Annotated in this window: 51 protein-coding genes, 1 tRNA gene and 4 pseudogenes (2 of these 56 cut by a window edge); 41 read left to right on the forward strand and 15 right to left on the reverse strand. The window is 72.8% G+C overall.

Annotated features, from left to right (window positions below):
* Nucleotides 1–118, reverse strand: the 5' portion of a protein-coding gene (locus JD77_RS15970; RefSeq protein WP_145775107.1) for a VWA domain-containing protein. The gene continues 1,202 nt to the left of window position 1, outside the view; the window shows 118 of its 1,320 coding nt (coding positions 1–118); the start codon lies at nt 116–118; its stop codon lies beyond the left edge, outside the window.
* 426 nt (nt 119–544) lie between these two features.
* Nucleotides 545–2,245, reverse strand: coding sequence for a dolichyl-phosphate-mannose--protein mannosyltransferase (locus tag JD77_RS15975; RefSeq protein ID WP_145775108.1), 1,701 nt, complete (start codon nt 2,243–2,245; stop codon nt 545–547).
* 230 nt (nt 2,246–2,475) lie between these two features.
* Here JD77_RS15975 and metG point away from each other — a divergent pair, with 230 nt between their 5' ends.
* Nucleotides 2,476–4,278 carry a methionine--tRNA ligase gene (gene metG / locus JD77_RS15980; RefSeq protein WP_145775109.1) on the forward strand — a complete coding sequence of 601 codons (1,803 nt, stop codon included), beginning with the start codon at nt 2,476–2,478 and terminating at the stop codon, nt 4,276–4,278.
* A 75-nt stretch (nt 4,279–4,353) separates the two neighbouring features.
* On the opposite strand, the gene JD77_RS15985 is transcribed toward metG, so the two are convergent.
* A complete protein-coding gene (locus JD77_RS15985) occupies nt 4,354–5,205 on the reverse strand; it encodes an alpha/beta fold hydrolase (protein WP_145775110.1) in 852 nt (283 codons plus the stop codon).
* A 113-nt stretch (nt 5,206–5,318) separates the two neighbouring features.
* Nucleotides 5,319–6,565 (reverse strand): annotated as a pseudogene (locus tag JD77_RS15990) (hypothetical protein).
* A 141-nt stretch (nt 6,566–6,706) separates the two neighbouring features.
* Here JD77_RS15990 and JD77_RS15995 point away from each other — a divergent pair.
* From JD77_RS15995 to JD77_RS16020, 6 genes are all read left to right on the forward strand, one after another.
* Nucleotides 6,707–7,621 carry a TatD family hydrolase gene (locus JD77_RS15995; protein WP_145775111.1) on the forward strand — a complete coding sequence of 305 codons (915 nt, stop codon included), beginning with the start codon at nt 6,707–6,709 and terminating at the stop codon, nt 7,619–7,621.
* A 4-nt stretch (nt 7,622–7,625) separates the two neighbouring features.
* Entirely contained in the window at nt 7,626–8,495 is an 870-nt protein-coding gene (rsmA, locus tag JD77_RS16000) for a 16S rRNA (adenine(1518)-N(6)/adenine(1519)-N(6))-dimethyltransferase RsmA (RefSeq protein WP_145775112.1), read from the forward strand.
* Between the two features lie 133 nt (nt 8,496–8,628).
* A complete protein-coding gene (locus JD77_RS16005; RefSeq protein ID WP_145775113.1) occupies nt 8,629–9,585 on the forward strand; it encodes a 4-(cytidine 5'-diphospho)-2-C-methyl-D-erythritol kinase in 957 nt (318 codons plus the stop codon).
* A gap of 107 nt (nt 9,586–9,692) precedes the next feature.
* Entirely contained in the window at nt 9,693–11,501 is a 1,809-nt protein-coding gene (locus tag JD77_RS16010) for an ABC-F family ATP-binding cassette domain-containing protein (protein WP_145775114.1), read from the forward strand.
* A gap of 92 nt (nt 11,502–11,593) precedes the next feature.
* The gene (locus JD77_RS16015; protein ID WP_145775115.1) at nt 11,594–12,049 is read left to right on the forward strand and encodes a DUF4383 domain-containing protein; all 456 of its coding nucleotides are present in this window, start codon (nt 11,594–11,596) and stop codon (nt 12,047–12,049) included.
* 300 nt (nt 12,050–12,349) lie between these two features.
* On the forward strand, nt 12,350–12,823 hold the full coding sequence (locus JD77_RS16020; protein WP_145775116.1) for a DUF4383 domain-containing protein: 474 nt from the start codon (nt 12,350–12,352) through the stop codon (nt 12,821–12,823).
* A 190-nt stretch (nt 12,824–13,013) separates the two neighbouring features.
* Here JD77_RS16020 and JD77_RS16025 read toward each other — a convergent pair whose 3' ends face one another.
* On the reverse strand, nt 13,014–13,703 hold the full coding sequence (locus JD77_RS16025) for a TetR/AcrR family transcriptional regulator (RefSeq protein ID WP_145775117.1): 690 nt from the start codon (nt 13,701–13,703) through the stop codon (nt 13,014–13,016).
* Nucleotides 13,704–13,933: 230 nt separating this feature from the next.
* Nucleotides 13,934–14,932, reverse strand: a complete 999-nt coding sequence (locus tag JD77_RS16030; RefSeq protein WP_145775118.1) for an acyl-CoA desaturase — start codon at nt 14,930–14,932, stop codon at nt 13,934–13,936.
* A gap of 134 nt (nt 14,933–15,066) precedes the next feature.
* Here JD77_RS16030 and JD77_RS32850 point away from each other — a divergent pair, with 134 nt between their 5' ends.
* The 9 genes from JD77_RS32850 to cysN all read left to right on the forward strand — a co-directional run bounded on the left by JD77_RS32850 (nt 15,067) and on the right by cysN (nt 23,084).
* A complete protein-coding gene (locus tag JD77_RS32850) occupies nt 15,067–15,291 on the forward strand; it encodes a hypothetical protein (RefSeq protein WP_211372581.1) in 225 nt (74 codons plus the stop codon).
* A gap of 83 nt (nt 15,292–15,374) precedes the next feature.
* Nucleotides 15,375–15,445: transfer RNA gene (locus tag JD77_RS16040), tRNA-Gln, on the forward strand.
* A gap of 73 nt (nt 15,446–15,518) precedes the next feature.
* On the forward strand, nt 15,519–16,982 hold the full coding sequence (glmU, locus tag JD77_RS16045; RefSeq protein ID WP_425463571.1) for a bifunctional UDP-N-acetylglucosamine diphosphorylase/glucosamine-1-phosphate N-acetyltransferase GlmU: 1,464 nt from the start codon (nt 15,519–15,521) through the stop codon (nt 16,980–16,982).
* 137 nt (nt 16,983–17,119) lie between these two features.
* The gene (locus tag JD77_RS16050) at nt 17,120–18,100 is read left to right on the forward strand and encodes a ribose-phosphate diphosphokinase (protein ID WP_145775119.1); all 981 of its coding nucleotides are present in this window, start codon (nt 17,120–17,122) and stop codon (nt 18,098–18,100) included.
* Nucleotides 18,101–18,422: 322 nt separating this feature from the next.
* Entirely contained in the window at nt 18,423–19,118 is a 696-nt protein-coding gene (locus JD77_RS16055) for a 50S ribosomal protein L25/general stress protein Ctc (RefSeq protein WP_145775120.1), read from the forward strand.
* A gap of 144 nt (nt 19,119–19,262) precedes the next feature.
* Nucleotides 19,263–19,853: an aminoacyl-tRNA hydrolase gene (pth, locus tag JD77_RS16060; RefSeq protein ID WP_145775121.1), complete on the forward strand. Its 591-nt coding sequence runs from the start codon at nt 19,263–19,265 to the stop codon at nt 19,851–19,853.
* A 121-nt stretch (nt 19,854–19,974) separates the two neighbouring features.
* Nucleotides 19,975–20,793: an inositol monophosphatase family protein gene (locus tag JD77_RS16065; RefSeq protein WP_145777616.1), complete on the forward strand. Its 819-nt coding sequence runs from the start codon at nt 19,975–19,977 to the stop codon at nt 20,791–20,793.
* 78 nt (nt 20,794–20,871) lie between these two features.
* Nucleotides 20,872–21,783, forward strand: a complete 912-nt coding sequence (gene cysD, locus JD77_RS16070) for a sulfate adenylyltransferase subunit CysD (protein WP_145775122.1) — start codon at nt 20,872–20,874, stop codon at nt 21,781–21,783.
* Nucleotides 21,783–23,084 carry a sulfate adenylyltransferase subunit CysN gene (gene cysN / locus JD77_RS16075; RefSeq protein WP_145775123.1) on the forward strand — a complete coding sequence of 434 codons (1,302 nt, stop codon included), beginning with the start codon at nt 21,783–21,785 and terminating at the stop codon, nt 23,082–23,084. The genes cysD and cysN overlap by 1 nt, the downstream gene beginning before the upstream one ends.
* A 118-nt stretch (nt 23,085–23,202) precedes the next feature.
* Here the strand turns inward: cysN and galK are convergent.
* Nucleotides 23,203–24,354, reverse strand: a pseudogene (gene galK, locus JD77_RS16080) (galactokinase); the annotation flags it as partial.
* A gap of 85 nt (nt 24,355–24,439) precedes the next feature.
* Nucleotides 24,440–25,423 (reverse strand): UDP-glucose 4-epimerase GalE, encoded by a 984-nt coding sequence (galE, locus tag JD77_RS16085; protein ID WP_145775124.1) that lies wholly within the window; start codon nt 25,421–25,423, stop codon nt 24,440–24,442.
* Nucleotides 25,424–25,596: 173 nt separating this feature from the next.
* Between galE and JD77_RS16090 the strand changes: the two genes are divergently transcribed.
* The 6 genes from JD77_RS16090 (at nt 25,597) to JD77_RS16115 (ending at nt 30,193) form a co-directional block, all read left to right on the forward strand.
* A complete protein-coding gene (locus JD77_RS16090; RefSeq protein WP_145775125.1) occupies nt 25,597–26,622 on the forward strand; it encodes a hemolysin family protein in 1,026 nt (341 codons plus the stop codon).
* Between the two features lie 33 nt (nt 26,623–26,655).
* Nucleotides 26,656–27,681 (forward strand): tryptophan--tRNA ligase, encoded by a 1,026-nt coding sequence (gene trpS / locus JD77_RS16095; protein WP_145775126.1) that lies wholly within the window; start codon nt 26,656–26,658, stop codon nt 27,679–27,681.
* Between the two features lie 22 nt (nt 27,682–27,703).
* Nucleotides 27,704–28,285, forward strand: a complete 582-nt coding sequence (locus tag JD77_RS16100) for a 2'-5' RNA ligase family protein (protein ID WP_145775127.1) — start codon at nt 27,704–27,706, stop codon at nt 28,283–28,285.
* 129 nt (nt 28,286–28,414) lie between these two features.
* Nucleotides 28,415–29,338: a YihY/virulence factor BrkB family protein gene (locus JD77_RS16105; RefSeq protein ID WP_145775128.1), complete on the forward strand. Its 924-nt coding sequence runs from the start codon at nt 28,415–28,417 to the stop codon at nt 29,336–29,338.
* A 1-nt stretch (nt 29,339) separates the two neighbouring features.
* Complete coding sequence (locus tag JD77_RS16110) at nt 29,340–29,720, forward strand: GntR family transcriptional regulator (protein ID WP_145775129.1); 381 nt, start codon at nt 29,340–29,342, stop codon at nt 29,718–29,720.
* 26 nt (nt 29,721–29,746) lie between these two features.
* Nucleotides 29,747–30,193 carry a hypothetical protein gene (locus tag JD77_RS16115; protein WP_145775130.1) on the forward strand — a complete coding sequence of 149 codons (447 nt, stop codon included), beginning with the start codon at nt 29,747–29,749 and terminating at the stop codon, nt 30,191–30,193.
* A gap of 189 nt (nt 30,194–30,382) precedes the next feature.
* Here the strand turns inward: JD77_RS16115 and JD77_RS16120 are convergent, their stop codons facing one another.
* Nucleotides 30,383–30,703, reverse strand: coding sequence for a DMT family transporter (locus JD77_RS16120; RefSeq protein ID WP_145775131.1), 321 nt, complete (start codon nt 30,701–30,703; stop codon nt 30,383–30,385).
* A gap of 240 nt (nt 30,704–30,943) precedes the next feature.
* Here JD77_RS16120 and JD77_RS16125 point away from each other — a divergent pair, with 240 nt between their 5' ends.
* The 3 genes from JD77_RS16125 to tnpB are packed head-to-tail and all read left to right on the forward strand — an operon-like array spanning nt 30,944 to nt 32,782.
* Entirely contained in the window at nt 30,944–31,270 is a 327-nt protein-coding gene (locus JD77_RS16125; RefSeq protein ID WP_145775132.1) for a recombinase family protein, read from the forward strand.
* Nucleotides 31,260–31,409, forward strand: coding sequence for a hypothetical protein (locus tag JD77_RS32120; protein WP_170286464.1), 150 nt, complete (start codon nt 31,260–31,262; stop codon nt 31,407–31,409). Before JD77_RS16125 ends, JD77_RS32120 begins: the two co-directional genes overlap by 11 nt.
* Complete coding sequence (tnpB, locus tag JD77_RS16130) at nt 31,406–32,782, forward strand: IS607 family element RNA-guided endonuclease TnpB (protein WP_145775133.1); 1,377 nt, start codon at nt 31,406–31,408, stop codon at nt 32,780–32,782. Before JD77_RS32120 ends, tnpB begins: the two co-directional genes overlap by 4 nt.
* A gap of 68 nt (nt 32,783–32,850) precedes the next feature.
* Here tnpB and JD77_RS16135 read toward each other — a convergent pair whose 3' ends face one another.
* Nucleotides 32,851–34,497, reverse strand: coding sequence for a glycoside hydrolase family 13 protein (locus tag JD77_RS16135; RefSeq protein ID WP_145775134.1), 1,647 nt, complete (start codon nt 34,495–34,497; stop codon nt 32,851–32,853).
* Between the two features lie 149 nt (nt 34,498–34,646).
* A complete protein-coding gene (locus tag JD77_RS16140) occupies nt 34,647–35,720 on the reverse strand; it encodes a LacI family DNA-binding transcriptional regulator (RefSeq protein ID WP_145775135.1) in 1,074 nt (357 codons plus the stop codon).
* Nucleotides 35,721–35,920: 200 nt separating this feature from the next.
* Here JD77_RS16140 and JD77_RS16145 point away from each other — a divergent pair, with 200 nt between their 5' ends.
* From JD77_RS16145 to JD77_RS16155, 3 genes are read left to right on the forward strand one after another with little or no spacing between them, the layout of a single operon-like run.
* Entirely contained in the window at nt 35,921–37,171 is a 1,251-nt protein-coding gene (locus tag JD77_RS16145; protein ID WP_145775136.1) for a sugar ABC transporter substrate-binding protein, read from the forward strand.
* Nucleotides 37,171–38,811 (forward strand): ABC transporter permease subunit, encoded by a 1,641-nt coding sequence (locus JD77_RS16150; protein ID WP_145775137.1) that lies wholly within the window; start codon nt 37,171–37,173, stop codon nt 38,809–38,811. The genes JD77_RS16145 and JD77_RS16150 overlap by 1 nt, the downstream gene beginning before the upstream one ends.
* Entirely contained in the window at nt 38,808–39,707 is a 900-nt protein-coding gene (locus JD77_RS16155) for a sugar ABC transporter permease (RefSeq protein WP_145775138.1), read from the forward strand. The genes JD77_RS16150 and JD77_RS16155 overlap by 4 nt, the downstream gene beginning before the upstream one ends.
* A 17-nt stretch (nt 39,708–39,724) precedes the next feature.
* Here the strand turns inward: JD77_RS16155 and JD77_RS16160 are convergent, their stop codons facing one another.
* Nucleotides 39,725–39,943 carry a hypothetical protein gene (locus tag JD77_RS16160; RefSeq protein ID WP_145775139.1) on the reverse strand — a complete coding sequence of 73 codons (219 nt, stop codon included), beginning with the start codon at nt 39,941–39,943 and terminating at the stop codon, nt 39,725–39,727.
* Between the two features lie 25 nt (nt 39,944–39,968).
* On the opposite strand from JD77_RS16160, the gene JD77_RS16165 reads away from it, so the two are divergent.
* A complete protein-coding gene (locus JD77_RS16165; RefSeq protein WP_246140696.1) occupies nt 39,969–40,301 on the forward strand; it encodes a DUF3459 domain-containing protein in 333 nt (110 codons plus the stop codon).
* Between the two features lie 175 nt (nt 40,302–40,476).
* Nucleotides 40,477–40,818 carry a hypothetical protein gene (locus tag JD77_RS16170; protein ID WP_145775140.1) on the forward strand — a complete coding sequence of 114 codons (342 nt, stop codon included), beginning with the start codon at nt 40,477–40,479 and terminating at the stop codon, nt 40,816–40,818.
* A 52-nt stretch (nt 40,819–40,870) separates the two neighbouring features.
* On the opposite strand, the gene JD77_RS16175 is transcribed toward JD77_RS16170, so the two are convergent.
* On the reverse strand, nt 40,871–41,065 hold the full coding sequence (locus JD77_RS16175) for a hypothetical protein (RefSeq protein ID WP_145775141.1): 195 nt from the start codon (nt 41,063–41,065) through the stop codon (nt 40,871–40,873).
* Nucleotides 41,066–41,362: 297 nt separating this feature from the next.
* On the opposite strand from JD77_RS16175, the gene JD77_RS16180 reads away from it, so the two are divergent.
* From JD77_RS16180 to JD77_RS16210, 7 genes are all read left to right on the forward strand, one after another.
* Nucleotides 41,363–42,433 carry a BMP family lipoprotein gene (locus JD77_RS16180; RefSeq protein WP_211372815.1) on the forward strand — a complete coding sequence of 357 codons (1,071 nt, stop codon included), beginning with the start codon at nt 41,363–41,365 and terminating at the stop codon, nt 42,431–42,433.
* 258 nt (nt 42,434–42,691) lie between these two features.
* Nucleotides 42,692–44,218, forward strand: coding sequence for an ABC transporter ATP-binding protein (locus JD77_RS16185; RefSeq protein WP_342799688.1), 1,527 nt, complete (start codon nt 42,692–42,694; stop codon nt 44,216–44,218).
* A 73-nt stretch (nt 44,219–44,291) separates the two neighbouring features.
* Entirely contained in the window at nt 44,292–45,623 is a 1,332-nt protein-coding gene (locus JD77_RS16190; RefSeq protein WP_145775144.1) for an ABC transporter permease, read from the forward strand.
* A 4-nt stretch (nt 45,624–45,627) separates the two neighbouring features.
* Nucleotides 45,628–46,908: an ABC transporter permease gene (locus JD77_RS16195; protein ID WP_145775145.1), complete on the forward strand. Its 1,281-nt coding sequence runs from the start codon at nt 45,628–45,630 to the stop codon at nt 46,906–46,908.
* Nucleotides 46,909–46,923: 15 nt separating this feature from the next.
* Entirely contained in the window at nt 46,924–47,631 is a 708-nt protein-coding gene (locus JD77_RS16200) for a cytidine deaminase (RefSeq protein ID WP_145775146.1), read from the forward strand.
* A gap of 181 nt (nt 47,632–47,812) precedes the next feature.
* Complete coding sequence (locus JD77_RS16205) at nt 47,813–49,093, forward strand: thymidine phosphorylase (protein ID WP_145775147.1); 1,281 nt, start codon at nt 47,813–47,815, stop codon at nt 49,091–49,093.
* A gap of 106 nt (nt 49,094–49,199) precedes the next feature.
* The gene (locus JD77_RS16210) at nt 49,200–49,886 is read left to right on the forward strand and encodes a DUF4272 domain-containing protein (RefSeq protein ID WP_211372582.1); all 687 of its coding nucleotides are present in this window, start codon (nt 49,200–49,202) and stop codon (nt 49,884–49,886) included.
* Nucleotides 49,887–49,905: 19 nt separating this feature from the next.
* Here JD77_RS16210 and JD77_RS16215 read toward each other — a convergent pair.
* Nucleotides 49,906–50,837, reverse strand: a pseudogene (locus tag JD77_RS16215) (putative RNA methyltransferase).
* Between the two features lie 93 nt (nt 50,838–50,930).
* Here JD77_RS16215 and JD77_RS16220 point away from each other — a divergent pair.
* Nucleotides 50,931–52,007 carry an adenosine deaminase gene (locus JD77_RS16220; protein WP_145775149.1) on the forward strand — a complete coding sequence of 359 codons (1,077 nt, stop codon included), beginning with the start codon at nt 50,931–50,933 and terminating at the stop codon, nt 52,005–52,007.
* On the opposite strand, the gene JD77_RS16225 is transcribed toward JD77_RS16220, so the two are convergent.
* Complete coding sequence (locus tag JD77_RS16225; RefSeq protein WP_246140697.1) at nt 52,008–52,463, reverse strand: uridine kinase family protein; 456 nt, start codon at nt 52,461–52,463, stop codon at nt 52,008–52,010.
* A 193-nt stretch (nt 52,464–52,656) separates the two neighbouring features.
* Here JD77_RS16225 and JD77_RS16230 point away from each other — a divergent pair.
* From JD77_RS16230 to JD77_RS16240, 3 genes and pseudogenes are all read left to right on the forward strand, one after another.
* Nucleotides 52,657–56,183: pseudogene (locus JD77_RS16230) on the forward strand (sensor histidine kinase).
* Nucleotides 56,180–56,584: a roadblock/LC7 domain-containing protein gene (locus tag JD77_RS16235; RefSeq protein ID WP_145775150.1), complete on the forward strand. Its 405-nt coding sequence runs from the start codon at nt 56,180–56,182 to the stop codon at nt 56,582–56,584. The pseudogene JD77_RS16230 and the gene JD77_RS16235 overlap by 4 nt, the downstream one beginning before the upstream one ends.
* Nucleotides 56,585–56,684: 100 nt before the next feature.
* Nucleotides 56,685–56,772, forward strand: the 5' portion of a protein-coding gene (locus JD77_RS16240) for a DUF742 domain-containing protein (RefSeq protein ID WP_145775151.1). It continues 290 nt past the right edge of the window; 88 of the gene's 378 nt are visible here — the first part of the coding sequence; its start codon is at nt 56,685–56,687; its stop codon lies beyond the right edge, outside the window.

Raw genomic sequence — 56,772 nt, forward strand, 5'->3', positions numbered from 1 at the left:
TGGGGCTCTCCCCTTCGGCCCGCGCGGGCGCGGGCCCGCCCAGCAGGACCGGGCCGAGCAGGACGGCCGCCGCCAGCAGTCCACGGAGGACGGCTGTCGGTCGTCTCTTGTCGATCATCGGGCGAAGTGTAGTGAGATCCACTTTGGAGGCTCGTCCGGGCCCGGCCGGCAACGTCCTGATGTGACCGCCGGAAATCGTCCGGCGGGGTCGGGGCCGCCGTCCCGCCGGTCCTGGCTGGTGGCGGTCTCGTGAGGGTTTCCGGCGGGTGACTGTCAGTCGGCTTTCGGACGTTCGGTGCTCGGGGAGGCGATTTGGGTCGGAAATCTGACTCGATGCCACCCGTTGTGCCGGTGGTGCAAGCTGGTTAAGCTTTCATTGCGCGCCCCAATCGCCCGCTTCCCCCGTGGCAGGCGATCGGGGCGCGCGTCTATGTGCGCGAGAGTCCCGTCAGGTGGACTCTCCGGTCCACCCGCGAGCGCCCCGCTCCTCCCACACGCCGCGCCCGCCGCCCGACCGCCGCCCGACCGCCGCCCGCTGCCGGGCTCAGATCCAGCGGCCGTCCAGCCACATCCGGGCCGACCAGTCGGCGTACGGCAGCAGTTGGCCGACGAAGATCGGGTAGAAGTACGCGAAGCACACGGCGACCAGCAGCACGTACGCGCCCGCCACGAGGCCGCCGATCAGCCGCCGCTCGGCGGCGTCCTCGTCCGGTTCGGCGGGCCCGGTCCCCCCGCCCCTGGCCGGCGAGGCGATCACGCCGAGCACGTAGACCACCGCGAGGACGAGGAACGGCAGGGCCGGCGCCGCGTAGAAGGAGAACATCGTCCGGCCGTCGAGGGCGAACCAGAACCAGGGCAGCAGGCCGGCGGCCACGGTCAGCAGGATCGCACCGGCCCGCCAGTCCCGCCGGGCCGCGCCGAGCCAGGCCGTCGCGGCCAGCGCCGGCAGGAACGACCACCACAGCAGCGGCGTGCCGAGCAGCAGGATCTCCGAGGCGCAGCTCGGCGCCCCGCAGGCGCCCTCGCCCGACCAGTAGAAGGCCACCGGCCGCCCGAGCAGCAGCCACTGCCACGGCCAGGACTGGTACTTGTGCGGGTCGTCGAGCTGCTTGTGGAAGCCGTACGCCGCCTTGTGGTACTCCCACAGGTTGTTGAGCGCCCCGACGACCGGGGTGTCGCTGAGCGCCGGCGTGTTGGGGTAGTTGGCGGCCAGGCGGTAGTAGCCGTCGTCGCTCAGCAGCCAGCCCGACCAGGTGGCGACGTAGGTGACGACCATCAGCACCCCGGCCAGGGCCAGCCACGGCAGCGCGTGGAGCAGGGCGCCCAGCCACGGCCGGCGCGCCCCGGCGGAACGGCGGACGCCGACCTCCCACAGCAGCACCAGCAGCGCGAAGGCGGGGACGAAGTACAGCGCACTCCACTTCACCGCGCACGCGCAGCCGAGCAGCACCCCGGCGGCCAGCCGCCACCAGGGCCAGTTCCGCCAGCCGCCGGCGGGCCGGCCGGCGCGGCCGGGCCGGGTGGGATCGAGACCCGCCTCCAGCGCCCGGGCCCACCGCCGACGCCGGGCGTCCCGGTCGAGGACCAGGGCGCCGAACGCCGCCAGCACGAACAACAGCAGGAAGATGTCGAGCAGGGCGGTGCGCGAGAGCACCAGGTGGAAGCCGTCCAGGGCGAGCAGCAGGCCGGCGGCGCAGCCGAGCGCGGTGGACCGGAACAACCGGCGGCCCATGCGTACCAGCAGCAGGACCGACAGGACGCCGGCCACGGCGGCCGAGACGCGCCAGCCGAACTCGGGGGCGGTGGTCGTCAGGTGCCCCGGGACGGAGATCTTCGACTCCGCGTCCTGGTAGCCGAAGGCCCACTCGCCGAGCCCGATCAGCCACTTGCCCAGCGGCGGATGCACCACGTACGAGGGGCCGTTGTCCTTGTAGTTCCACTCGACGCCCTTGTCGACCAGCCCCCAGGCGTCCCGGGCGTAGTAGATCTCGTCGAAGATCTTGCCCTTCGGACCGCTCAGGCCCACCAGCCGCAGGATCGCCGCGATGGCCACCACGACGGCGGTGGCCAGCCAGGAGTTGACGTCGAGGCGGGCGTCGACGGTGGCGAACCGCCTCCGTACGACGGCGGGAACGCCGCCGCCGGTCGGGGAGGCCTCGGCCACACCGGCCGCGCCGGCCGGCCCGGCCTGCTCCGACTCCGCGCGGCCGGCGCTGGCGCTCTGCGCTGTCGACGCACTCTTCACCCGCCGATCGTAGGCCGGCGGGTGCGTGGCGCCACCTGTGCTCGCCGATCCGGCCACGGCCGCCGATGAGGAACGGGCCTCCCCGGGCGGTCTGCCCCCAGCCGGCCGGCTGGTGAGCGCGGACGCATTCGGCGCGGAAGGCCCCCTTCCACGCCGTCGTCCCCGGCGCGCGGCGCCCGCCCGCCTGTTGGTTCGCGGGTTGCCGGCCGTGGTCACTAGGCTTGCTGGTCATGAGTCACGTTCTCGCGGCGGTAGCCTGGCCGTACGCCAACGGCCCGCGCCACATCGGTCATGTCTCCGGATTCGGCGTTCCCTCCGACGTCTTCGCCCGGTACATGCGGATGGCCGGCCACGACGTGCTCATGGTCTCCGGCACGGACGAGCACGGCACCCCGATCCAGGTGCAGGCCGACGCCGAGGGGGTCACCCCGCGCGAGCTGGCCGACCGGTACAACCGGGTGATCGCGGAGGACCTGCGGGCGCTGGGGCTGTCGTACGACCTGTTCACCCGCACCACCACCCGCAACCACTACGCGGTCGTGCAGGAGCTGTTCGAGGGCCTGCACCGCAACGGCTACATCGTGCCGAAGATCACCGTCGGCGCGATCTCCCCGTCCACGGGTCGGACCCTGCCCGACCGCTACATCGAGGGCACCTGCCCGATCTGCGGGTACGACAGCGCGCGCGGCGACCAGTGCGACAACTGCGGCAACCAGCTCGACCCGGTCGACCTGGTCAACCCCCGGTCGAAGATCAACGGTGAGACGCCGGAGTTCGTCGAGACCGAGCACTTCTTCCTCGACCTGCCGGCCCTGGCCGACGCGCTGCGGCAGTGGCTGGACACCCGGGAGGGCTGGCGGCCGAACGTCCTGCGGTTCTCGAAGAACCTGCTCGACGACCTCCAGCCCCGGGCCATCACCCGGGACCTGGAGTGGGGCGTGCCGATCCCCCTCGACGGCTGGCGGGACCGGCCGGACAAGCGCATCTACGTCTGGTTCGACGCCGTGATCGGCTACCTGTCGGCGTCCATCGAGTGGGCCCGCCGCTCCGGCGACCCCGACGCCTGGCGAAAGTGGTGGTCCACCGACGCAGAGGGCAAGAACGCCCAGGGCTACTACTTCATGGGCAAGGACAACATCGTCTTCCACTCGGTGATCTGGCCGGCGCTGCTCGACGGGTACTCCGGCGAGGGCGCGCGCGACGGCGAGCCGGGCCGGCTGGGCCGGCTCAACCTGCCCACCGAGGTCGTCTCCAGCGAGTACCTGACGATGGAGGGGCGCAAGTTCTCCTCGTCGCGCAAGGTCGTCATCTACGTCCGGGACTTCCTGGAGCGGTACGACGCCGACGCGCTGCGCTACTTCATCGCCGTCGCCGGCCCGGAGAGCAACGACACGGACTTCACCTGGGCGGAGTTCCTCCGCCGCAACAACGACGAGCTGGTCGCCGGCTGGGGCAACCTGGTCAACCGGTCCATCTCGATGGCGGCGAAGAACTTCGGGGTCGTCCCGCCGGTCGACCCGGCCGGGCTCACCGAGGCCGACGAGGCGCTGCTCGCCACCGCGCGGGCCGGCTTCGCCACGGTCGGCGACCTGATCGCCAGGCACCGGCAGAAGCAGGCGATCGGCGAGGCGATGCGGGTCGTCGCGGAGGCCAACAAGTACCTCTCCGAGCAGGCCCCCTGGAAGCTCAAGGACGAGGCGGACAAGCCCCGGATGGGCACCATCCTGCACGTCGCCCTCCAGGTGGTCAGCGACGCGAACACCCTGCTCACCCCGTTCCTGCCGCACTCCGCGCAGAAGATCCACGAGCTGCTCGGCGGCACCGGCGTGCACGCCCCGATGCCGAGGATCGAGGAGGTCGAGGACCTCGACGGCGGGCCGGCGTACCCGGTGCTGACCGGGGACTACACGGTCGGGGCGCGCTGGGAGTCCGTACCGCTGGAGGTGGGCCGCCCCCTCGCGGCGCCGAAGCCGGTCTTCCGCAAGCTCGACCCGTCGATCGTCGACGAGGAGCTGGCCCGGCTCGCCGGCTGACGGCGCGCGACGCCGGCGCGGCCCCCGTGACGGGAGGCCGCGCCGGCGGGTACGGCGTCGCGGCGACCGGCCGGCTCAGGCGCGGGCCGTCGCCGGCGTGGCGGCGAACTCCAGGATCGCCCGGTTCACGTCGTCGGCGTGGGTCCACGGGATGCCGTGCGGCGCGCCCTGCAGCGTGATCAGCCGGCTGTTCGGCAGCATCGGCTGCAACCGCTGCCCGGTCACCGCGAACGGCAGCACCTTGTCCTGGTCGCCCTGGACGATCAGGGTGGGCACGTCGATCCGGGGCAGGTCGGCCCGGAAGTCGGTCAGCCAGGCGTCCACGCTCTGCAACGTGCCGATGCCCGACGCCCGGGCCCCGATGTTCCAGTGCGCCCGGTACGCCTCCTCGCTAACCATCTTGCCCTTGTTGTCCTGATAATTGAAGAAAGCGTCGCAGAACGTGGTGAGGTACGCGAACCGGTCGGCGATGATCGCCTGCTGGAAGCCGTCGAACAGGCTCCGGTCCACCCCCTCCGGGTTGTCCGAGGTCTTCAACAGGAACGGCTCGAGGGGGCTGAGCAGCACCGCCCGGTTCACCCGGCTCGACCCGTACGTGCTGATGTAGCGGACCACCTCGCCGGTGCCCATCGAGTGGCCCACCAGGACGGCGTCCCGCAGGTCCAGCTCGGTCATCAGGACGTCCAGGTCGGCGGCGAACGTGTCGTAGTCGTACCCGGCCGCCGGCTGGCTGGAGTTGCCGAAGCCCCGCCGATCGTAGGCGATCGTCCGGTAGCCGGCGGCGAGCAGCGCCCCCACCTGCTTCTCCCAGGTCGCCGTGTTGAACGGGAAGCCGTGGATCAGCACCACCGGCTGACCCGCGCCGTGGTCCTCGTAGTACAGGTCGATGGGCGCGGAGTTCTCCGCGCCGACGGTGATGAAGGGCATGGGCGTCTCCTGACATCCGGGCAAGGGTCGTCGGACGGCGCGCGCATTCCCGGCCCATCCGCCGTTATGCGCCGTGCCTCGGCCCGCGCGGCTGTGACCCTCCGCCGGGTGCGTCACAGCGGGTACGGCACGTCCACCATCCGGTCGTCGGTCAGCTCGGACGCCGGGGCCCACGTCTCGTAGACGCCCCGTTCCTGGCACTGCGCCCCGGTCACGGCCACCGCGTCCGGGTCCGGGCGGGTCAGCCGCAGCCGCAGCCAGCCGGCCTCCTCCCGCAGCACCAGGCACGGCACGCCCCGCCAGCCGGCGTGCCGCAGCCGGCGGGCCACCGTGTCGACGCGTACCGGGCGGCCCGGGTCATCGCCAGCACCCGGAACCCGTCGGGCAGGTCCGCCACCGCCTCGTACCCGGCCCCGGCGTATCCGCCGACCAACTGGGTCGAGCGGGCCGCCTCCCCGGTCGGCAGGTACTCCTGGTCCGGCGACAGCCCCGGCACCCCCGTCAGCAGGTGCCGCCACTGCGGGCCGGCCATCCGCAGCCAGCCCCGCTGCTCCGCCTGGTAGCGGTAGAGGACCACCTCCACGCCCGACGCCGGGTAGGCGAGCAGGGTGGCGTTCGCCGGCATCGGCAGGTCGGCGAAGTCCCGGGTGACGAACTCCGGGACCAGCTGCGCCGCGCTCGGCACGAACCCCGTGCCCAGCACCGGCGGGCCGAGCCGGTCCCGCGGCGGCAGCGCGGTCAGGCCCCGGTAGGCCGCGCCCACCGGCTGGGCGTAGTCGGCCGGGTCGGCGGCCCGCCAGCGCAGCGCGTACACCACGTCGAGGTCCGTCCGCCCGTCCGCCGCGTCGCCGCGCAGCACCGCGAGGGCCTCCGGCGTACGCAGGTGGGCCACGTCGTGCTCCCGGTGGCAGAAGCCGTGCGGCAGCCAGCCCCGGGCGTACCCCGCGAGCTGCCGGGCCGAGAGCACCTTGACCATCGGCGTGCCCCGCCGGATCACCGCGGACGCCCGGACCGCCGCCAGCGTCGGGTCGTCCGCCGCCGCGGGCTGCTGGCTGAGCCGGTGCACCTGCGCCCACCCGCGCTCCCGGTGCAGCGGCACCAGCAGCGGCGCCTCGGCCCCGCCGGTCGGCCCGGCCGCCCCGAGCACCGCGCCGACCTCGCTGGCGTGCGCGAACCTCCGCCAGGGCAGCGCCACGCCAGGCCGGGGCGCCCACTCGAAGCCAGCCGCCTCGTCAGCGCTGAACAGCTCGTACGCCGCGCCCCGGGCGATCTCCTCGGCCGGGTAGACGGCGCCGCCGTACGCCACGCGCAGCCCGCCGCGCTCCTCGGCGGCTCCGCTGGCCGGGGGCGCGACGCTCACCCCGGCGACGCTAGGCGCTCCCGGTGCCGGCCGGGTGAACAGGACGTGACGGGCCGGTGAGAACGGCCTGGTCACCGGCCCGGCCGCGCCGCTGGCGGCGGGAACGCCGGGTGGCGGACCGGGCCGTACCGGCGGTGTGTGATGCTGGCGGCGATGACCAAGTCGACTGAGTCCCGCCGGCAGCGGGCCGCCCGGCGGGCCGGCGAGTTCCCGCCCGCCCCCGACCCGCTGCCCCGCGCCGTGCCGGACAGCCACACCCACCTGGACATCACCGTCACCGAGGCCGGCGCGCCCGCCGGCGGGGCCGGCGGAAACGCCAGCGCCGACGACCCGGTGGCGGCGGCGATCGCGGTGGCCGCGCAGGTCGGGGTGGACCGGCTGGTCCAGGTCGGCGTCGACGTCGCCTCGTCCCGATGGAGCGCCGACGCCGCCGACCGGTACCCGGCGGTGCTGGCCACCGCGGCGCTGCACCCCAACGAGGCGCCCCGGCTCGCCGACCTCGACGAGGCGCTGCGCGAGATCGAGGCGCTCGCCGCGCGGGACCGGGTCCGGGGCGTCGGCGAGACCGGAATGGACTTCTTCCGCACCGGCGACGAGGGCCGGGCCGCGCAGGAGAAGAGCTTCCGGGCGCACGTCGCCATCGCCAAGCGGTACGGCAAGGCCCTGGTCATCCACGACCGGGACGCCCACGCCGACGTGCTGCGCGTCCTCGACGACGAGGGGGCGCCGGACACGGTCGTCCTGCACTGCTTCTCCGGCGACGCCGAGTTCGCCGCCGAGTGCGTCCGCCGGGGCTACCTGCTCAGCTTCGCCGGCACGGTCACCTTCGCCAGCGCCGCCGCGCTGCGCGAGGCCGCCGCGCTCACCCCGCTGGACCAACTGCTGGTGGAGACCGACGCGCCGTACCTCACGCCCACCCCGCACCGGGGGCGGCCCAACGCGTCGTACCTGGTGCCGCTCACCGTCCGGGCGCTGGCCGCGACCACCGGCGCGGACCTCGACGAGCTGTGCGCCGCGCTGTCGGCCAACGGCGAGCGCGCCTTCGGCCCGTGGTGACGCCGTGACCGGACTGCTCGGCCCGGCGGAGATCCGGGACCTCGCCGCGCGCCTCGGCGTGAGCCCCACCAAGAAGCTCGGCCAGAACTTCGTGCACGACCCGAACACCGTGCGCCGGATCGTCACCGCCGCCGGGCTGGCCCCCGACGACGTCGCCCTGGAGGTCGGGCCCGGGCTCGGCTCGCTCACCCTGGCGCTGCTGCCGGTCGCCGCGCACGTGCACGCCGTGGAGGTCGACCCGGCGCTGGCCGCCGCGCTGCCGGAGACCGCCGCCCGGTTCGCCGGCCCGGACGCCGGCCGGCTCACCGTGCACCGGGCCGACGCGCTGCGGGTCGCCGCCGCCGAGCTGGCCGACCCGGCGCCGACCGCGCTGGTGGCGAACCTGCCGTACAACGTGGCCGTGCCCGTGGTGCTGCACCTGCTCGCCGAGCTGCCCACCCTGCGGCACGGCCTGGTGATGGTGCAGAAGGAGGTCGCCGACCGGCTGGTCGCCGGCCCCGGCTCCAAGGTGTACGGCATCCCGTCGGTCAAGCTCGCCTGGTACGCCCGCGCCCGCCCCGCCGGCCGCGTGCCGCCGAACGTCTTCTGGCCGGTGCCGAACGTCGACTCCGGACTGGTCGCCTTCACCCGCCGCGAGCCGCCCCGGCCGGACGTACCCCGGGAGCGGGTCTTCGCCGTGGTCGACGCCGCGTTCTCGCAGCGCCGCAAGACGCTGCGCGCCGCGCTGGCCGGCTGGGCCGGCGGGGCGGACCGGGCCGCCGCCGCGCTCACCGCCGCCGGCGTCGACCCCGGCGCCCGGGGCGAGTCGCTGACCGTCGAGCAGTTCGCCGCCGTCGCCGCGTCGGCCCCGACCGGTACGCCCGCCGCGCAGTAGGCTGGCGCCGTGCCCGCACCCCTGTCCGCGTACGACCTGGTCGGCGGCCGGTACGAGCCGACCCCGACCCCGCCGAGGAGCTGATCGTGGAGAAGCCGTTCGACATCCGCCTGCGCCTGCGGGACATCGCCCCGTGACCGAGGCCTGGCGACCGGACGACGAGGACGACCAGCAGCGGCGCGGCGCCAGCGGGCCCGTGCGGGTGCGGGTGCCCGCCAAGGTCAACCTGCACCTCGGCGTGGGCCCGCTGCGCCGGGACGGCTACCACGAGCTGAACACCGTCTATCACGCGATCTCGATCCACGACGAGGTGACCGCCCGCCGGGGCGACACCCTCACCCTGACCATGGAGGGGGAGGGCGCCGGCGAGCTGGCCCTGGACGACAGCAACCTGGTGATCCGGGCCGCCCACGCCCTCGCCGCGTACGCGGGCGTCCCGCCGCACGCCCGGCTGCACCTGCGCAAGCAGATCCCGCTCGCGGGCGGGCTGGCCGGCGGCAGCGCCGACGCGGCCGCGGCCCTGGTCGCCTGCGACGCGCTCTGGGGCACCGGGCTGTCCCGCGACGAGCTGGCCGGGATCGCCGCCGGCCTCGGTTCCGACGTGCCGTTCCTGATCCACGGCGGGACGGCCCTCGGCACCGGTCGGGGTGAGACCGTCAGCCCCGTGCTGGCCCGCCCCACCTCCTGGTACTGGGTGGTCGCGATCGCCGACGGCGGGCTCTCCACTCCGGCCGCGTACCGGGAGCTCGACCGGCTCCGCGACGCGGGCGCCGCCGGGCCGCCGCTGGGCAGCACCGACGCGCTGCTCGCCGCCCTGCGCCAGCGCGACCCCCGGGTGCTCGCCGCCGCCCTCGGCAACGACCTCCAGGACGCCGCGCTGGCCATGCGCCCGTCCCTGGCCGCCACCCTGAAGGCCGGCGACGCCGCCGGGGCGCTCGCCGGCATCGTCTCCGGATCCGGGCCGACGTGCGTCTTCCTCGCCGCCGACGCCGTCGACGCCGAGCGGATCGCCGCCGAACTGGAGGCCGCGGGCGTGTGCCGGGAGGCGCGCACCGCCCACGGCCCGGTGGCCGGGGCCCGGATCGGCTGAGCCGCCCGCCGCCCGGCTCGCGCAGCCGCGTCCGCGTACCCTGGTAGGCCAGGCGTCCCCAGGTGCCCGCCGGCACCGGGACGCCTTGATCATGGAAGGTGGGGGTAGTGGCCAACATCGTCAACCTGGACCGGGTGTCCAAGGGGTACGGCGCCGCCGGGCCGCTGCTCACCGACGTCTCGCTCGGCCTCGACGATGCCGACCGGGTCGGCGTCGTCGGCCTCAACGGCGCCGGCAAGTCCACCCTGCTGCGGCTGCTCACCCGCATCGAGGAGCCGGACGACGGCCGCGTCACCCACCGCCGCGACCTGCGCGTCGCCTGGCTGCCGCAGGCCCTGACGCTCGCCCCCGACGCCACCGTCCGCGACGTCGTGCTCGGCACCGCCTGGCTCGACCAGAGCATGGGCGCCGAGCACGAGTGGGCCGGCCAGGCCGGGGTCCGCGCCATCCTCGACGGCCTCGGCATGCCGTACCTGGGCCTCGACGCGCCCGTCGGCCCGATGTCCGGCGGCGAGCGCCGCCGGGTGGCCCTCGCCGCGCTGCTGGTCCGCGACTCCGACCTGCTCATCCTCGACGAGCCCACCAACCACCTCGACGTCGGCGGCGTCGACTGGCTGGCCCGGCACCTCGTCGGCCGCCGCGGCGCCCTCGTCGTGGTCACCCACGACCGCTGGTTCCTCGACGCCGTCTGCACCGCCACCTGGGAGGTCGCCGACCAGACCGTCCGCGCCTACGAGGGCGGCTTCGCCGCCTGGACCCTCGCGCGCGCCGAGCGGGAGCGGGTCGCCGCGGCCACCGAGGCCCGCCGGCAGAACCTGCTCCGCAAGGAGATCGCCTGGCTGCGCCGCGGCCCGCCCGCCCGGACCTCCAAGCCCCGGTTCCGGATCGAGGCCGCCAACGCGCTCATCGCCGACGTCCCGCCGCCGCGCGACACCATGTCGCTGCAGCGGCTCGCCACCGCCCGGCTCGGCAAGCAGGTGTACGACCTGGAGCACGTCCGGCTGCACGCCGGCCCCAAGGAGATCCTGCACGACGTCACCTGGCAGGTCGGCCCCGGCGACCGGATCGCCGTCCTCGGCCGCAACGGGGCCGGCAAGACCACCCTGCTGCGGATGCTGGCCGGCGTCACCCGCCCCGACGGCGGGCGGTTCGCCACCGGCTCCACCGTGCGGCCGGCGTTCCTCTCCCAGGAGCTGGCCGAGCTGCCCGGGCACCTGCGCGTCCTCGAAGCCGTCGAGGAGGTCGCCCGGCGGGTGCAGCTCGGCGACCGGGAAATCTCCGCCGCCCAGCTCGCCGAGGTCTTCGGCTTCGACGACCGCCGGCTCTGGACGCCGGTCAGCGACCTGTCCGGTGGGGAGCGCCGCCGCCTGCAGATGCTGCGGCTGCTCGCCGGCGAGCCCAACGTGCTCCTGCTGGACGAGCCCACCAACGACCTCGACACCGACACGCTCGCCGCGCTGGAGGACCTGCTCGACTCGTGGCCCGGCACGATCGTCGTGGCCAGCCACGACCGGTACCTCGTCGAGCGGGTCACCGACTCGGTGTACGGGATGTTCGGCGACGGCCGGCTCGTCCACCTGCCCGGTGGCGTCGACGAGTACCTGGCCCGGGCCGCGCAGCGGGAACCGGCCGGCGCGCCCGCGCCCGCAGTCGCCGAGACGCCCGCCGCGGCCTCCGCACCGGCCGGCATGTCCGCCGCCGAGGCCCGCCAGGCGAAGAAGGAGCTGGCCCGCCTGGAACGCCAGGTCGGCAAGCTGGAACAGAAGGAGACGGAGCTCCTCGACCAGCTCGCCGCGCACGCCACCGACTACGCCCGGGTCGCCGAGCTGGACGCCCAGCTCAAGGACGTACGGGCCGAACGGGAACACGCCGAGGAGGCCTGGTTGGCCCTCGCCGACCAGATTCCCGCGAGCTGACCGGCCGCGGTGGGGGGTGTGCGGCGTCACAGCCCGTCGTGCGGGACAATCGCAGGCGACCCCGCACCCGAAACGGTCTTGGAGACTCAGACATGGCCCACACCCCCGTCAACCACCCCGCGCGGCCGATCTACCGGGCGATCGGCGGGCTCGTTGGTCTGTACTTCGTGGTCTTCGGAGTGCTCGGCATCATCGCCAGCGCCGGCAACGACTTCCTCGCCCAGGATGACACCAGGGTGCTCGGCCAGGGGACCAACCTCGGATACTCGCTGCTGAGCGTCGTGCTGGGCCTGCTGATCCTGGCCGGCACCGCAATCGGCCGCAACCTCGACGTCGCGATCAACACGTGGCTGGCGTACGCGCTGATGGTCCTCGGCCTGGCCGAGCTGGCCTTCCTCCAGACCGACGCCAACATCTTCAACTTCACCGTCGCCACCGACGTCGTCGTCCTCACGCTCTCCCTCGTGCTGCTGATGGCCGCCATGTACGGCAAGGTCGGCACCGAGGAGGAGAAGGAGGCCTGGCAGAAGGCCCGGCTCGTGCTCTGACCGCGCTTGCGGTCTGCGCCGGAGGCCGACCCGCTCCGGGCGGTCAGGCTTGCTCCCTCCGCGGGCCGGCCTCCGGCACACACCTCGGTGAATTCGGTGCCGCCGTCACCTGCCAGCCAGGTGGCGGGTTACGAGACGATGCGCCGCCCCGTCGAAGCGCAGGCCGGTGAGCCGGGCGAGGGTGGCCGTCAGACGGTTGCTGGTGGCCCGGCTTCGGCCGGGCCTTCGGCGTTTCCGGGGACGCGCCCGGCCGGCGCGGGTGACAATCGTCGCGATCGGTTGTATCCGGACGGAGGGGTCATGGCGCACTTTCCGGTCAACCACCCGGCGCGTCCGTTCTACCGCGCCCTCTCCGGGCTCATCGGCCTCTACATCCTAATCTTCGGCGTGTACGGAACCGTCGTCACCTGGGGCGGCGGGCTGTTCGGCCGGGGCCACGACTGGGTGCTCGGCCTGCGCACCAACCTGGCGTTCGCACTGGTCTCCGTGGTCTTCGGCGCCGTGCTGCTGATCGGCGCCACCCGGCGCAGCAACCTCGGCCACTACATGAACCTGACCGCCGGCGTCGTCTTCCTGGTCACGGCGATCCTGATGATGGCCGTGCTGCAGACCCCCGCGAACTTCCTCAACTTCTCCATGTCCACGGTCATCGTGTCGATGCTGTTCGGCCTGGTGCTGCTCGCCACCGGCCTGTACGACAAGGTCGGCCCGCCCGACCACGCCCACGCGGAACGCGGTGACCGCCGCGCCCCCGTCTCCCGCACCGGCCGCTGAGCCCGGCCCTCCGCGCCCGCCGCCGCCCCGGGGGCCGCACCCCGGATCCGCTCCGTGTCACCGACAATGGGGCATCCGTGTCACTCGGATACCCCCACGCCGCCGACATCGAGTCGATCAAGATGCGGCGGACGCCCCGGCCGGGTGTGGCCCGGCGGTCGTCAGCGGCCCCGGGTCGCGGGGCGCCTCGTCAGCGGCCCCGGCTCGTCACCAGGGTCGGCTTCGGCTCCAGATGCGACAACCCGTGCCAGGCCAGGTTGACCAGGTGCGCGGCGACCGTCTCCTTGCGCGGCTTGCGCACCTCCAACCACCAGCGCCCCGTCAACGCCACCATGCCCACCAGCGCCTGCGAGTAGAGCTCGGCCAGCTTCGGGTCGTACCCCCGGGTCTTGAACTCGGCACCGAGGATGTGCTCGACCTGGTGCGCCACGTCGTTCATCACACTGCTGAAGTTGCCCGTCGCCGACATCAACGGCGACTCCCGGACCAGCACCCGGAACCCGCTGGTCTCCTCCTCGATGTAGCCGAGCAGGGCCATCGCGGCCTGCTCCAGCAGATCGCGGGGATGCCCGGCGGTCAGCGCCGTGGTGATCCGGTCCAGCAGGGCGCGGACCTCCCGGTCCACCACCACCGCGTAGAGCCCCTCCTTGCCGCCGAAGTGCTCGTAGACCACCGGCTTCGAGACCTTGGCCCGCGCCGCCACCTCCTCGATCGAGGTCGCGTCGAAGCCGCGCTCGGCGAAGAGCAGCCGACCGATCGAGATCAACTGCTCGCGTCGCTGCGCCGCCGACATCCGCACCCGCGAGGTGGGCTTGCCCGCAGACGCCGGCACCGCCCGCGGCCGGCCGCCGCTGCCGTCGCCGACCTGAACATCCGCCATGTGGTCACCTCGCCGGCGCTCGGTGACGCCCTGTCGTGGGATGGAGCCTTCGCTGCTCACGCCGCCGCCCCTCCGGCACGGCGACGCCGACGCGTCCGGCCGTACCCGCTCGGGGGCCGGCCGTCCGCCAGCCGCCGCTCCGCTCGGTCACCCGGCCATCCTGCCAGGCGCCCGCCGATCCCACCGACCGGTTTCCCGTCCCGCGCCGCGCCGGGGGGACCAGGCTTCCGTCAGGCGACCCGGCCCGTCCCGCCTTCCCGCCGCATGGCGTCCGCCGCCCGGGCCGCCTTCGCCAGCTTCGCCGCGAGCCGCTCCGGCTTCGGCCAGCGCACCGCCCAGGCCGCGCCGGTCTTCTCCAGCAGCCAGATCACCCGCGCCGAGATGTCGACCTGGCCGCGCAACACCCCGTGCCGGGCGCTGGTCGGGTCGGCGTGGTGCAGGTTGTGCCAGCTCTCCCCGAAGGACAGGATCGCCAGCGGCCAGAAGTTGGACGCCCGGTCGCCCTGCCGCATCGCGAACGGGCGCTCGCCGTACACGTGACACACCGAGTTGATCGACCAGGTCACGTGGTGCAGCAGCGCGATGCGCACCAGGCCGCCCCAGAACAGGGCGGTCAGCGCCCCCTGCCAGGACCAGGTGAGCAGCCCGCCCATCAGCGCCGGGCCGAGCACCGAGACGACCACCAGCAGGGGGAAGAACCGGTCCACCCGGCGGGTCGCCGGATCGGCGAGCAGGTCCGGGGCGAACCGCTCCCGGTTGGACAGTTCGCGACCGAACAGCCAGCCGACATGCGCGTGGAACAGTCCCTTCGCGAGCCCCGCGACGCTCTCGCCGAACCGCCACGGCGAGTGCGGATCACCTTCGAGGTCGGAGAACGCGTGGTGTCGCCGGTGGTCGGCCACCCACTGGATGATCTCGCCCTGCACGGCGAACGAGCCCGCCACCGCGAGCGCCACCCGCAGCCAGGGGCGGGCCTTGAACGAGCCGTGGGTGAAGTAGCGGTGGTAGCCGATGGTGATGCCGAGCCCGGACAGCACGTACCAGAACGCCGCCACGGCCAGGTCCGTCCAGCTCAACCAGCCGCCCCAGGCGACCGGTACGGCGGCCACCAGCGCCAGGAAGGGGACGACCACGAACGCCCAGAGGGCGAACAGGATGCCGGGCGACTGCCCGCCCTGGGTGAGGGGCTTGGGACCGGAGGGGTGGGGATCGAGCAGGGCGGTCGACATGGCACCTCGCAACGAAACGGCTTGGTCAACGAAGCTACGCCTACGTCACCGTAACTTACGGTCTCGTAGAACGCACGGGACAGTCCCGTGCGTGAATCCCGTTACCGTCGTACGGCCGTCCCAACCTCCTGCTCGTGGACGACTTTCAGGCGGCCGAGGTCCGTCGACTGCGCACGGTCGAGCAGCTCTCCGTCCGCGAGATCCGGGCGCGCACCGGCCTCGGGCGCAACCGGGTGCAGGAGCTGAAGCGGTACCGGGTGGCCACGGGTCGGCTCAACACGGGCGACGGCTATCACGGCTGTCCGACGGTCGAGGTGCCGAGGTCGCGGGGATCTACTGGAAGATCGAAGGGATCATGAGCGGAATGAACGATGGCGCCCGGGGCTCAGGGCGCTATGGTGTAGGGGTCCGGCCAGCCGTTTGGTTTGTCCGTTCTAGACCGTCCCGGGTCGTCTAATGGCAGGACGTCAGGTTTTGGTCCTGATTGTAGGGGTTCGAGTCCTCTCCCGGGAGCTTTCGCTGAACGCCTGACCGCGCGTGGTTAGCATGACCGCGAGACTGTCGCCTTCCCGACGGGAGCCACGTCGTGCCCCAGCCCCACCTCCGTACCGTCGTCGTGCTCGCCGCCGGGGAGGGCAAGCGGATGAAGTCGGCGCTGCCCAAGGTGCTGCATCCGCTGCTCGGCCGGACACTCCTCGGCCACGTGCTCGCCGCCGCCGCGCCGCTCGCCGCCGACCGGACGGTGGTCGTGGTCGGGCACGGCGCCGAGCAGGTCCGGGCGCACCTGGCCGAGATCGCCCCGGCCGCCACCCCGGTGCTCCAGGCCGAGCAGTTGGGCACCGGCCACGCGGTCCGGATCGCGCTGGACGCCGTGCCGGAGGCCGCCGGGACGGTGGTCGTGCTCAACGGCGACGTGCCGCTGCTCCGCGCCGAGACGGTCGCCGCGCTGGTGGCGGCACACGAGGACGCGGGGGCCGCGGCCACCGTGCTGGCCGCCGAGGTGCCCGACCCGACCGGGCTGGGCCGGATCGTCCGGGACGCCGCGGGCCGGCTGGAGCAGATCGTGGAGGAGCGCGACGCCACCCCGGAGCAGCGCGCGCTGCGGGAGATCAACGCGGGGATCTACGCGTTCGACGCGGCGCGGCTGCGGGACGCGCTGGGCAAGCTCTCCACCGACAACGACCAGGGCGAGGAGTACCTGACCGACGTCTTCGGGCTGCTCGGCTCCGCGGGGGAACCGGTGGCGGTGCACGTGGCCGCCGATCACGCCGAGACGCTCGGCTGCAACGACCGGGTGGAGTTGGCGGCGCTGCGCCGGCTGCTGCGCGACCGGGTCAACCAGGCGTGGATGCGCACCGGGGTCAGCATCCTGGACCCGGAGACGACCTGGATCGACGTGACGGTGGCGGTGGACCGGGACGCGGTGATCGACCAGAACACCCAGTTGCGTGGCGGCACGGTGGTCGGGGCGGAGGCGGTCGTCGGCCCGGACGTGACGTTGATCGACACGGTGGTCGGCCCCGGGGCGACCGTGCTGCGCAGCCACGCGGTCGGCGCCGAGGTCGGTCCGGGGGCGAGCGTCGGGCCGTACGCGTACCTGCGGCCGGCGGCGAAGCTGGCCGAGAAGGCCAAGGTGGGCACGTTCGTGGAGGTGAAGAACTCCGAGGTCGGCGTGGGGGCGAAGGTGCCGCACCTGTCGTACGTCGGGGACGCGACGATCGGGGCGAAGGCCAACATCGGCGCGGCGACGATCTTCGTGAACTACGACGGGGTGAACAAACACCGCACGACGGTGGGGGAGGCGGCGTTCGTCGGCTGCGACACGACCCTGATCGCGCCGGTCGAGGTGGGGCCGGGCGCGTACGTCGCGGCGGGCAGCGCGATCACCCAGGACGTGCCGGCGGGGGCGCTCGGGGTGACCCGCGCGCCGCAGCGGAGCATCGACGGCTGGGTGGCTCGGAAGCGGGGTGGCACGGCGTCGGCGGAGGCGGCCGAGCGGGTCCGCCGAGCTGCGGCGGAAGTGGCGGAGGATGCGTCGGCGGACGGGTGAGCCGCAAGGGACAGTGAGCCAATGCACGGGGGTGCCGAGGCGGTGGGACGGTCCTCGGGCAGGGGAGATACTGCAACCGAATAGTCCCGGCCCACACCGCAGCCGGGTATCACCGACCAACGGGAGCAGACGAGCCCATGGGCAGCATCGTCGCCGAAAACCGCAAGAGCCTGATGCTCTTCTCCGGGCGTGGCTTTCCGGAGTTGGCCAGGGAGATCGGTGAGGTGCTCGGCGTCGCGCCGACGCCCACCGACGCGTACGACTTCGCCAACGGCGAGATCTTCGTACGGTACAACGACTCGGTACGCGGCTCGGACGCCTTCGTGGTGCAGTCGGTCACGCACGGGGTCAACACCTGGGTCATGGAGACCCTGATCATGATCGACGCGCTGAAGCGCGGGTCGGCGAAGCGGATCACGGTCGTCCTGCCGTTCTACCCGTACTCCAGGCAGGACAAGAAGCACCGGGGCCGGGAGCCGATCTCGGCACGGCTGGTGGCGGACCTGCTGAAGACGGCGGGCGCGAACCGCATCCTCACGGTGGACCTGCACACCGCGCAGATCCAGGGCTTCTTCGACGGCCCGGTGGACCACCTGTTCGCGATGGACGTGCTGGCCGAGTACGTGCAGCGCCGGTTCGCCGGCCGGCCGATGACGGTGGTGGCGCCGGACTCGGGCCGGGTGCGGGTGGCGGAGCGGTGGACGGACCGGCTGGGCGGCTGTCCGCTGGCGTTCATCCACAAGACCCGGGACCCGCTCAAGCCGAACCAGGTGGTGGCGAACCGGGTGGTCGGCGAGGTCGAGGGCCGGGTGTGCCTGATCGTGGACGACATGATCGACACCGGTGGGACGATCACGAAGGCCGCGGACATCCTCAAGGAGGCCGGGGCGGCGGAGATCGTGGTGGCGGCGACCCACGCGCTGCTGTCGGACCCGGCGACCGAGCGGTTGAAGAACAGCCCGATCAGCGAGGTCGTCGTGACGAACACGCTGCCGCTGCCGCCGGAGAAGCAGCTCGACAAGCTCACGGTGCTGTCGATCGCGCCGCTGCTGGCCCGGGCCATCCGCGAGGTCTTCGACGACGGGTCGGTCACCACCCTCTTCGGCGGCCTGAGCTGACGTCGGCCGGCGCCCGCACCCCCGGCGGTGCGGGCGCTCGTCGGCGGGCCGGCGGCGGGCGTGGTGGACCGGCGGGCGCGCCGGTTTCGGCCCCTGGTGACGGGGAGGCGGGGACTGCCGTCAGGGGCGTTACGCCCTCGGGTAGACTGGTCCGGTTGCCACGGCGAGGGTGCCCTGCGGGCCGCTGAAAAGCGCCGCACGGAGGCGCCGTCATCGACGCGGTGCTCCGGGCAGTCGTTCATGACGCATGAGCCCCCAGCGAGCCCCTCGCCCAGCACCGCCAGTCGACAAGCCGCCGCGCGAAAGCATCAGGAGTTTCCCCGTGTCCGAGGTAAAGATCAGCGCCGAGCCCCGTACCGAGTTCGGCAAGGGTGGTGCCCGTCGTACCCGCCGGGCCGGCAAGGTGCCCGCCGTGCTGTACGGCCACGGCGAGAAGCCCAAGCACATCGCGCTGCCCGCGCGTGAGTTCGCCGCCGCGATCCGTAAGGGTGGGGCCAACCAGCTCTTCGCGATCGAGGTCAGCGACGGCACGCAGGTGCTGGCGCTGCCGAAGGCGATCCAGCGGGACCCGATCAAGGACACCTTCGAGCACATCGACCTGCTGCTCGTCCGCCGTGGCGAGAAGGTCACCGTCGAGGTTCCGGTCGAGCTGACCGGCGAGGCCGCCAAGGACACGCTGATCGTGCACGACCACGCCACGCTGACGGTGACCGCCGAGGCGACGAAGGTGCCGGACCACCTGGAGGCCTCGATCGACGGCGCGGAGGCGGGCGTCCAGGTCACCGCCGCGGACGTCACGCTGCCGGCCGGCGTCGAGCTGGCCGCCGACCCGGAGCTGCCGGTCGCCACGGTGACCGCCGCCCCGACGGCCGAGCAGCTCGAGGCCACCCTCCCCGAGGTCGAGGCGGCGGCCGAGGAGGCCGAGGCCGAGGTCGGCGAGGAGACCACCGCGGAGGGTGCCGAGGCCGCCGCGGCCGAGGGCGAGGAGACCCGGGCCGAGGCGCAGACCCAGGCCTGATCGGTCCGCGATCTGTGCGACAGGCGCTCCCGGTGTGCCGGGGGCGCCTGTCGGCGTATCGGGACGGCCGCCAGCAGCCGCAGCTCGGCGCGGGCGAGAACGGCCGCCGGGCGGTGCGGGCGGTGAGAGCGGAAGGGACGTGGCGTGACGGACGAGGCGGGGCCGTGGCTGGTGGTCGGCCTGGGCAACCCCGGTCGGGAGTACGCGGGCAACCGGCACAACGTCGGGTTCATGGTGGCGGACCTGCTGGCGGCCCGGCTGGGCGCGCGGTTCGGCCGGCACAAGCGGGCCGTGGCGGAGGTCGCCGAGGGACGGCTGGGGTTCGGCGGGCCGAAGCTGGTGCTGGTGAGGCCGCTGACGTACATGAACCTGTCGGGGGGCCCGGTGGCGGGGCTGGCGCAGTTCCACAAGGTGCCGCCGGCGCGGGTGATCGCGGTCCACGACGAGTTGGACATCGGCTACGGCGTGCTGCGGGTGAAGTGCGGCGGCGGCGAGGGCGGGCACAACGGCCTGCGGTCGATGTCGAAGTCGCTCGGGACGAAGGAGTACGTCCGGGTGCGGTTCGGCATCGGCCGGCCGCCGGGGCGGCAGGACCCGGCGGACTACGTGCTGTCGGACTTCTCGGCGGCCGAGCGCAAGGAGTTGGAGTTTCTCGTCGACCGGGCGGCGGACGTGGTGGAGTCGGTGGTCACCCGGGGCGTGGAGCCGACGCAGAACCTGTACCACGGGGCCTGACCAGGGCGGCGCGTACCGGGCCGGGTCGCGCGGCGGGTAGTCTGCGCCTTTTCGGCGTTTCGCGACCGACGACGGTGCGGTCGCGGCGAGGCGACGGGAGCGAGTGGTGGGCAGTCCTCCGATGATCGACGGCGCGTTCGCCCGGTGGCTGGCGGCCCGGGCCGGGCAGGCGCTGGTCGGCCTGCGTACGGAGATGGGGTTCGCGGACCCGGGGGCGCTGCGGTCGGCGGGCGACAAGGTGTCGCACGACCTGATCCGGACGGAGCTGGCGAAGTGGCGCCCGGGCGACGCGGTGCTCTCCGAGGAGGACGAGGGGTCCCGGCTGGCGTGGGCGGCGGAGGTGAACGCCGGGACGGTGTCGCGGCTGACCGCGGACCGGGTGTGGATCGTCGACCCGCTGGACGGCACGCGGGAGTTCGCCGAGGAGGGGCGGTCGGACTGGGCGGTGCACGTGGCGCTCTGGGCGCGTAACGCGCCCGCGCCGCACGGCCTGGTGGCGGGCGCGGTGGCGCTGCCGGCGCAGCACCGGGTGCTGGCCACGGACTACCCGCCGGCGTACCCGCCGATGACCCTGGAGTCGGCGACCTCGGGTGCCGGACGGGTCATCCGACTGGCGGTGAGTCGTAGCCGTCCGCCCGTTTTTCTGACCGATCTGGCGGAGGATGTCGGCGCGCATCTCGTTCCGATGGGCTCTGCGGGGGCGAAGATCGCCGCGGTGGTGACCGGCGACGTCGACGCGTACATCCACGCCGGCGGCCAGTACGAGTGGGACTCGGCCGCTCCGGTCGCTGTGGCGACAGCCACCGGCCTGCACGCTTCCCGGATCGACGGATCTGCGCTGAAATACAACGAGGCGGATCCCCGGCTGCCCGATCTGCTGGTGTGCCGCAAGGATCTCGCCAGTCGGTTGCTTGCAGCGCTGCAGCGGCATTCCGGGTAGCCTGAGCGTTCTTCTTCACGTGTCCGACCGGAAAGGTCTGGAATCCATGAGCGGATCCGAGCGAATCGAGCCCGTATCATGACCGCCCCCGCCGCATACCAGGTCTCCCACCTCGACGCACTGGAGGCGGAGAGCATCTTCGTGATGCGCGAGGTGGTCGCGGAGATGGAGCGGCCGGTGCTGCTCTTCTCCGGCGGCAAGGACTCGATCGTGATGCTCCGGCTGGCCCAGAAGGCGTTCGCCCCGGCCAACATCCCCTTCCCGGTCATGCACGTCGACACGGGCCACAACTTCCCCGAGGTGCTGGAATACCGCGACCGGCGGGTGGCCGAGCTGGGCCTGCACCTGATCGTGGCGAGCGTTCCCGAGGCCCTGGCCAGCGGCCTGGTCCGCGAGTCGGGCGACGGGATGCGCAACCGGATCCAGACCCCGGTGCTGCTGGACGCGGTGGAGAAGCACCGCTTCGACGCGCTGTTCGGCGGCGCCCGCCGGGACGAGGAGAAGGCCCGGGCCAAGGAGCGGGTGTTCAGCTTCCGTGACGAGTTCGGCCAGTGGGACCCGAAGAACCAGCGCCCCGAGCTGTGGGCGCTCTACAACGGGCGGCACCACCCGGGCGAGTCGATCCGGGTGTTCCCGCTGTCCAACTGGACGGAGCTGGACGTCTGGCACTACATCGCCCGCGAGCGGATCCCCCTGCCGTCGATCTACTACGCGCACGAGCGCGAGGTCATCGAGCGCGACGGCATGTTGTACGCGGTGAACGAGTTCTTCCGGCCCCGCGCGGGCGAGGAACGGTTCAAGGCGCAGGTGCGCTACCGGACGGTGGGTGACGCCTCCTGCACGGCGGCGGTCCGGTCGGACGCCGACACGGTGGAGAAGGTGATCGAGGAGGTGGCCGCGACGCGGATCACCGAGCGCGGCGCGACCCGCGGCGACGACCGGGTCAGCGAGGCCGCGATGGAGGACCGCAAGCGGGAGGGCTACTTCTGATGAGCGTCGAGACCCTGGCCCCGGGGGCCGATGCGGCGTACCGGCCGATGGACCTGCTGCGGTTCGCCACGGCGGGCAGCGTCGACGACGGCAAGTCGACGTTGATCGGCCGCCTGCTGTACGACACGAAGTCGCTGTTCACCGACCAGCTCGCCGCGGTCGAGGCCGTGTCGGCGGCCCGGGGCGACGAGTACACCAACCTGGCGCTGCTCACCGACGGCCTGCGGGCCGAGCGGGAGCAGGGCATCACCATCGACGTGGCGTACCGCTACTTCGCCACCCCGCGGCGGAAGTTCATCATCGCCGACACCCCGGGGCACATCCAGTACACCCGCAACATGGTCACCGGCGCCTCGACGGCCGACCTGGCGCTGATCCTGGTGGACGCGCGCAAGGGCCTGGTGGAGCAGTCCCGGCGGCACGCGTTCCTCTGCTCGCTGCTGCGGGTGCCGCACCTGGTCCTGTGCGTGAACAAGATGGACCTGGTCGACTGGTCGCAGGAGGTGTTCGAGCGGATCGCCGACGAGTTCACCGCGTTCGCGGCGAAGCTCGACGCGCCCGACCTGACCGTGGTGCCGATCTCCGCGCTCAAGGGCGACAACATCGTGGCCCGGTCGGAGAACATGCCCTGGTACGAGGGGCCGTCGCTGCTGCACCACCTGGAGCGGGTGCACATCGCCTCCGACCGCAACCTGGTCGACGTGCGGTTCCCGGTGCAGTACGTGATCCGGCCGCAGTCGACCACGGTCACCGACTACCGGGGCTACGCCGGCCAGGTGGCCTCGGGGGTGCTCAAGCCCGGCGACGAGGTGATGGTGCTGCCGTCGGGCTTCACCAGCCGGATCGCCGCGGTGGAGACCGCCGACGGGCCGGTCGAGGAGGCGTTCCCGCCGATGTCGGTGACGGTCCGCCTGACCGACGAGATCGACATCTCCCGTGGCGACATGATCTGCCGGCCGAACAACGCCCCGGCCGTCGCGCAGGACATCGAGGCGATGGTCTGCTGGATGGACGAGACCCGGCCGCTGCAGGTCGGCGGCAGGTACGCGATCAAGCACACCACCCGCTCGGCGCGAGCGATCGTCCGGGGCCTGCACTACCGGCTGGACATCAACTCGCTGCACCGGGACGAGGCGGCCGGCGAGCTGAAGCTCAACGAGATCGGTCGGGTGCGGCTGCGTACGACGGTGCCGCTGCTCGCCGACGAGTACCGGCGCAACCGCACCACCGGCGGTTTCGTGATCATCGACGAGGCCACCAACCGCACCGTCGGCGCCGGGATGATCGTCGAGGCGTCCTGAGGTCGGCGCCTTCTCGCGGTGCGAGGGGGCGCAGATTCACGGGAATAGTGGCTGTTCGCGCGCGGATGGCCACTATTCGCGTGAGAGAGGGCGGGTGCGAGGACGCGTGCGCCCGGGGTCAGGCCAGGCGGCGGGCGCCCGGGGCCGGGGTGGCGCGGTGCAGGCCGGGTGCGCGGTAGCCGCGCTCCGCGTAGGCGGCCGTGACGGCGGCGGCCACCGCGTCGGCGCGGTCGGCGTCGACCAGGGCGAGGACGCAGCCGCCGAAGCCGCCACCGGTCATCCGGGCCCCGTAGGCGCCGGCCGCGAGGGCGGCCTCGACCGCGGTGTCGACCTCCGGCACCGTGATCTCGAAGTCGTCCCGCATCGACGCGTGCGAGGCGGTCAGCAGCGGGCCGGTGTCGCGGACGCGGCCGGCGCGCAGCAGTTCGACGGTGTCCAGTACGCGCTGGTCCTCGGTGACGACGTGCCGGACCCGGCGGCGGGTCTCGTCGTCGTCGAGCCGGGCCAGCGCGGCTTCCAGCCCGGCCGCGGGGACGTCCCGGAGCGCGGGCACGCCGAGCAGTCTGGCGGCCCGCTCGCAGGCGGCGCGGCGGGCGGCGTACTCGCCGTCGGCGTGCCGGTGCGGGGCCCGGCTGTCCACCACCAGCACGGCCAGCCCGGCGGCGGCCAGGTCGAACGGGATGTGCTCGATCGCCTCGGTGCGGCAGTCGAGGAACAGCGCGTGCCCGGCCCGGCACCGGATCACCGCCGACTGGTCCATGATCCCGGTGGGCGCGCCGACGTAGGCGTTCTCGGCGCGCTGGGCCAGCCGGGGCCGCCGCTCGGCCGGCAGGTCCAGCCCGCCGAGGTCGGCGAGGGCGGCCAGCACCGCCGCCTCCAGGGCGGCGGAGGAGGAGAGCCCGGAACCGAGCGGCACGTCGGAGGCGATCGCCAGCCGGGCACCGGGCACGTCGTGGCCGGCGTCGCGCAGCGCCCAGACCACCCCGGCGACGTACGCGGCCCAGCCGGTGACCCGGCCGGGCCCGGCGACCTCGTCGGCGCCGAAGGTGACCGTCTCACCGGACAGCTCCGACCAGACCGTCCACCGCGGCCCGTCCTGGCGGCCGGCGGCGACGACGGTGCGCAGCGGCAGCGCGAACGGCAGCACGAAGCCGTCGTTGTAGTCGGTGTGCTCGCCGATCAGGTTGGCCCGGCCGGGTGCGGCCCAGCGGCCCGCCGGTGGCTCGGCGTACCGGTCGGCGAAGCCGGCGGCGGCGCGGTCGGCGACGTCGGCGACCGGGCCGGGGCGCGCGGGATCGGCCGCCGCGCGCGGGCGCGCGGCGGGGCCGCGGGAACGGTGGGGGGCGCGGCGTCGGTCACGGGCGGTCCGGGAGTTGGGCGCGGTAGAAGGCCCAGGCGTCGCCGACCATGTCGTGCAGGGTCGGCTTCTCGGGTACCCAGCCCAGTTCGTCCCGGGCCAGCGCGGAGGAGGCGACCAGTTCGACGGGGTCGCCCTCCCGGCGCGGCGACACCTCCACGGGCACCGGGTGCCCGGTGACCTCGCGGACCACATCGACCACCTGCCGGTTGGTGAATCCCGCCCCGTTGCCGAGGTTGTAGATGCGGTGCCGGCCCGCGACGGCGGCGGTCAGCGCCAGCAGGTGGGCCCGCGCCAGGTCCTCGACGTGGATGTAGTCGCGGACGCAGGTGCCGTCGACCGTGGGGTAGTCGTCGCCGAAGAGCTGGAGCTTCTCCCGGCGGCCGGCGGCGACCTCCAACGCGATCGGGATCAGGTGGGTCTCCGGGGCGTGGCGCTCGCCGATGGCGTGCCCGCCGCGCAGGTACGCCCCGGCCACGTTGAAGTAGCGCAGGGACACGGCGGCCAGGTCGTGCCCGACGGCCTCGGAGGTGAGCGCCATGTCGACGGCGAGCTTGGTGGCCCCGTACGTGTTGGTGGGGGCCTTGACCGCGGTCTCCGGGATGGGCAGCTCGACCGGGTTGCCGTAGACGGCGGCGGTGGAGGAGAAGACCATCCGGGGTACGCCGGCCGCCCGGACCGCGTCGATCAGGGCCAGGGAGCCGACGGTGTTGTTGTGCCAGTACAGCTCCGGCTTCACCATCGACTCGCCGGCGGCGATCAGGGCCGCGAAGTGCAGCACGCCGTCGAAGCCCGAGCCCCGGGTGAGCACCCGGGCCGCCTCGTGGACCGGCGCGTCGACCCAGGTGGCCTCCGGGGCCAGGGCCTCGCGGTGCCCGGTGCGCAGGTCGTCCAGGACGACGACCTCATGCCCGGCGTCGAGCAGCATCCGGGTCACCACGCTGCCGATGTAGCCGGCGCCGCCGGTGACGAGCAGTTTCACGTCCGGTCCCTCCTACCTGGCCGCCTCGCCGCGACCGCTCGTGATCACCCTACGGCCGGCCGCGGCGCCCGTGCCGGTCGTCCTCGCCGCGCGATTCCATCACAAATAACCATGATCCAACAGATCTGAACATGGGCAGTGCTCGTACCCCGGCGATGTCTACCATCACTGTCATGCGGGAAGCGGGCAGTCCCGGGCCCCGGCGGCGACCGCCGGGGCGGGCCCGACGCGAACCGGGTCCACTGGCCCGTACGGTCGCCCGGCTGGTGGTGCGGGCCGCCGACGCCGCGACGCGGCTGGTCACCGATCTGCTCGGGGCGAGCCCCGCCGCCGGCCGGGAGCGGATCAGCGAGGCGGAGCTGCGCGACCTGGTCGCCGCGAACACGGTCATCGACCCGGACGAGCGGCGGATCATCGACGAGGTGCTGGTGGCCGGGGCGAGCCTGGTCCGCGAGGTGATGATGCCCCGCACCGAGGTCGTCTTCCTCTCCGCCGGGCTGACCATCGCCGAGGCGGAACGGCTGGTACGGGCCGAGACCCACACCCGCTACCCGGTGGTCGACGGCACCCACGACGACGTGGTCGGCTTCGTGCACCTGCGCGACGTGCTGCTGCGCCCCGACCTCGACCCGTGCACCACCGTGGGCGAGCTGACCCGGGAGGTCAAGCGGCTGCCCGGCAGCAAGCGGGTGCTGGCCGCGCTGACCGAGATGCGCCGCGAGCGGCACCACCTGGCGGTGGTGGTCGACGAGTACGGCGGCACGGCCGGCATCGTCACCCTGGAGGACCTGATCGAGGAGCTGATCGGGGAGATCCACGACGAGTACGACGCCGCCCCCGAGCCGCCGCTGGCCGGGCTGCCCGCCGTGGTCGACGGCCGGCTCAACCTCGCCGACTTCGCCGAGCGGACCGGGCTGCGGCTGCCCGCCGGCCCGTACGAGACGGTCGGCGGGTACGTGATGGCCGCGCTGGGCCGGCTGCCCGTCCCGGGCGACGAGGTGCCGGTCGCTGTGGGGACGGCCGACGGGAACGGCCCGGGTCCCGAGGACCCGCCCGGCGGGTGGCTGCTGCGGGTGCTGACGCTGGAGGGCCGCCGGGTGGCCCGCCTCGGCGTCTCCGCGGTGCGCCTGCCCGAGCCGCGGCGGGAGGTCGCCGCGCCGGTGGCGGCGGCCGAGGCCCGACCCGCCGGCCCGTCATGACGTACGGCAGGCGGTGCTGACAGAATTGCCGGCATGTCCGACGTACCCGCCCGCCCCCGCGTCCTCTCCGGCATCCAGCCGACGGCCGACTCGTTCCACCTCGGCAACTACCTGGGCGCGGTGCGGCACTGGGTGGCGTTGCAGGACACGCACGACGCGTTCTACTGCGTGGTCGACCTGCACGCCATCACCGCGGGGCACGACCCGAAGGTGCTCCGGCAGCGCTCCCGGGTCGCCGCCGCGCAGCTCCTGGCCGTCGGCATCGACCCGGAGCGCAGCACCCTGTTCGTCCAGTCTCAGGTGCCCGAGCACCCGCAGTTGGCGTGGGTGCTCGGCTGCATCACCGGCTTCGGCGAGGCCAGCCGGATGACCCAGTTCAAGGACAAGTCGCTGAAGCAGGGCAGCGAGCGGGCCAGCGTCGGCCTCTTCACGTACCCGATCCTGCAGGCCGCCGACATCCTGCTCTACCAGGCGAACGCAGTGCCGGTCGGCGAGGACCAGCGCCAACACCTGGAGCTCTCCCGCGACCTGGCCCAGCGGTTCAACACGCTGTTCGGCCCGGTGTTCACCGTCCCGGCGCCGCACATCGTCAAGGACACCGCGAAGATCACCGACCTGCAGGACCCGACGGCGAAGATGTCGAAGTCCTCGTCCTCGCCGGCCGGCATCATCGACCTGCTGGAGGACCCGGCCCGCTCGGCCAAGAAGATCCGTTCGGCGGTCACCGACACCGGTCGGGAGATCGTCTTCGACACCGGGACCAAGCCCGGCATCGCCAACCTGCTCACCATCTACTCCGCCCTGAGCGGCCGGAGCATCGACGACCTGGTGGCCGCGTACGCGGGCAAGGGCTACGGCGACCTGAAGAAGGACCTCGGCGAGGTGGTGCGGGAGTTCGTCGCCCCGATCCAGGAGCGCACCCGCGCGTACCTCGACGACCCGGCGCAGCTCGACAAGCTGCTCGCCGCCGGCGCGGAGAAGGCCCGCGCGGTGGCCGCGCGGACCCTCGGCGAGGTGTACGAACGGATCGGGTTCTTCCCGCCGGTCCGGTCCGAGTAGCGGCCCCGGCGCGGCGGTACGGGTGGACGGGTCGGTGGCCGGAGGGGTGGCGCGGAGCGTGGATCGCAGGGACGGGGCGCCGACGGCCGGCGACACCATCCAGATCGGGATCGCGGTGGACATCCCCGAGCCGTGGGGCGGCATGCTCACCCGGCGCCGGATCGAGGCCGGCGACCCGCAGGTGGTTCCCGCGCACGTGACGCTGCTCGGTCCCACCGAGATCCCGGTGGCCGCGCTGCCCGCCGTCGAACGGCATCTGGCCGCGGTGGCCGCCGCGCACCTGCCGTTCACTCTGCACCTGCGGGGCACCGGCACCTTCCGCCCGGTGACCCAGGTGGTCTTCGTGGCGGTGGCCGCCGGGATCAGCGAGTGCGAGCTGCTGGCCGCCGCGATCAGCGCCGCGCCCGAGCTGCACCGCGAGGCCCGCTTCCCGTACCACCCGCACGTCACCGTCGCGCAGGACGTGGCGCCGGAGGCGCTGGACAGGGCGTACGAGGACCTGGCGGACTTCTCGGCGATGTTCGAGGTGGACGCGTTCACCCTGTTCTCCCACAGCGGCCAGACCCGGTGGCAGCCGCGCCGGGACTTCCTCCTCGGCGCCTGAGCGGCGCCGGGTGGGCCGGGTCGGGCGCGGTGGATCGGGCGGGCGGCGGAAGCGCTTCCCGGCCGGGGCGCTCCGGCAGCCTACGGCGGGCCGCCGGTGCCACGGCGGCGGATCGGCGAGGATGACGGCGTGAACCTGATGGGGCGGATCGAGTCCGGCATCGACCGGCGGGTGAGCTCCTGGCGCCATCGGTCGCGCACCTTCGACCACGTGTGGCGGGCCGGGGCGCTGTACGCCGAGATGCTGGGCGGGCGGCTCGCCGCGGCCATCGCCTACTACGGGTTCTTCGCGGTGTTCGCGCTCGCCCTGGTGGCGTACTCGGCGTTCGGGGCGGTCATCGAGGACAACGACGAGGTCAGCAGGGCGGCGGCCGACTTCCTCCGGGAGAACCTGCCCTTCCTGGATCCCGAGCAGATCGCCCGCAGCAGCAACACGGTCGGGGTGGTGGGCCTGATCATCCTGGCCTTCACCGGGATCGGCTGGGTCGAGGCGATCCGCTCGTCGCAACGGCTGATGTACGGGCTCAACCAGCAGCCGGGCAACTTCGTCGTACGCCGCCTGGTCGACCTGGCCGTCATGATCGGGATCTTCGTGTTGATCGGCGTGTCGGTGGCCGCCGTGGACGCGCTGGAGTCGGTGCTGCGCTTCCTGCTGCGCAGCACCGGCTCGCTCGGGCTGACCACGCTCAGCGCCGTGCTCAGCGTGGTGGTGAACGTCGTGCTGGCCGCCGCGCTGCTGGTGGCGGTGCCCCGGCTGCGGATGAGCCGCCGCCGGCTGCGCCCGGTGGTGTTCACCGTCGCGGTCGGCATCACCCTGCTGAACACGGTCGGGCGGTACTACGTGGTGCGGACGGAGCGCAATCCGGCGTACACGGTGGTGACGACGGCGGTCGGGCTACTGCTGTACCTGTACCTGCTCAACCAACTCGTCCTGTTCGGCGCGGCGCTGGCCGCGACCAGCCCGTACGGTCGGGTGGTGGACCTGGCCCAGAAGCCGAGGCCCGCCGACCTCGACGTCGAGAACGACCCGGGCGCGCCCGGGGGAGCGGGGTGACATGGTGATCTCGGTGGACCCGGCCGGGCCCGTGCCGCCGTACGAGCAGGTGCGCGGGCAGCTCGCCGAGCAGATCGGGGACGGCCGGCTGCCGGTCGGCACCCGGCTGCCGGCGGTCCGGCAGCTCGCCGCCGAGCTGGGGCTGGCGGCGAACACGGTGGCCCGGGCGTACCGGGAGCTGGAGGCCGCCGGGCTGCTGGTGACCCGGGGCCGGCACGGCACGTTCGTCGCGCCCGGCCGGGACGACGCGGTGGACCGGTTGCAGCGGGCGGCGGCGGGCTACGCGGCTGAGGCCGCCCGGCTCGGGGTGGCGCCTGACGCCGCGTTGGCGCTGGTCCGGGCCGCCCTGGGCGCACAATTCGGGCAATTGCCGCTCCCCTGAACGTGAGAACCGACCATGATGAGCCCGTGGGCGCACTAGTGACGTTGGACCTGCCGGACGACTCGCCGATGTTCGGCCTGCCGTGGATCATCACCTTCGGTCCACTCGGCGACGCCGACGAGTGGGAGCCGGTGGTCTGCGGCCCGTACGAGCGGCTGCACGCGCTGGCCCTGGCCGAGGCGGTGGTGGCCGAGGAGCAACTGATGGCGGTGGTCGAGCCGCTGCTGCCGGCGCTGTCGCCCGACGAGATCCGCGGCGAGATCGCCGCCGCCCAGATCGCCGCCGCGGACGAGACCACCCAGGTCGAGCAGGCCGACCTCTACGGCGACTTCGAGGACGTCATCGACGACGAGTTGGAGGCCGCCGCGGCGGAGGCGGACGAGCGGATCGGCCCGGCCGCCGCGCCGAGAGAGGCCGAGCTGCGGGCCGGCTTCCAGCGGATCGCGAAGCTGCTGGCCGAGAAGGGCCGCTGACGCGGCCGCGGCGACACCCGGATCGCGCGGCGCTCGGCGCGGGAAGCTGCTGACGCGAAACCACGGCGGACGCCCGGATCGCGCGGTGCTCGGCGGCGGGGTGCGCCGGAGGCCGACCCGCAACAGGGATCAAGCCTGACCGCCCGGAGCGGGTCGGCCTCCGGCGCACCCCAAACCCGGACCTGCGACTCAGTGCAAACCGCCGAGGTTGAGCACGACCACCCCGGCGATGACAAGCCCGACGCCCACCACCTTGGCCACGCTGAGCGGCTCGCCGAGGAACGCGGCCCCGATCGCGACGATGGCCGCCGTGCCCAGCCCCGACCACATCGCGTACGCCACGCCGACGGGGATGTCCCGCACGGCCAGGGAGAGCAGCCCGAAGGCGGTCAGGTAGGCGACGGCCAGTCCGAGCGTCGGCCACGGCCGGGTGAACCCGTGTGTCGCCTTGAGCAGACTCGTGCCGACCACCTCGGCGGCGATCGCCGCCAGTAGGAACAGATACGCCATGACATCGATTGTCTCCCGCCCGCTGGGTGCCGGCCGCTCCGTTCTCTGTGGACGGGTCCCGGCGCGACTCCAGCGGGCGCGCTGCCGGCACCGCGAAAGCTGTGGCCACCGCAGTCCACCGTGGACGCCGACGCCCCCGGGCGCACAGGGCGCCGGCGCCTCCAGTCCCCACCACAAGGACGAGTTAACTGCTGACGTGTCAGTCAGCTCTAGTACTCATTGATCGGCTAGAGTGGCGGTGTGAACTTGAAGGGGTGGGCAGCGGCTACCGGTATCTCGTACGCGACCGCACGGCGGCGTTACGAGTCCGGCACGCTGCCTGTTCCCACGTACCGGCTTGGCCGCCTGATCATGGTGGGGGAGCCGGTCACCGGCGTTGTCGCCGATGCGGCGCAGGTTGTGGTATGTGCCTGCGTGTCATCGGCAGGCCAGGAAGTTGACTTGGCCCGGCAGGTCGCTCGGGTCGTCACCTGGGCGACCAGTCGGCGGCGGGTGGTGTCGCGGGTGGTGACGGAGGTCGGGTCGGCGTTCGACGGGCCGCAAGGAGTTCCTGGCGTTGCTGCGTGATCCGGCCGTGTCGACGATCGTTGTTGAGCATCGGGGTCGGGTCGCCCGGTTCGGGGTCGAGTACGTCGAAGCGGCTCTCGCGGCTGTGGGGCGGCGTCTGCTGGTGGTCGACCCGGCCGAGATAGACGACCCGGCGTGAAGACGATTCAGTCGTACCGGTTCGCTCTCGACCTCAGTCCTGGCCAGGAGCGGGCTGTTCTCGCCCATGCCGGAGCGGCGCGGGTCGCCCACAACTGGGCGCTCGCCCGAGTCAAGGCAGTCTTGGACCAGCGGGCCGCCGAACGCACCTACGGCGTGCCGGACGAACAGCTCACGCCGTCGGTGTCGTGGTCGCTTCCCGCGCTGCGTAGGGCGTGGAACGCCGCCAAGGCCGAGGTCGCGCCGTGGTGGGCCGAGTGCTCGAAGGAGGCGTTCAACACCGGCCTGGACGCCCTGGCCCGTGCACTGAAGAATTGGTCGGATTCCCGGACCGGCAAGCGGGCCGGTCGGCCGGTCGGATTTCCCCGCTTCAAGTCCCGCCGCCGCACCACCCCGTCGGTGCGGTTCACCACCGGCACGATCCGTGTCGCCCCGGACCGCATGCACGTGGTGCTCCCCCGGCTGGGCCGGTTGAAGCTGCACGAGTCGGCCCGTAAACTCGCCCGCCGCCTCGAAGCGGGCACGGCCCGGATCATGTCCGCGACCGTCCGGCGCGACGGCGAGCGCTGGCACGTCTGCTTCACTGTGGACGTCGAACGCGCCGACCGGGTGCCGGCCGAGCCCATGTCGGTGGTCGGTGTCGACGTCGGCATCGCACACCTCGCCGTGCTGTCCACCGGTGAACTGGTGCCCAACCCGGGTCACCTGGCCGCCGCGCAACGCCGCCTGCGCGCACTCGGCCGCGTCTTGTCGCGTAGGACAGGCCCCGACCGGCGTACCGGCCTGCGGCCGTCGAACCGGTGGCAGCGTGCCGTCGCCCGGCTCGGCCGCGCGCATGCCCGGGTCGCGAACCTGCGCCGAGACGGCCTGCACAAGCTCACCACCCGGCTGGCGGCCGAGTACGGCACGGTCGTGGTCGAAGACCTCAACGTGTCCGGCATGCTCCGCAATCGGCGGTTGGCTCGGCACATCGCCGACGCCGGCTTCGCCGAACTACGGCGGCAACTGGCCTATAAGACCGGTTGGAACGGCGGCCGGCTGATCGTGGCCGACCGCTGGTATCCGTCCTCGAAAACCTGCTCCGGCTGCGGCACGGTGAAAACCAAACTGGCCCTGTCCGAACGCACCTACACCTGCACCACCTGCGGCCTGAGCCTTGACCGGGACCTCAACGCCGCCCATAACCTGGCCGCATTCGCGACCGAGACAACCGCCGGGAGTGGCCCGGTGGCAGGACGTGGAGCCGACCGTAAGACCCGCTCCGGCAGGCAGGTGGCTACGAAGCGTCAACCCGGCACCGCCTCGGCGGGTCAGACCGGGACTGTCCCACCGCAAGGTAGGACTACCGATCACGTGTTCACCAGAGCGCACTGAACGGTAACGGTCGGTGCCCAGTCGCCCGGCGGCGCAAGGCACGCCGAACGACCAGGTCGCCAACCGGCTTACCCGGCTGCGGGCCGTTCGAACCACGCGGCCGCGTCGACCGGCAGGACGTGCCCGGCGCCCTGCTCGGCGAGGCGCGCGCTGGCGGTGAGCGGCCGGCCGTACCCGTCGACCAGGACCGGGGCGTCGCTGAGGTTGACCACACAGGTCAGCACCACGTCCCCGGCGCTGCGGCTGAACGCCAGCACGCCCGGGCCGGTGCCCTCCAGCCAGGTCACGCCGCCCGCGTCGGCCGCGAGCGTGGGGTGCTCGCGGCGGATCCGCAGCGCGATGCGGTAGTGCTCCAGCGTGGAGCCGGGCACGCCGGTCTGGGCGGCGACCGAGAGCGCGGCCCAGGTCGCCGGGGCCGGCAGCCAGCTCAGCTCGCTGCCCTTCGGCCCGAAGCCGTACGGTGCCAGCCCGCCGCTCCACGGGATCGGCACCCGGCAGCCGTCGCGGCTCTCCCCGGTACGCAGGAAGGACGGGTCCTGGCGCAGCTCGTCGGGCAGGTCCAGCACCTCCGGCAGGCCCAGCTCCTCGCCCTGGTAGAGGTACGCGCAGCCGGGCAGGGCCAGCATCAGCAGGGTGGCCGCCCGGGCCCGGCGCAGGCCGACCTCGCCGTCGCCGTACCGGGTGACGTGCCGCTGCTTGTCGTGGTTGGACAGCACCCAGGTGGTGGGCGCACCCACGATGGTGGCCTCCGACAGGGCGGTGTCGATGACCTTGCGGAAGGAGTCGGCCGACCAGGTGGCGTCGAGGAAGTCGAAGCTGAACGCCTGGTGCAGCTCGTCGGGGCCGATGTAGCGGGCCAGCCGCTGCGGCGTCTCGGCCCACGCCTCGGCGACGGCCATCCGGCCGCCGGGGTAGCTGTCCAGGATCGGCCGCCACGCCCGGTAGATCTCGTGGACCTCGTCCTGGTCGAAGTACGGCAGGCGGCCCTTGCCCAGCAGTTCCACCTGACGCTGGCCGGTGGTCATGCTGCTGAAGCCGACGTCCGGCAGCCCCTCGGCCTTGATCATGCCGTGGGCCACGTCGACGCGGAACCCGTCGACGCCCCGGTCGAGCCAGAAGCGCAGCACGTCCTCGAACTCGGCGCGTACCTCGGGGTGGCGCCAGTTCAGGTCCGGCTGGGCGGGGTCGAACAGGTGCAGGTACCACTGGCCGTCTGCCACCCGCGTCCAGGCCGGGCCGCCGAAGATGCTCTCCCAGTCGTTCGGCGGCAGCTCGCCCTGCTCCCCCCTGCCGTCCGCGAACAGGTAGCGCTCGCGCTCCGCGGAGCCGGGGCCGGCCGCGAGCGCGGCGGCGAACCAGGGGTGCCGGTCGGAGGTGTGGTTGGGCACGATGTCGACGATGATCCGCAGGCCGAGGGCGTGCGCGTCGGTGATCATGGCGTCGAAGTCCGCGAGCGTGCCGAACATCGGGTCGATGTCGCGGTAGTCGGCCACGTCGTAGCCGCCGTCCACCATCGGCGAGGTGTAGAAGGGCGTCAGCCAGAGCGCGTCGACCCCGAGGTCGCGCAGGTACGGCAGGCGCTCGCGGATACCCGGCAGGTCACCGACGCCGTCGCCGTTGGAGTCGGCGAAGCTGCGGACGTAGACCTGGTAGACGACCGCGGAACGCCACCAGTCGTCGTCGGAGGTCAGCGGCGTGGGATTGCTGGCGGTCATCGGTGACGGTCCCCGTTCTGTGGCGCGGGCGGCGTGCTCCCGCGCGGGCACGGCGCTGTGTCACACGCGGGGTCAGAGCAGGATGCCGCCCGGCCGCTGCAAGAGTCAAGCAGTCCTTGCGCAAGAAACGATGCCGGAAGCGCCGGGCCTCAGGCGGGGATCGCGAGCGCAGGCGGCGACGGGTGCTGGCCGTCGGGCTCGCCCCCGGCCGGCCGGGCCACGGCGGTGGAGCCGCGCACCACCAGCTCGGGCCGGAACAGGTACTCCGAGTGCGGCGCCGCGTGCCCGTTGATCTCGTCGACCAGGGCCCGGACCGCGGCCACCGCCATGGCGATGACCGGCTGGCGCATCGTGGTCAGCGGCGGGTCGGTGAAGGCCATCAGCGGCGAGTCGTCGTACCCGACCACCGACAGGTCACCCGGCACCGACAGGCCGCGCTGCCGGGCGGCCCGGATCGCGCCGAGCGCCATCAGGTCCGAGCCGCAGACGATGCCGGTCACGCCGCGCTCCAGCAGTCGTGCCGCGGCCGCCTCGCCACCCTCCACGCCGAACAGTGACAGCTCGGCCAGCTCGGCCAGCTCGGACTCGGGCAGGCCGGCGAGCCGGCCCATCGCGGCCCGCCAGCCGGCGACCCGCCGCTGCACCGGCACGAACCGGTCCGGGCCGGTGATCAGGCCGATCCGGCGGTGCCCGAGGGCGACCAGGTGGGCGACGGCCAGCTCGGCGGCCTCCCGGTCGTCGCAGGAGACGAACGGCGCGGCGATGCTCGGCACATGTCCGTTGATCATGACGATCGGCAGCGGCCGGGCGATCAGCGCGCGGTAGCGGTCGTGGTTGGCCGCGGTGTCGGCGTGCAGGCCGGAGACGAAGACGATGCCGGAGACCTGGCGGTCCAGCAGCATCTCGACGTACTCGTCCTCGGTGACCCCGCCCGGAGTCTGGGTGCACAGCACGGGGGTGAACCCGCTCTGCGCCAGGGTCGACTCGATGACCTGGGCGAAGGCGGGGAAGATGGGGTTGTCCAGCTCCGGCACGACCAGGCCGACCAGGCCCGCGCTGCGCTTGCGCAGCCGCGCCGGGCGCTCGTACCCAAGAACATCGAGGGCGGTCAGTACGGCCTGCCGGGTCTCGGGGGCCACGCCAGGGCGGTCGTTGAGCACCCGCGACACCGTGGCCTCGCTGACTTCGGCCTGTTGGGCGATGTCGGACAGTCGAGCGCGCATGGCGGCACTTTAACTTACGGGCAAGATCTTGCGTACACGCCTGCAAGCCCTTCCATTCACTGCAACCTCTTGCTAACGTCCCCGCAACGTGCATGGGGAAGGCGCAGCGACCGGGCGCCAGCAGCAACAACCTTACGAGCTTTCCACTGGCGGGCCCGCCCCTCCCCCGGGCGGGATCCGCCATGACGACAGGAGTACCGATGCGCATCCGTACCGCGGGTGTGGTCGCCGTCCTCGGCCTGGCGCTGGCCGCCTCCGGCTGCGGTGGCGGCGACGAGAAGGAGCCGGCCGCGCAGGAGTCCCCCAAGGCCGCCGGCGGCAAGCTGGTGATCTGGGCCGACGACAAGCGGACCGCCGCCCTGAAGCCGTTCGCCGAGAAGTTCGGCCAGGACAACGGCGTGACCGTCGAGGTACAGGCCGTCTCCAAGGACCTGCAGACCAACTTCGTCACCGCCTCCCAGCAGGGCAGCGGCCCGGACGTCGTGGTCGGCGCGCACGACTGGATCGGCAACCTGGTCCAGAACGGCGCCATCGACCCGGTGCAGCTCGCGGCCGACCAGAAGAGCGCCTTCAGCGAGGTCGCCGTCAAGGCGGTCACCTTCAACGGGCAGCTCTACGGCGTCCCGTACGCCACCGAGAACATCGCCCTGATTCGCAACACCGAGCTGGCCCCCGAGGCGCCGAAGACGATCGAGGACCTGGTCGCGGCCGGCAAGAAGCTCAAGGCCGAGAAGAAGGCCAGCGAGATCCTCTGCCTGCAGTCCGGCCAGAACGGCGACGCGTACCACATCTACCCGCTGTACACCTCCGGCGGCGGCTACCTCTTCGGCACCGCGGCCAACGGCGACTACGACCCGAAGGACCTGGGCGTGGGCAAGCCGGAGTCGATCGCGGCCTTCCAGAAGATCGCGAAGCTCGGTGAGAAGGGCGACGGCGCGCTGAAGCGCTCCATCACCGGCGAGAACTCCATCGCCACCTTCACCGGCAAGAAGTGCGCGTTCCTGGTCTCCGGCCCGTGGGCCATCGCCGACGCCAAGAAGGCCAACATCAAGTACGACATCTCCCCGGTCCCCGGCTTCGCCGGTGGCAAGGAGGCCCAGCCGTTCGTGGGCGTCCAGGCGTTCTACGTCGCCGCCAAGGGCAAGAACAAGGCCCTGGCCCAGGAGTTCGTCACCAACTACGTGACCAAGCCGGACCTGGCCGTCGCGCTGTACAACGCCGAGCCGCGCCCGCCGGCGCTGACCGCGGCCTTCGACCAGGTCAAGGGCACCGACCCGGACCTGGCCAAGTTCCAGGAGGCCGGCAAGAACGGCCAGGTGCTTCCGGCGATCCCGGCCATGGCCGCGATCTGGGACCCGTTCGGCAAGGCGGAGGCGGCCATCATCGGTGGCGCCGACCCGGCCAAGACGATCACCGCCGCCGGCACGACCATCGCCGGTCAGATCAAGTAATGAGCACATCGCTGTCCGGCCCGGGGCCCGCCACGCGGACCCCGGGCCGGGAGCCCGTCGGCTCCGGGCTCCCGCGCGCGTCCCAGGGGGCGCGGAACCTCGCGCCGATCACCGCGGCCGGCCTCCTCGTCAAGGTGGTCCTGCTCGGTCTGGTGGCCGGGATCGCGGTCTGGGCGGCGTTCCCGCTCGTCGAGGCCGAGCAGTGGACCGGCCTGGCGATCCTGGCGGTCACCACCGCCGGCCTCTTCTACCTCTACCTCACCCGCCGGCACGTCCCCGCCAAGTACCTGGTTCCCGGCACGCTCTTCCTGATCGCCTTCCAGGTCTTCCCCGTGCTCTACACCGCGAGCACCGCCTTCACGAACTTCGGTGACGGTCACCGGGGCAGCAAGGACGACGCGATCGTCGCGATCCAGAGTTCCTCGGTGAAGCAGGTCCCCGGCTCCACCGAGTACTCCCTCTCCATCGCCACCAAGGGCGACCCGGCCACCGGCCCGTTGGTCTTCCTGTTGAGCGACCCGAAGACCAACCAGGTCTCCGCCGGTGACGCGGACGGGCTGCGCTCCCTCGACGCGGGCGACGTCACGGTCGCCCCGGGCGGCAAGGTCACCGCCGCCGACGGGTACACCGTGCTCAACTTCGGCCAGGCCAGCGTACGGAGCAAGGAGATCACCGACCTGGTCGTGCCGACCTCCGGCGGCGCGATCCGGTCCAACGGCCTGTCGCGCGCCTACGAGGGCAAGGCCGTCCGGGCGTACGACGCGGGCTGCGACTGCGTCACGGACAGCGAGACCGGCAAGACCTGGACCGCCGACGGGGCCACCGGTTCCTTCGTCGCCGCCGACGGCGAGCGCCTCGCCCAGGGCTGGCGGGTCAACGTCGGCCTGAAGAACTTCAGTCGGGTGCTGACCGACCCGAACATCGCCGGGCCCTTCTTCGGCACGCTGCTCTGGAACTTCGCCTTCGCGCTCGGCTCCACCGGGCTCACCTTCGTGCTCGGCATGGCCATCGCGCTCGCCCTGCACTCGCCCCGGATGCGGGGCACCAACCTCTACCGGGTGCTGCTGATCCTGCCGTACGCGATGCCGTCGTTCGCGATGCTGCTGGTCTGGCGGGACATGTTCAACACCGACTTCGGCCTGGTCAACAACCTCTTCGGCCTGGGCGTCGACTGGTTCGGTGAGACCTGGTCCGCCCGGGCCGCGGTGCTGCTGGTGCAGCTGTGGCTCGGCTACCCGTACATGTTCCTGGTCACCACCGGCGCGCTCCAGGCAATACCGCGCGAGCTGACCGAGTCCACCTCCGTCGACGGCGCCTCGCCGTGGCAGTCGTTCCGCGCGGTCACCCTGCCGCTGCTGCTGGTCGCGCTCTCGCCACTGCTGATCGCGTCGTTCGCGTACAACTTCAACAACATCAACGCGATCTGGCTGACCACCGCGGGCGGGCCGTTCCCGGCGGACAATCCGCGCAACGGCGCGACCGACCTGCTCATCACCTACACCTACCGGCTGGCCTTCGGCGCCCAGGGTGCGGAGTACGGCACGGCCGCCGCGGTCTCGATCTTCATCTTCGCGATCGTGGCGACGGTGTCGGCGATCAGCTTCCGGCGGACCCGCAAGCAGGAGGAGGTGTACTCGTGACCACCCACGCGGACGCCCCCGCCGGCAACCGGAACGCGGGGAGGGCATCGAAGGGTCGCTGGTTCGCGCAGGTCGGCTGGCGGCACGTCGTCGGGGTGCTGGCGGTGGCGTTCAGCCTCTTCCCGATCCTGTTCGTGCTCTCGGCGGCGCTCAACCCGCTCGGCACCCTCTCCTCGACCGAGCTACTGCCGACCGGGGCGTCGGTCGAGAACTTCACCAACCTCTTCGACAAGACGGCGTTCGGTTACTGGTTCCTCAACTCGCTCCTGATCGCCGGGGCCTCGTCCTTCGTGTCGATCCTCCTGTCGGCGCTCGCGGCGTACGCGTTCTCCCGGATGCGGTTCGCCGGCCGTCGGATCGGTCTGCTCGCGCTGCTGCTGATCCAGATGTTCCCGCAGTTCCTGGCCATCGTGGCGATCTTCCTGATCTTCACCACGGTCACCGACCTGTGGCCGAGCCTCGGTTTCAACACCCCGTGGGGCCTGTTCCTGCTCTACATGGGTGGCGCGCTCGGCGTGAACACCTGGCTGATGAAGGGCTTCTTCGACACCCTGCCGCGAGAGCTGGACGAGTCGGCGACGGTGGACGGCGCCAGCCACGCCCAGGTCTTCTTCCGGATCATGCTGCCGCTGGTGGCGCCGATCCTGGCGGTGACCGCGCTGCTGTCGTTCATCGGCACGATCAACGAGTTCATGATCGCCAACGTGTTCCTCACCGACACCGAGTCGAAGACCCTCGCGGTCGGCATGTGGGGCCTGGTGGCGGGTGAGCGCAACAACAACTTCGGGATGTTCGCGGCGGGCACCCTGCTCACCGCGATCCCCACGGTGGTGGTGTTCCAACTGCTCCAGCGCTACATCGTCTCCGGCCTCACCGCCGGTGCGGTCAAGGGCTGAGGATGACGACCCCGCTGCTACCGCACCACGACGGCTCCGCCACGTACGTCCCCGACCAGGAGCCCGCGCTCGGGGCGACCGTGCCGGTCTTCGTCCGGGTGCCCGCCGGCGCCGACGTGCGGCAGGTACACGTCCGGACCACCGGCGACGGCGAGCCGCGCTTCGCCGAGGCCGTCGTGGACCGCCGCGCCGGCGGGGACGTCTGGTGGCGTGCCGACGTCGAGGTCCGTGGGCACGAACGGGGAGGGGTCGCGTACCCCGATGCCGTGGCACCGGCCGGAGAGCTGGGACCACGGCACGCTCGCCACGTACCGGGCGCTGGTCGCGCTGCGCCGCGGCGAGCCGGCGCTGCGCCGCGGCGGCCTGCGCTGGGTGCACGCGGATCCGCAGACCCTGGTCTTCCTCCGCGATACGCCGGACGGCGGGGTGCTGGTGCTGGCCCGGCGGGCCGCGGCGGCCCCGCTCCGGGTGGCCGGCCTGCCGGCCGCGGAGAACGCGTACGGCGGCGCGCCCGCGCTGCGCCCGGACGCCGACGGCGCGGTCACGCTGCCCGGTGACGGCCCGACCTTCCCGGTGTGGCGGCTGAACGGCTGACCGATTTTCCCCGTTACCGGCGGTTGTGCTCGCCGGTGCGCCGCGCTCGGGCTCGCCCTGGCGGCGCTGACCCGCCGGCGGCCGCTCGCCCTGTCGGCGGCGGAGCCGGCCGCTTCCTGAAAACCCTGCGGGCCCCACTACTACAATCCGTCGTTGATAGGGGAGGATGGCCCGCGTGGAAACTCTTCGGCTGGTACTTCTCTACGTGCATCTGATCGGGTTCGCGCTGCTGCTGGGCGGCGCGGTCGCCCAGTACGTCAGCGGTCGGCTGCGGATCAACGCGGCCATGCTCTGGGGATCGGTCATCGCACTGCTGGCCGGCATCGGGCTGGCCGCCCCGCTGCGCGACGGCGACGAGCCGGCCCCCGCGAAGCTCGGCACCAAGCTGGTGATCGCGCTGCTGATCTTCGTGATGGTCTTCTTCTCCCGCAAGCGGGAGTCGGTCAATCGGGGGCACTTCCTCGCCATCATCGGGCTGACCCTGGCCAACGCGGCGGTGGCGGTCTTCTGGCGGTGACGGACAAGGAATCTCCCCGGCCGACGCCGTCGGCCGGGGAGATCCGGTCAGCTCAGTCCCTCTTCTCCACGTACGCGTCGACCAGCCAGTACAGGTCGGAGTCGCAGTAGGCGTACGACCACCTGTTGGTCCCGGCGGGCAGCCGCGGCCCCCACTTCCAGACGCCCCACCCGTAGGTGGAGTCCGAGCAGTACGCCGCGGTGCGGAAGGAGTGGGGCGGGGCGGGGCGGGCGCCGGAACCGCGCACGGGGCGGGACACCCGACGACGTGCCCGATCGATCGAAAACCAGCCAACCCGCCCCCGACCGTCTTCCACCAGGGCGAATGCGCCGGGACTCCAAGTGATTTCCCCCACCGAAGGATTACGCCGGGATAACAGGCACCCAACAGTCGTGCACGATTGTCGGCCGGTGGGTGGGCACGGGCGTACGCTCCCGTCCGTAACGTGGGATGCCGGCAGCGCAGGCTGATCGGTTCAAGGGCTGCCACCGCAACCAGACGCGGTGTGCAATGGGAAGGAGTCGTCTTGCGCTCTGTGCGTGGGATGCGGTTCGCCTCCGCCGTCGTGGCGGGTGGCCTCGTGCTGGGCGCCGCCGCCTGTGGTGAGGCCCCGAAGGACGACAACACGGCCGCCGGGACCGGCGGTAAGAAGTACAGCGCCTGCATGGTGACCGACGTCGGCGGCATCGACGACAAGTCGTTCAACACCTCGGCCTGGAAGGGCCTCGAGGAGGCCCAGAAGGCCAACGGCAACATCGACATCAAGTACGTCGCGTCGAAGGCCGAGGCGGACTACGAGGTCAACCTGACCGGGTACGTCAACCAGAAGTGCGACTTCATCCTGGCCGTCGGCGGCCTGATGGAGAAGGCCACGAAGAAGATCGCCGAGGCGAATCCGAACCAGCAGTTCGGCATCGTCGACGCGAACCCGGGCGTCGCGAACATCTTCCCGATGCAGTTCGACACCGCCCAGGCCGCCTTCCAGGCCGGTTACCTGGCCGCCGGGATGAGCAAGACCGGCAAGGTCGGCACCTACGGCGGCCTGCCGATCCCGCCGGTGACCATCTTCATGGACGGCTTCGCCGACGGCGTGGCGTACTACAACAAGGCCAAGGGCAAGAGCGTCCAGGTGCTGGGCTGGGACAAGGCGACCCAGAAGGGTTCCTTCACCAACGACTTCGCCAAGCAGGACGAGGGCAAGAAGGTCTCCGACACCCTGGTCGCCCAGGGCGCGGACATCATCATGCCGGTCGCCGGCGGCTCCGGCCTCGGCACCACCGCCGCGGCCCAGGCCTCCGGCGGCAAGTACTCGGTCATCTGGGTGGACGTCGACGGCTGCGACAGCACCCCGAACTGCTCGACGCTGCTGACCACCGTGGTCAAGAACATCCCGGACGCCGTCAAGGAGGCCGTGCTCAAGGCCGCCGGCGGCGAGAAGCTCCAGGCCACCCCGGGCTTCGTCGGCACCCTCGCCAACAACGGCGTCTCGATCGCGCCGTACCACGAGTTCGACAGCAAGGTCCCGGCCGACCTGAAGGCCGAGGTCGAGAAGATCAAGGCGGACATCGCCGCCGGCACCATCACGGTCACCTCGAAGGCCCAGCCGGCCAAGTGACCGCTCCGCCGGCCGCCGTGGCGCGACCATCGGCGGCGGAGGCCGGCGGACCCCAGGCATGACGACCGGCCGCCTCGACGTACGCGGGACCTCCCGCGGCGCCGGGGCGGCCGGTCCGCGCTCCATTCCGCCCGGCCCGGCCCGGTGACCGGCTGACAGCGGCCCCGCCCCTCATCGCTCGCACTCCCGGAGGTTGCGCTGAGACTCGAACTGCGCGGCATCACCAAGCGGTTCGGTGATCTGGTCGCCAACGACCACATCGACCTGACGGTGGAGCCTGGAGAGATTCACGCCCTGCTCGGCGAGAACGGCGCCGGCAAGTCGACCCTGATGAACGTCCTCTACGGCCTCTACCAGCCTGACGAGGGCGAGATCCTGGTCGACGGGAAGCCGCTGAAGCTGAGGGGCCCGTCGGACGCGATCGCGGCCGGGATCGGCATGGTGCACCAGCACTTCATGCTGGTGCCGGTCTTCACCGTCGCCGAGAACATCATGCTCGGCGCCGAGCAGGTCCGGGGTGGCCTCGCCGGCTTCCTCGACCGGCGGCGTGCGCGGCGCGAGGTCGCCGAGGTCTCCGAGCGGTACAACCTCCGGGTGGACCCGGACGCCGTGGTCGAGGACCTGCCGGTCGGCATCCAGCAGCGGGTCGAGATCGTCAAGGCCCTCACCCGCGACGTCGACCTGCTCATCCTCGACGAGCCGACCGCCGTGCTCACCCCGCAGGAGACCGAGGAACTGCTCGCCGTCATGCGGTCGCTGAAGGCCGCCGGCAAGTCGATCGTCTTCATCACCCACAAGCTCGGCGAGGTCAAGGCGATCGCCGACCGGATCACCGTGATCCGGCGCGGCAAGACCGTCGGGACCGCCTCGCCGGCCGCCAGCCGCGACGAGCTGGCGGCGCTGATGGTCGGCCGCAGCGTCCGGCTGACCGTGGACAAGAAGCCGGCCACCCCGGGCAAGCCGATCCTGGAGGTCGCCGGCCTGGTCGTGGACGACGACCGGCAGATCCGGGCCGTGGACGGCGTCGACCTCACCGTGCGCGCGGGCGAGGTGCTCGGCATCGCCGGCGTGCAGGGCAACGGCCAGACCGAGCTGATCGAGGCGATCATGGGTTTGCGGCCCGTCCTCGCCGGCACGGTCACCCTCGACGGCGAGGCCGTGCAGGGCTGGTCGACCAAGAAGGTGCTCCGCGCCGGGGTCGGCTACGTCCCCGAGGACCGCAGCGTCGACGGCCTGGTCAAGGAGTTCACCGTCGCCGAGAACCTGGTGCTGGACATCTACGACCGGCCGCCGTTCGGCAGTGGGCTGTCCCTCAAGCCGGACGCGATCGCGAGGTCGGCCAGGGAACGGATCGAGCAGTTCGACGTCCGCACCCCGTCGGCCGAGGTGCCGGTGGGCACGCTCTCCGGCGGCAACCAGCAGAAGGTGATCGTGGCCCGGGAACTGTCCCGGCCGCTCAAGCTCTTCATCGCCGCCCAGCCGACCCGCGGGGTCGACGTCGGCTCCATCGAGTTCATTCACGGCCGGGTCATCCACGAGCGGGACGTCGGCACCGCCGTCGTGGTCGTCTCCAGCGAGTTGGACGAGGTGATCGGCCTGGCCGACCGGGTCGCGGTGATGTACCGCGGCCGGATCATCGGCATCGTCGGCCCGGACACCCCCCGCGAGGAGATCGGCCTGCTGATGGCCGGCATCACCCCGGACGCGACCGCCGGCGCCACCGACCCGGCCGCCGTCGCGGCGACCCCGGCCCCCGAGGGCCCCGGTAGCGAGGACAAGGCATGAGCGAGCGCCAGCGAGCGAGTCAGCAGTACAGCGCGGTGCCCCGTGTCGGCGCCGAGCGGAGCGGGGTGGCGGCATGACCAACCCCAACCCGGCGTCGGTGTCCCCCGACAAGCAGCCGGCGACCGAGGAGCAGGCGGCGCGGACGGCGGTCGACAGCACCGACCGGGCCGCCACGGCGACGGCCGAGAAGCGACCCGAGGCGGAGGCCAAGCCCTCGCTGGGCCGGCTGTTCCTGCACAATCTCTGGGCGGCCAACACCGTCACCGTCACCGTGCTCGCGGTGTTGCTCGCGATGCTCGTCGGTGCGGTCCTGATCATCGTCTCGGACCCGGACGTGCTGGCCACGTACGGCTACCTCACCGCCCGCCCGTCCGACGCGCTGAACTCCAGCTGGGCGGTCGTCAGCGAGGCGTACGCGAACCTGTTCAAGGGCGCGATCTTCGACCCGGAGGCGTCCGGCTGGCGGGCCGCGCTCGGCCCCATCTCCGAGACGCTGACCTACACCGCGCCGCTGGTCTTCACCGGTCTGTCGGTCGCGCTGGCCTTCCGCGGCGGCCTGTTCAACATCGGCGCCCAGGGACAGGCCACCATCGGCGTCATCCTCGCCGCGCTGGCCGGCTTCCTGCTGCCGCTGCCCCCGGTGCTGCACCTGCTCGTCGCGCTGCTCGCGGGCGCGGTCGGCGGTGCGCTCTGGGGCTTCGTCCCGGGCATCCTCAAGGCGCGCACCGGCGCCCACGAGGTGATCAACACGATCATGCTGAACTACGTCGCGGTCTACTTCCTGACCTGGATCATCATTCAGGACGGCGTGCAGGATCCCACCCGGGCCGACGCCATCAGCAAGCCCGTCGACGCCTCCGCCCAGCTGCCCCGGCTGCTCGGCGACAACCTGCGGGTGCACGCCGGCATCCTGCTGGCCGTGCTGGCCACCTGGTTCGTCGCCTGGCTGCTCAACCGCTCCACGCTCGGCTTCGAGCTGCGCGCCGTGGGCGCCAACCCCGACGCCGCCCGCACCGCCGGGATCAGCGTCTCCAAGGCGTACGTGCTGATGATGGCGATCGCCGGCCTGCTCGGCGGCCTCGGCGGCAGCCAGATGGTGCTCGGCTCGACGGCCGACGCGCTGACCCCGCAGGTGGTTGCCCAGATCGGCTTCGACGGCATCCTGGTCGCCCTCCTCGGGCGGGTGAAGCCGTGGGGCGTGCTGCTGGCCGCCCTGCTGTTCGGCGCGCTCCAGGCGGGCGGCAACCGGATGCAGTCGTACTCGGGGATCTCCCTGGAGCTGGTCACCGTGCTCCAGGCGCTGATCGTCATCTTCATCGCCGCGCCGGCCCTGGTGAAGGCGATCTTCCAGCTCCGGGCCGCCCGCGCCGCCCGGTTGCAGACGAGCCTGGCGAAGGGCTGGTAAGGCGATGACCACCACCGCTGTTCCCGAGGTCGCCGTCGCCGCGGTCGACGAGGGCTTCTGGACCCGCACCCGGAAGATCGGGGCGGTGCTGCTCGGGCTGGGCGTGCTCGCCGCCGTCCTGTTCGGCGCCCTGGCGACCGACCAGCAGGCCCGGTTCACCCTCAGCGAGACCGACGGCGGCGCGGCCCTGGAGATCAACGGCACCGTCGGCGCGATCCTGTTCGGGGTCGTCGCCGCGGCGGCCGGCGCCGCCCTGCTGGCCGAGGTGCCGAAGCGCTGGTTCACCGTGCTGCTCGGCGTCGGGCTGGTCGCGTTCGTGCTGTCGTTCCTGTGCTGGCAGATCTCGGCCGCGCCGGCCGGGCGCAACTTCATGCCCATGGTCAACATGGTGCGGGCCACCTTCGTGCTGGCCCTGCCGCTGATCTTCGGCGCGCTGGCGGGCGTGCTGTGCGAGCGCTCCGGCGTGGTCAACGTGGCGATCGAGGGCCAGCTGCTGATGGGCGCGTTCAGCGGGGCGCTGTTCGGCAGCCTCTCCGGCAACGTCTGGGTCGGCCTGGTCGCCGCCGCGATCGGCGGTGCGTTCATCTCGCTGCTGCTGGCCGTCTTCGCCATCCGCTACCTGGTCGACCAGGTCGTCATGGGCATCGTGCTGAACCTGCTCGCGGTCGGCGTCACCGGCTTCCTCTACGAACGGCTGATGCAGCCCGAGGCGGACAGGTACAACTCCGCACCCCGGTTCAGCAACTGGGAGATCCCGCTGCTCAAGGACATCCCGGTGCTCGGGCCGGCGCTGTTCCGCAGCAACATCTTCCTCTACCTCGGCCTGCTGCTGGTGCTCGTGATCCACATCGCGCTGTTCCGCACCCGGTGGGGGCTGCGCACCCGGGCGGTCGGCGAGCACCCCACCGCCGCCGACACCCTGGGCGTACGGGTGCTCGGGCTGCGCTACCGCAACGTCCTGCTCGCCGGAGTGGTGGCCGGGATCGGCGGCGCGTCGTACACCCTCGCGCTGTACTCGTTCACCAAGAACATGATCGGCGGCAAGGGCTTCATCGCCCTGGCCGCGCTGATCTTCGGCCGGTGGAGCCCGACGGGTGCCCTGCTCGCCGCGCTGTTCTTCGGCTTCGCCGACCAGCTCGCCACGTACCTCGGCGCGATCGGCAGCAACATTCCGAGCCAGTTCCTGGCCATGCTGCCGTACCTGGCGACCATCCTGGCGGTGGCGGGTCTGGTCGGCAGGGTCCGGGCACCGGCCGCCGACGGCAAGCCGTACATCAAGGGCTGACGGGGGTATCGCGCGATGGAGATCGACTGGGAGCGGCTGCGGGCCGCGGCCACCGAGGTGATGCGGCACGCGTACGTGCCGTACTCGAAGTTTCCGGTCGGGGCGGCCGCCCTGGTCGACGACGGCCGGATCGTGACCGGCTGCAACGTCGAGAACGCCGCGTACGGGGTAGTGCTCTGCGCCGAGTGCGGCGTGGTCTCCGCGCTGCACGCCAGCGGCGGCGGCCGGCTCCTCGCGCTCTCCTGCGTCGACGCCACCGGCGAGCCGCTGATGCCCTGCGGCCGCTGCCGGCAGCTGCTCTGGGAGCACGGCGGCCCGCAGTGCCTGGTCGAGGCCAAGGGCGGCCCGCTCGCCATGACGGAGCTGCTGCCGCACGCCTTCGACGTGACCGATCTGGAGGCCGTCACCAGCGAGCAGCCGGTTCCCGTCGTGCCGGACCGGCTGGCCGCCTGGCGGGGGCGGGGCACGGTGTTCGTGCACCCCGATCTCTCCGCCGGGCAGCAGGTCTGGACGGCGTACTGGGAGCGGTCGGCGGGGGACACCGAGGGCGCCGAGACCGGGGTGCTGGAGGAGGGCCCGAGCTGGGGCGACCCGGCCGACGCGATCGCCTGGGGCTACGCCCGTACCCCCCGGGTGGTGGTGGTCGACGCCTCGGGCACCATCTTCTGGGCCGGCGAGGGGGAGCCGCCGTTGGAGATCCCGATCCGCTGGTCGGCCTCTTGAGCTTGGGGGCCGGGGCCGGGGCCGACCGCGCCCGGCTCGCGGGTGGCTGAGCTTGGGGATCGGGCTGACCACGCCCGGCTCCCGGCGGTCAGGCTTGATCCCTCCGCCGGGCGCGGTCGGCCCGATCCCGTCGTGGTCGCGGTCCGCCGTTCGGTTCAGCAACGACTGAAGAGGAATATCTGTGAGTGCTTTCACGGCGGTTGACGTCATCCGGACGAAGCGGGACGGGGGCGTGCTCAGCGACGGGCAGATCGACTGGGTGGTCGACGCGTACACCCGGGGGCTGGTCGCCGACGAGCAGATGTCGGCGCTGGCCATGGCGATCCTGTTGCGCGGGATGAGCGCGCCGGAGATCGCCCGCTGGACCGCCGCGATGATCGCCAGCGGGGAGCGCCTCGACCTGTCCGCAGTGGACTGGCCGACCGTCGACAAGCACTCCACGGGCGGTGTCGGCGACAAGATCACTCTGCCGCTCACCCCGCTGGTGGCGGCCTGCGGCGGCGCCGTGCCGCAGCTGTCCGGGCGCGGCCTCGGCCACACCGGCGGCACCCTGGACAAGCTGGAGTCCATCCCGGGCTGGCGGGCGGCGCTGAGCAACGACGAGTTCATCCGCCAGCTGCGCGAGGTGGGCGGCGTGGTCTGCGCGGCGGGCGCGGGCCTCGCCCCGGCCGACCGGAAGCTGTACGCGCTGCGCGACGTCACCGGCACCGTCGAGGCGATCCCGCTGATCGCGAGCTCGATCATGAGCAAGAAGATCGCCGAGGGCACGGGTGCCCTGGTGCTCGACGTGAAGGTCGGCTCCGGCGCGTTCATGAAGTCCGTGGACGACGCCCGCGAGCTGGCCCGGACCATGGTCGAGCTGGGCGGGGCGCACGGCGTGCGTACCGTCGCCCTGCTCACCGACATGTCGACCCCGCTCGGCCTGGCCGTCGGCAACGCGGTCGAGGTGACCGAGTCGGTGGAGGTGCTCGCCGGCGGCGGTCCCGCCGACGTGGTGGAGCTGACCCTGGCCCTGGCCCGGGAGATGCTCGACGCGGCCGGGCTGCCGGACGCCGACCCGGAGGGCGCGCTGCGGGACGGCCGGGCGATGGACGTCTGGCGGGCGATGATCCGGGCGCAGGGCGGCGACCCGGACGCCCCGATGCCCACCGCGAACGAGGTCGAGGTGGTCCGGGCCGACGCGGACGGCTTCGTCGAGTCCGTCGACGCGTACGCGATCGGGGTGGCCGCCTGGCGGCTCGGCGCCGGTCGGGCCCGCAAGGAGGACCCGGTGAGCTTCCCGTCCGGAGTGGTGCTGCACAAGCGCCCCGGGGACCCGGTACGCGCCGGCGAGCCCCTGTACGAGCTGCGGGCGGAACACGCGGCCCGGATCCCGGCGGCGCTGGCGGAGGCGGCCCGGGCGGTGCGGATCTCGGCGACCGCCCCGGCGGTGTCGCCACTGGTCATCGAGCGGATCGGCTGAGCCGGCCGGAGTCGCGGGTGCCCATGGTGCGCGCGCCGCTTCGACCCGCTATTGTCGCAGCCCAAGGGGGAATGAGCGGCGCTGAGCCGAGGCGACTGACAGGGATATGAGCGTGCGCGTTTCCGCCCCCGACCCGCGAGAGGTTCGCGAGGCCAGTCTGGACGAGTTGTCCCGGCTGGGACTGCCCCTCCCACCGAGCCAGTTCCCCCTGGTGTGGGAGCCGGGCGACGAGGTCGAGCTGCGGCCGACCGCCGACATCGAGGCGCGGATCGCGGTGCTGCACCTGATCCTGGCCCGCTGCTTCGGCATGCCGCCGCAGGCGGCGATGAGCTGGCTGCTCGGCTCGCGCCTGGTCGACGCGGTCACCCCACCCGAGTGGCAGTACGTGACGGGCGGCCGGGGCGACCACCGCTCGTTCGTGCTGCACCACGACGCGCTCTTCGCGCTGGCCTGGGTGCTCGGCCTGACAAAGCAGCTCGACCCGATGTTGCCGGTGGACGACCGGCTGGTGGAGCGGCTGCCGCAGATCGCCGCGGGGGAGACCTTCCAGCAGTGGCGCGCCCGCATCCTCGCCGCGCCCCAGCACCCGGTCGACGCGGCGGCCCTGCTCGACCTGCACTACTGCCTCGACTGGGCGTACCTGGAGCTGGAGAAGGGCGGGCGCAGCCTGCCCGGCCTGGTCGACGCGAACGCGATCGGCCAGCGCCGGTGGGCGCTGGAGTGGGCGGTGGTCCTGCGCGGGCCGTACCACGAAGAGCCGCCGGGTTGGGAAGAGGTCGACCTGTCCACCTGAGCGGCGGGCCGGAGGCCGCTCAGCGGGGGTGGTGCGTGCCGAGCCGGACCGCGAGGGTCACCCCGATCGGCTCGGCCAACGCCGCGATTCGGGCGGCGAGCACGGCCGGGTCGGCATGCCAGGCGCTCGGGCCCATCCCGACCAGCGTCGCGACCTCCGGCCGGGTCAGCTCCAGCCGGGAGCGCAGCACCGTCGTGGCGGTCGGGTCGAAGTGCTCGGCCAGGCTGCCGGCCACCCGGTCGGCCTTGTCCGGGTCGACGCGGAGCAGGTCGAGCGCGTCGACCAGCTCAGTGAGGTGGTCCTCGGCCGGGGTGACCACCAGCAGCGTGCCGGCCGGGTGCAGCACCCGGCGGAACTCCGCGCCGTTGCGCGGGGCGAAGACGTCGAGCAGCACGGCCGCGGACGCGTCGGCCAGCGGCAGCCGCCGCCAGGTGTCGGCGAGCGCCGCCGCCGCCCGCGGATGGGCCCGGGCGGCCCGGCGCAGCGCCGGCTTGGACACGTCCAGGGCCAGGCCCACGGCGTCCGGCAGCGCCGCCAGCACCGCAGCGAGGTGCCGCCCGGTGCCCGCGCCGGCGTCCACGACCAGTGGGTACGCCCCGACGGGCCGGTCGGCGCCCGCGTCGTCCCCGGCCCCGGGGCGCGCCGCCGCGTCGCCGTCCACCGGGCCGGCGGCGGCCAGTCGACGTGCCGCGGCGGTCGCCGCGTCGGCCAGGGCCACGGAGACGAGGTCGTAGTGGCCGGCGGCCAGGAAGTCCGCGCGCGCGGCCACCATCTCGGCGGTGTCGCCGACGTGCGGGCGCGGCCGGCGAGCAGGTTGACGTACCCCTGGCGGGCCACGTCGAAGCTGTGCCGGCGGCGGCAGCGCAGCGCCCGGGCGGTCCCGGCGGTGGTCTCGGCGAGCGGTTCGGCGCAGACCGGGCAGCGCAGCCGGTGCACGACGCGGGGATCCATCACCGGCGTCACCGTACCGGCCGACCCGTCACGCGCCGACGACGCCACGGCCGGCGTCCGTGACCGCGCGGTGCGGCGGACTAGTGTCTGGGGATGGTCGCAATCTCATCCGAGGACATCGTCAAGGCCCCGAAGGCACTGCTGCACGACCACCTCGACGGCGGCCTGCGGCCGGCGACGGTCGTCGAGCTGGCCGCCGAGGCCGGCCACGAGCTGCCCACCGGCGACGCGGAGGCGCTCGGCCGCTGGTTCGTCGAGGCGGCGAACTCGGGCTCGCTGGAGCGCTACCTGGAGACGTTCGCGCACACGGTGGGGGTCATGCAGACCGCGTCCGCGCTGCGCCGGGTGGCCCGCGAGTGCGCGCTCGACCTGGCCGCCGACGGCGTGGTGTACGCCGAGGTGCGGTTCGCCCCGGAGCAGCACCTGGAGCGCGACCTGACGCTGGACGAGGTGGTCGAGGCGGTCGTCGCCGGGTTCGCCGAGGGCGCCGCGCTCGCCGCCGAGGCCGGCACCCCGATCCGGGTCGGCACCCTGCTCACCGCGATGCGGCACGCCGCGCGGTCGCAGGAGATCGCCGAGCTGGCGGTGCGGCACCGGGACGCGGGAGTGGTCGGCTTCGACATCGCCGGTGCGGAGGCCGGCTTCCCGCCCACCCGGCACCTGGACGCCTTCGAGTACCTCCAGCGGGAGAACTTCCACTTCACGATCCACGCCGGCGAGGCGTTCGGGCTGCCGTCGATCTGGCAGGCCATCCAGTGGTGCGGCGCCGACCGGCTCGGCCACGGGGTGCGCATCGTCGATGACATCACCCCCGGCGCGCAGCCGGTGCTCGGCCGGCTCGCCGCGTACGTGCGGGACAAGCGGATCCCGCTGGAGCTCTGCCCGTCGTCCAATGTGCAGACCGGCGCCGCCCCGTCCATCGCCGAGCACCCCATCGGGCTGCTGCGCGACCTCCGGTTCCGGGCGACCGTGAACACGGACAACCGGCTGATGAGCGGCACCTCCATGTCCCGGGAGATGGCGCTGTTGGTGGAGGCCTTCGGCTACGGCTGGAAGGAACTGCAGTGGTTCACCATCAACGCGATGAAGAGCGCCTTCATCCCGTTCGACGAGCGGCTGCAGATCATCGACGAGGTGATCAAGCCGGCGTACGCCAAGCTGCTCGGCTGATCAGGGGCGTCGCTGTTCGGCCAGGTCGCGGGCGAGCCGCCGCAGGAACGTGGCGTGGCGTGGGCGGCGCAGCGCGTACGCACCCGCGAGCACGCCCCGGCGCCGGCACTCCTCCACGATCTCCGCGGCGAAGATTCCCTCGGCGACGAAAAGTGGCGATCCGGCCACGTCGAATGGCCGGGTGGTCACCCGGCGGTCCGCGCCGATCGCGTAAACCGGCACTTCGGCCTTGCCGTCCCTGGCCAGTCGGGCAATCGATTCCACGGCCGTCTCGGCGTCCCACGACTGCGGAGAGTCCCAGTCGACCATGCCGTCGCGGCGCGGCAACGAAGGGTCGTCGCCGTCCTTGTAGAAGTCGTCGAGGCAGAGAACGGGCAGGCCGGTCCGCTGGGCGAGGTACGACTTACCGGAGCCGGAGGGGCCGGCGAGGAGGACGACGAGATGCGGGTGATCCATTACTGTCAGCGACTCCGGCCAGACTGATTGCGAGCAAATTGCATCAACATCTCATCACACCGTCCGTGACGGTCAGCCTGGGCTTTCTCTTTGCATGGCGGCGTGATGGAATCTCGGAGGTCCGACCCGTGGGGTCGGCCGCTGAGCGTTGCCCGGGGCAACGCGCGGACGCTGAGATCGCGAGGGCGGTGACGTGAGCAAACGGCCGAAGACGGCGGGCTCCTTCCTGTCGCGACTGCGTCGGCCGGCGGGCCGGCTCCGCGACATGCCGATCTGGTCGAAGCTCGGTCTCATCATGATCGTGCCGACCATCGCCACGGTCGTGGTGGGCACCAGCGGTCTCGTGGACAACCTCAACACGCTCGGTGACGCCGACCGCTCCGGCGGCCTGGCCAGCCTCGTCGACTACTCCGGTGATCTGGTCAACAGCCTCCAGGACGAGCGCACCTCGGCCGTGCTGCTGCTGGGCTCTTCCGCCGGGCAGGCCCGCGAGCAGTACCAGGAGGCGTACAACCGGGTGAACACCCGGGTCGACCAGGACAAGGCGCCCTACCTGCGGCAACGCGCCGAGCTCGACCGCCTCCCGGGCAGCCTGGAGAGCCTGCTCGACGGGATCGACCAGAACCTGACGGACCTGCCCGGCACGCGCAGCCAGGTCTTCAACGGCAAGCTGAAGATCATCGACGCGATGCAGGCGTACGAGGGCCTGATCAACGACCTGCTCGCGGTCCGCGACTCCGCCACCCAGCTCGCCGGTGACAACGACCTGAGCGACCGGATGCGGGCCGCCGCCGCCGTGGCCCGGGAGAAGGAATACCTCTCGGTCCGCCGGGTCGTGGTACACCGGGCGCTGATCCAGCGCGAGCTGACCCCGGTCCTGCGCACCGACTACATCGCCAGCGGCACCGGCCAGCAGCAGGCCCTGCAGAGCTTCAAGGCAGTCGCCAACGAGGCCGAGGCGGACCTGCACGACCAGACGGTGGCCGGCGGCGACCGGCGCGAGGCCCAGAACTACACCGGCTGGATCGACGGCAACATCGACGGCAGCATGGCCAACGCCCCGTTCGGCCCGGACCAGTGGGACGCGGCCATGGTGGCCAACGCCAAGCTGATCCGTACGGTCGAGGCCAAGCTGGACGGCGACGTGGTCCGCCAGGCCGACCGGATCCGCTCCGACGTGCAGACGACGGTGTTCCTCCAGACCGGCCTGCTGCTCAGCATGCTGCTGCTGGCGATCCTGTTCGCGTACCTGGTCGCCCGGTCCATGGCCCGCTCGCTGCGCGACCTGCGCGAGGGCGCGTTCAACATCGCCCAGTACGGCCTGCCGCAGGCCGTCGCCCGGCTGCGCGACCCGCAGGTCTCCAACCAGCCTTCCCCGGTCCAGTTGGCCAACCAGATCGCCGAGCCGCTGCCGGTGCGCAGCAGGGACGAGTTCGGCCAGGTGACCGAGGCGTTCAACGCGGTCCACCTGGAGGCGGTACGGACGGCGGCCGAGCAGGCCGCGCTGCGCGCCTCCGTCGCGACCATGTTCGTCAACCTGGCCCGCCGTTCGCAGATCCTGGTCGACCGGCTGATCGGCCACCTCGACCGGCTGGAGCGCGGCGAGGAGGATCCGGACCGGCTGGCCGAGCTGTTCCAGCTCGACCACCTGGCGACCCGGATGCGCCGCAACGACGAGAACCTGCTGGTCCTCGCCGGTGCCGACTCGACCCGCGTGCAGCGTGAGCCGGCGGCGCTGCTCGACGTGCTCCGGGCCGCCCAGTCCGAGGTCGAGCACTACACCCGGATCGAGTTCGGCGTGATCGACCGGGACATCGAGGTCGCCGCGCACGCGGTCAACGACCTGGTCCACCTGGTCGCCGAGCTGTTCGACAACGCCACGGCCTTCTCCCCGCCCGACTCCCAGGTCATGGTGGAGGCCCGGCGGGTCGGCGACCGCGCCTCGCTCTACGTGGAGGACCGGGGCATCGGCATCAGCGCCGAGCAACTGGCGGAGCTCAACGAGCGCCTGGCCACGCCGCCGCAGGTGGACGTCGCCGTCTCCCGGATGATGGGTCTGGTCGTGGTCGCCCGGCTGGCGTCCCGGCACGGCGTGAAGGTCGAGCTGCGCCCCGGCACCGACCGGGGCATCGTCGCCGAAGTGACGCTGCCCACCGCCGTGCTGGTGCCCCGGGCGCTGTCCGGCCGGGTTCAGCAGGCGGCGGCGCTGCCCGCGTCCGGCCCGCAGCCCGGCGGGGCCCCGACCCTGGGCGCGTTCGCGGCCTTCGGCAACAGCTCGACGTCCCGGCCCGGACACTCCGGTAACCAGGTCACCCTGGGCGGCCGGGCGTTCGACCCGGCCCCGCGCAACGGCCACGGCTCGCTCGCCTCGGCCGGCTCCGCGCCGTCGCTGCCGGCCTGGTCCGACCTGACGGGGGCCACCGGCGGCGACGCGTACGCCCCGCGGCCCGATCACGGCCAGCCGGGCGACCCGCTGCCGCAGCGGCGTGGCGGCGGCGACCCGGGCACGCAGCCGGTCATCCCGCGGCAGCTGCCCAGCAGCCCGGAGACCCGGGGCTGGGCGTCGCCGCCGGTCTCCGCGCCACCGTTGCCGCCGGTCTCCGGCATCCCGGTCTCCGCCTCCCCGGTCTCGGGCCAGCCCGTCTCCGGTCACCCGGTTTCGGCCCAGCCGTACTCGGGTCAGCCGTACTCCGCGCAGCCGTACTCGGACCAGCCGTACTCCGCGCAGCCGTACTCGGCTCAGGCGTATTCCGCGCAGCCCGTCTCGGCTCAGCCGTACCCGGCTCAGCCGTACCCGGCTCAGCCGTACCCGGCTCAGCCGGGCTCGGCGGCACCGGTCTCCGGCCAGCCGCTGCCCACCCGGCCGGCGTCGTCGGCCCAGCCGCCGCCGGCATGGCCGCCGGTGGCCGCGCCGGAGCGGGAGCCGGCCACCCCGCCGGTGCCCGAGCGCCTCGCCGCCGCCCTGGACATGACCACCGAGTTGCCGCGTGTGCCGCGTACCGACGTGTCGGCCGCGCCGGCACCGGTCGCCCCACCCGCGCCGACCCGGCCCGCGCCCCGAAGGCGCAGCAGCCCCCGCAGCGGTACGCGGACGAGACGATGGAGCTGCCGATCTTCCGGGAGCTCGAGTCGGCCTGGTTCCGCACCCGCCGACCGGCCCCCGACGAGGCGGCCGGCACCCCGCAGGCCCCGGCGCCGAACGCGGCGGCGACCCAGCAGTTCTCCGCGGTCGACGCCACCGGGCGGGCCGTACAGACACCAGCACCCGGCACGACAGGTAACGCACCGATGGCAGAAACACCGACAGCCGGAGGAATCTCCGGCGACGACGGGCCCCACCCCGGGCAGGCCGAGGCCATGGCCGGCCGGCGGTCCCCGCAGCGACCCGGCTGGGAGACCGCGGCCGACGACGGGTGGCGGGCCGCCTCGGCGGCGACCGAGGTGCCCGTGGCGGAGACCACCCGCAAGGGCCTGCCGAAGCGGGTGCCGATGGCCCAGCTCGTGCCGGGCGGTATCGAGAAGCCGACCAGGTCGGTCCAGCGTCGTACGCCGGAGGCCGTCCGCGGTCTGCTCTCCGCATACCATCGAGGCGTGCAGCGTGGGCGCAGTCAGCCCGACGGCAACCCGACCAACCCGGAGGCGACTCCGGGAGGGCAGCAATCCTCGCAGTCTGGCTCAGGGCCGGTGGCCGGGAGCGGGCAGAAGGAGCAACAAGGATGACAAGTACGCAGGATCTCGGTTGGCTGCTGGCCAACTTCGCCGACCGGGTGCCCGGTGTCGCGCATGCGGTCGCCGTCTCCGCGGACGGCCTGCTCCTCGCGGCGTCACGGGACCTCCCGCGGGACCGGGCCGACCAGCTTGCCGCCATCGCGTCCGGGCTGGTCAGTCTCACCCAGGGCGCGGCCCGCTGCTTCGAGGGCGGCGCGGTGCTGCAGACCGTCGTCGAGATGGACGATGGCTTCCTGTTCCTGATGTCCATCTCGGACGGCTCCTCCTTCGCCGTGCTCGCCGCCCGCAGCTGCGACGTCGGGCAGGTGGGGTACGAGATGGCCCTCCTGGTCGACCGGGTGGGCGACGCGTTGACCCCGCAGCCGCGTACGGCTGTGGGGATGATGGGCTGACCCGCGCGCTGGCCGGTGGGTCAGGCGAAGCAGCAACGACAACAACGACGGGAACCGCCGGGGTCAGCCGGTGTCGGGCACGAGGGAGGTGAGCGGCGACATGGTCGATCGTGACGAGCCGACCGGGGCGTTGGTCCGTCCGTACGCCGTCACCCGTGGTCGTACCCGACCCCGGCTGGACATCGCGC

The sequence above is a fragment of the Micromonospora olivasterospora genome (genome assembly GCF_007830265.1).
Lineage (GTDB): Bacteria > Actinomycetota > Actinomycetes > Mycobacteriales > Micromonosporaceae > Micromonospora > Micromonospora olivasterospora.

Coding starts and splice junctions, on each gene's coding strand:
- JD77_RS16135 (WP_145775134.1), bottom strand. CDS start 34,497: ATGACCGCCAGCAATCCCACGCCGCTGACCTCCGACGACGACTGGTGG.
- JD77_RS16090 (WP_145775125.1), top strand. CDS start 25,597: ATGCGGGAAGCGGGCAGTCCCGGGCCCCGGCGGCGACCGCCGGGGCGG.
- JD77_RS16225 (WP_246140697.1), bottom strand. CDS start 52,463: ATGGATCACCCGCATCTCGTCGTCCTCCTCGCCGGCCCCTCCGGCTCC.
- JD77_RS16195 (WP_145775145.1), top strand. CDS start 45,628: ATGACCACCACCGCTGTTCCCGAGGTCGCCGTCGCCGCGGTCGACGAG.
- JD77_RS16020 (WP_145775116.1), top strand. CDS start 12,350: ATGGCGCACTTTCCGGTCAACCACCCGGCGCGTCCGTTCTACCGCGCC.
- trpS (WP_145775126.1), top strand. CDS start 26,656: ATGTCCGACGTACCCGCCCGCCCCCGCGTCCTCTCCGGCATCCAGCCG.
- JD77_RS16200 (WP_145775146.1), top strand. CDS start 46,924: ATGGAGATCGACTGGGAGCGGCTGCGGGCCGCGGCCACCGAGGTGATG.
- JD77_RS16140 (WP_145775135.1), bottom strand. CDS start 35,720: ATGCGCGCTCGACTGTCCGACATCGCCCAACAGGCCGAAGTCAGCGAG.
- JD77_RS16015 (WP_145775115.1), top strand. CDS start 11,594: ATGGCCCACACCCCCGTCAACCACCCCGCGCGGCCGATCTACCGGGCG.
- JD77_RS16030 (WP_145775118.1), bottom strand. CDS start 14,932: ATGTCGACCGCCCTGCTCGATCCCCACCCCTCCGGTCCCAAGCCCCTC.
- metG (WP_145775109.1), top strand. CDS start 2,476: ATGAGTCACGTTCTCGCGGCGGTAGCCTGGCCGTACGCCAACGGCCCG.
- JD77_RS16235 (WP_145775150.1), top strand. CDS start 56,180: ATGACAAGTACGCAGGATCTCGGTTGGCTGCTGGCCAACTTCGCCGAC.
- JD77_RS16145 (WP_145775136.1), top strand. CDS start 35,921: ATGCGCATCCGTACCGCGGGTGTGGTCGCCGTCCTCGGCCTGGCGCTG.
- JD77_RS16180 (WP_211372815.1), top strand. CDS start 41,363: ATGCGGTTCGCCTCCGCCGTCGTGGCGGGTGGCCTCGTGCTGGGCGCC.
- JD77_RS16190 (WP_145775144.1), top strand. CDS start 44,292: ATGACCAACCCCAACCCGGCGTCGGTGTCCCCCGACAAGCAGCCGGCG.
- JD77_RS16025 (WP_145775117.1), bottom strand. CDS start 13,703: ATGGCGGATGTTCAGGTCGGCGACGGCAGCGGCGGCCGGCCGCGGGCG.
- JD77_RS16120 (WP_145775131.1), bottom strand. CDS start 30,703: ATGGCGTATCTGTTCCTACTGGCGGCGATCGCCGCCGAGGTGGTCGGC.
- JD77_RS15995 (WP_145775111.1), top strand. CDS start 6,707: ATGCTGGCGGCGATGACCAAGTCGACTGAGTCCCGCCGGCAGCGGGCC.
- JD77_RS16110 (WP_145775129.1), top strand. CDS start 29,340: ATGGTGATCTCGGTGGACCCGGCCGGGCCCGTGCCGCCGTACGAGCAG.
- JD77_RS16220 (WP_145775149.1), top strand. CDS start 50,931: ATGGTCGCAATCTCATCCGAGGACATCGTCAAGGCCCCGAAGGCACTG.
- JD77_RS16050 (WP_145775119.1), top strand. CDS start 17,120: ATGGGCAGCATCGTCGCCGAAAACCGCAAGAGCCTGATGCTCTTCTCC.
- JD77_RS16150 (WP_145775137.1), top strand. CDS start 37,171: ATGAGCACATCGCTGTCCGGCCCGGGGCCCGCCACGCGGACCCCGGGC.
- JD77_RS16165 (WP_246140696.1), top strand. CDS start 39,969: ATGCCGTGGCACCGGCCGGAGAGCTGGGACCACGGCACGCTCGCCACG.
- cysN (WP_145775123.1), top strand. CDS start 21,783: ATGAGCGTCGAGACCCTGGCCCCGGGGGCCGATGCGGCGTACCGGCCG.
- JD77_RS16065 (WP_145777616.1), top strand. CDS start 19,975: ATGATCGACGGCGCGTTCGCCCGGTGGCTGGCGGCCCGGGCCGGGCAG.
- cysD (WP_145775122.1), top strand. CDS start 20,872: ATGACCGCCCCCGCCGCATACCAGGTCTCCCACCTCGACGCACTGGAG.
- JD77_RS15985 (WP_145775110.1), bottom strand. CDS start 5,205: ATGCCCTTCATCACCGTCGGCGCGGAGAACTCCGCGCCCATCGACCTG.
- JD77_RS16210 (WP_211372582.1), top strand. CDS start 49,200: ATGAGCGTGCGCGTTTCCGCCCCCGACCCGCGAGAGGTTCGCGAGGCC.